The organism is Nocardia sp. NPDC050793, from assembly GCF_040654065.1.
Lineage (GTDB): Bacteria > Actinomycetota > Actinomycetes > Mycobacteriales > Mycobacteriaceae > Nocardia.
Genome location: NZ_JBFAHG010000003.1, coordinates 681,313 through 737,516 on the forward strand (window position 1 = coordinate 681,313; position 56,204 = coordinate 737,516).

Sequence of the window (56,204 nt, forward strand, 5' to 3'; positions counted from 1 at the left end):
GGGCGTCCGCGCGGCGCTGTAGTGCACCGGGCGAAGACCGCCGGGTGCGTGGCCCTGCCTGCCGTACCGCAGTTCTATCAGTTCTTCCCGCCGGTGCTCGACCACCAGTGCGCCGATTCCGAGACTCCACAGCAGCGCCGTAACGATTGCGCCGAGTTGCGTCCAGCCGGCGTAGCCATACCCGGCCGCGGCCAGCGTGCACGCCACCGCGACCACCCCCAGCGCGCACAGCACAATTCCGGGCATGTTGTAGTTATCGTCGAGCATATCGCCCGCTTGGGCATGCCAGAGCGGCTTGCCCTCGCTCGGTGAATCGGTAGGTCCTGGCATCGCTCCCTCCTGAGGTGAACCAGCGCATTATCAGCGATATCACTGCAAGCTCAGCATGAACCTCCTGCGCCGCGGGGGCGAGCGTTGTGCCGAGTTCGTTATTCCGAGCCGATCGGACAATTCGGTCTTATTGCGGCATTTCCTCCGTATTCTGTCTGCGTATCGGGCGGGGCCGGACAGCCCGGGTTCCTGCGCGAGAGTTTTGACGCGAGAGGGACGTGAATGGCACGCACGCAACAGTGGCAGGAGCGCGAGCGCTGGCCGGAGACTTGGCCGGACGACCGGGAACCGGAGGATCCGTACCCGTACGAGTCGCGGCCGATCGTCAATCCCTACGCGATCGTCGCGCTGGTGGCCGCCCTGCTCGCGCTGTTCCCCGTCGCGATCGTCTTCGGGTTCATCGCCTTCAGTCATCCGCGCGGCCGCGTGATGGCCTGTTGCGCGCTGTTGCTCGGCGCGGCCGAGGTCGCGGCGGTGGCGGGATTCTTCTTCATGGGCCGAAATGTCTTGCCCGACACCGTTTCCCGGGCCGGTCAGGCGACCGCGACGACCACCGCCCAGGTGACGACGGTCGCCACCACCTCGGCGCCGACCACGGTCGCTCCGCCGCCACCGCCCGCGACCACCGCCCCGCCCGCGGCGCGCAAGGGCGGCGCCTGCACCGAAGCCCAAGCGGCCCTGATCGGCGCCGCGGCGGACGGTGGCACGCTGCTGTGTCTGGCCAACGCGGCCGCCGAAAGCGGCTACCAGTGGTCCGGCCCCTACAACGTTGGCACCGGAGTCTACGAAGCGGGCTCGAAGTGCGACTCCTCGGTCACCAAGACCGGCCGCACGTCGGACGGGCGCGCCCTGGTGTGCGAGACCCAGGGTCGCGGCGGGGCCTGGGTGCTCTGGACGGAATAGCCGCCCGAGGCCCTCAGTCCGACTTCTTCGCCCGGCTGGGCTGCACGCGCGGCGGTTCGTTGGGCATCTTCGGATACTGCGGGGGCCACGGCGCGTCCATCAGGCCCGCCGCCATGTCGCGGTCGGACATCTCGAGCAGCGGTTCGATGGACTGCGGCACCCGGTCGGCCCAGGGGTCGCCGCGCTCGGCGAGCCGGGCGGGGACGGTCGCGATGGTCAGCTCGTCCGGCGCGACGGTGGCCAGATCGTCCCAGGAGATCGGCGTCGAGACCTGCGCGCCTACCTTCGGGCGCACGCACCACGCGCCGAACACCGTTTTGTGCGGCGCGTTCTGGTTGAAGTCGACGAACACCCGGTGGCCGCGTTCCTCTTTCCACCACTGCGCGGTGATCAGTTCGGGGTGCCTGCGCTCGAGCTCCCTGGCCAGCGCGACCGCGGCCGCCCGCACCTGGTAGCCGTCCCATTTCTCTTGGAGAGCCACATAGATGTGCAGGCCGCGCGACCCGGAAGTCTTGATCCGGGACTCGACGCCGAGTTCGGCGAACAGATCCCTGGTGAGCACGGCGGCCTGCTTCAGGTCGTCGAAGGTGATGCCGGGGGAGGGATCGAGGTCGATGCGCAATTCGTCGGCGATGCGCAGATCGGCGACGCGATTGGGCCAGACGTGGAAGCCCAGGCAGCCCTGGTTGACGGCCCACAGAATATGCGCGAGATCGTGGGCGACCAGCGCGTCGCTGGTCGTGCCGTTGGGCGTGGACACCTCGACGGTGTGCAGCCAGTCGGGCGCGGATTTCGGCACCCGCTTCTGGAACCACGACTTGCCCGACGCCCCATCGGGGTAGCGCTCCAGCAGCAGCGGCCGGTCCCGCACCACGCCGAGGAACGGCTCGGCCACCGCCTGGTAGTAGCGCACCAGGTCGAGCTTGGTCTCGCCGCGTTTGGTGAAGTAGACCTTGTCGGGATTGCTGATGGTGACGGTTCTGCCGTCGACCTCGATGTCCACCGACGCGGTCATCGGGACGCCTCGGCCTCGGTGAAGATGGCGCCGAGCTCGGCGGGCGCCACCTCGTCCAGCTGGGCGTAGGTGCACGAATCCGGGGTGCGATCCGATCGGAAGCGCACCAGCCTGCCGCCGTGGCGCAGCCTGCCCGACTGCACGTGCTCATAGCGGACCTCGGCGACCAGCTCCGGCCGCAGCGCCTCCCAGGACAGGTCCTTGCCGCCGGTCCAGCGGCTGACCCCGCCTGGCATCTTGCCCTCCGCCTTGGCCTGCGCGGCGGCGTCGGCCCAGTCCCGCCACGGATGGTTCGCCAAGGCGTTCTCCCGCAACGGTTTCAGCTCCTCGACGAGCGCTTTGCGCTTGGCCGCGGTGAAACTGCTCGCCACACCGACGTGGTGCAGGCGGCCTTCGTCGTCGAACAGTCCGAGCAGCAGCGAGCCGACGCCCTCGCCGTCCTTGTGCCAGCGGAACCCCGCGACCACGCAGTCGGCGGTGCGTTCGTGTTTGACCTTCAGCATCACCCGCTTGTCCTGCTGGTAGGGCTGGGCATCGGCCTTGACCATGACCCCGTCGAAACCGGCGCCCTCGAACCGGGTGAACCAGTCCTCGGCCACGGCGGGATCGCGGGTGAGCGGCGTCAGGTGGACGCGGGCGAGCGCGGTGTCGAGGATCGTCTCCAGCAGCCGCCTGCGTTCGGCGAACGGTTCGCCGGTGAGATCCTTGTCGCCGAGGGCGAGCAGATCGAAGGCGACGAAACTGGCCGGGGTCTCCACGGCCAGCTTGTTCACCCTGGACGCGGCCGGATGCAGCCGATTCTGCAGGGTGTCGAAATCCAGGCCGTGCTCGGTGACCACCACGATCTCGCCGTCCACCACGCACTTGTCGGGCAGCGCCTGCTTCAGCAGTTCGGCGACCTCGGGAAAATACCTGGTCAGCGGGCGGTCGTTGCGGGAACCGAGCTCGACCTCGTCGCCGTCGCGGAACACCACGCAACGGAATCCGTCCCACTTGGGCTCGTAGCTCAGGCCCGGCTCGCGCGGCACGGACGGCACGGTCTTGGCCAGCATCGGCCGGACGGGTGGCATCACCGGTAGGTCCACACGTTCCTCCTCGGGTCTGGTCCTCACCCGTGTCGACGTCGTGGCCGACGCGAATTCATCGGTGCGGAGCGGGTCGTCCCGGTCGATCGTAGAGCGCGGGTACGACAAGGAGGCGCACTTCGAAGTCCGGGCGCGCGCTGTTCACCGGCAATTCCCCGGTTGGGACCGTCAGCTGGGCGAATTCGGCGCGGAGGCTTGTGTGGTTAACGCCGGGCGGCGGGTCAGTCCAGCCAGCCGTGCTGATCGGCGAAGGCGGTGAGGCGGTCGCGGATGGTGAGGATCTCCCCCGCAGTGAGCGCGGGGCTTGCGTCCAGCAGTAGCTCGGTGATCAGGCGCTTGTGCTCGGCGGCAGTGAGCTGGCCGGTCGACGGCCTGTCCTTCTTGTGGCGGGGCTGTGCGGCCGACGCCCCGCCGACCGCGCTGAGATTGACCGCCTTGGGACCCCGGTCGCCCTCGGTGACGTCGAATTCGAAGACTCGGCCCTGGCGCAGTTCGTCCTCGTCCAGCCCGATGTCGTTCACGTGCACGAACACATCCGGTCCACCGTCTTCCGGTCGAATGAACCCGAACCCTCGAGAGCTGTCGAACGACACCAATTTCCCGATGGACACCAACACCCGCTCCTCGCCGCCGTCGCTACCCGGCCACTTTAGCTCGCATTATCCGCTTCGTTGTTCGAAAGCGCCTTTTGCAGAGAGTTGAACACGGTGAGTCCCTGACCGACCATTCCGTTCACCAATTCGCCCACCCCGTCCGGTCCGTTGAGCACGGTGAGATTGGCGTTGGCCAGACCGTTCGAGGCCTGTTTGACGATTTCCGGCAGTTGTTCGATGAGCAGCTGGTCGAGCGCGATCCGGTTGTTCGAGGCCGCGGCCTCGGCCTGGATCCTGGTGCGATCGGCTTCCGCCTCGGCCAGGATGCGCACCCGATCGGCCTCGGCCTGAGCGGGTTTCACCACCTCGGCCTGCAACTGCTGCTCACGCAGCTGCGCCTCCTTGCGCGCCTGCTCGGCCTGCGCGGTGAGCACCTCCTGCATCGCGATGGCCTCCGCCAGCGGTCCGGCCTGCGCCGCCTCGGCATTGGCCTTGTCGATGTCGCGCTGGTACTGGGCTTTGAGGATGGCGGTCTCGCGCTGGTATTCGGCCTGCCTGCGCAGCGATTCCTGTTCGGCTTCCGCCGCCCGTTGCGCGGCCTGCGCCTGGGCGATCTGCGCGTCACGCTGCACCGCGGCATTGTGCGGCGCGGCCAGGGCGTTGATGTAGCCCAGATTGCCGTCGTCGATGGACTGGATCTGGAAGGAATCCACCCACAGACCGATATTGCTCATCTCGACCTTCGAGGCGACCAGCACCTCGTCGGCCAGCTTCTGGCGTTCCCTGATGATCTCCTCGACCGTCATGGAACCGACGATCGAGCGCAGGTGACCGGAGAAGATCCGGCCGGTGAGCACCGACATCTCCCGTTCCTGCTCGGAAAGGAAGCGCTGCGCGGCGTTCACGATCGACTGAGTGTCGTTGGCGACCTTGAACGCGATCACCGCGCGAACATCCAGCTGGATGGCCTGCTTGGTGACGCAGCGCTCCTTGATCTCCGCCTCGAACATGGCCAGCGACAAGTAGCTGACCTTGCGGAACAGCGGAACCGCCCACGCCCCGCGGCCGATGATCACCTTGAACGGCGCGTTGTCCTTGCTCTTGGCGCCGCTGACCAGCATCGCCTCGTCCGGGTCCGGCACGTGATAGCCCAGCACGTCTGTCTCCCTTGTTCTTTCAGTGTTCCTGCTGCTCCGATATCAGCGGGATCCAGGGAACGACGTCGACGATGCGTCCGGGATGCGCCTCGACGATCAGGACGGTGGCGCCCGTCCCGATCGGCTCCGCGGCCCGCGCGATATACAACTCCGTCCCCCCGCGTATCGCGACCAGCACCTCTCCCAATGTCCCGGCGCCGCGGATCGGTGTGGTGATCGTTCCCGTCAGACCACGCACGGGATCGGTCATGCCTCGCACTCCTGCCCTCGACACCGGAACACGTCAGCCTACGTGTGCCCGGCCACTTTTCGGTAGCGACTTTCGAAACGGCGGATGCGCCGCGAGTGACGACGAACGAATACTTCGCTGGAACAACCTTGTGTCGAGTACCGGCCGGTTCGACAATGGAGTATGGCCACGAGCACGCGGCGATATCGCTCCACCCTGCGCCAGGCGGCAGGCGAGACCAGGGCGGCGGTGCTCGCCGCGGCCGGTGTCGTCCGTGAACGCGCCGTCGAGCCGGTCGGCCTGCTCGAGACCGCGAACCCGTGATCGGCCGCGCCGCGCCGCGTGCTGGTGCAGGCGATTCGGCTGCTCGACCTCGCCGAGGAGCAATCCATATGACCACCTCCGCAGACCTGGAACGGCCCGCCGATACCCGCGCGATGGGAATCGTGCACTCGGCGATGCGCCGTGACCTGCGCCGGGCCAGGAGCGCCCTGAGCGCATGGCCTTACCCGTTCGACGAACAACGCGTCGCGATCGCCGAGCATCTGCTCTGGATCATGCGCTTCTTGCGCCATCTCCACGAATCCGAGGACGAACACCTCTATCCGCTGGTCCGCGACCACGACCCGGCGGCGGCGCGGCTGCTCGACAGGATGAACGCCGACCACCGCGCCCTCGTGCCCGCCATGGATCGGCTGGTCGACGCCGCGGTGGCCTACCGGGCCACCGCCGAGGCTCGCGCAGATGTGCTCGCGGCGCTCGACGAGCTGGAGGCCGTACTGCTCCCGCACCTGGAACGCGAAGAGCACCAGATGATGCCGGTGGTCTCGACCGCGATCACCGAGGGCGAATGGCGGCACTGGACAGGCGAGTACAACGTCAAACCGCTCGGCCCGATCGAGCGGTTCGACGAGGGGCTGTTCATCGTGGACGGCGCCTCGCCCGACGACACCGCCGCGATCGGCGACATGGTTTCCGCCGTGCCCCGCAGGCTGATGCTGCCCGTCATGATCAAGCGATACCGCAAGGCCGCGTTCCGGCGCTGGCGCACCGCCGAATTCTCCCCGCTGCGTGTGCCTTTGGGCGGCAGGAACGAGGTGTTCTGCGCCGCGCCGCCGGACGCGGTGTGGGCGGTGCTGGCCGACGTCACCCGCGTCGGCGAATGGAGCCACGAATGCCGCGGCGCCGACTGGCTCGGCGACAGCACCCGCGCCGAGGTCGGCGCCCGCTTCCGCGGCAGCAACAGATCGGGTCTCTGGCGCTGGCGCCGCGTCTGCACCTGCACGGTCGCCGACAAGCCGCGGGAACTGGTCTGGGTCACCGACGGCGCCTTCGGCGACAACTCCGAATGGCGCTTCCGGCTGCGGCCCACTCCCGACGGGACGTGTATCGAGCAGACGTTCCGAGTGCTCTCGCTCCCGGTCTGGCTCGATCGGGTGATCTACCGCTTCGTCCCCGCCCACCGCGATCGTTCGCGCGCCCTCCGCGGCGATCTCGAGCGGCTCGCCCAGCTCGTCGAGCTCGAATCGTCCTGACCGGTCGGACCCGCGCGTCGCCCGGCGGATCGGAGACCGAGCTGCGCCAGCCGACGCTGGTCACCGAGTTCCAGGCTGTGGGCGGCATCGCACCGGTTCCGGACAGCGCGCTGCCCGCCGGGGCAGGGCCGCACCGGCGGGCACCAACGACGTGCGCGAGGACTACGGGTTCATCCGGTACGCTCCCGCGTGGCCGAGCACTTCGGCGAACACGCGGTCGGCCCGCGCGGTGTCGGTGATCGGCTTGCGCAACGAACCGAGGGCCCATTCCTGTTGCGCCACAGTGGAAGACGCCTTGGTGAAGACCCCGAGGGAATAGGCCGAGAAGTCGCGGACGAACAGCTCGAAGATGGCGTCGACGAGGTCGTCGGGCGTGCCCGCGATCTTCGCCTGCTCCAGGATCAGCTGACCGTAGGGCAGCAGCGTGAACAACTCGCCGACGGCCAGCTGGTAGTCCAGGTCCGCCAGCTGCGCGTCGGTCGCGGGGGCCTGCACCGGGAATTGGGCGAACCGCTCCGCCTGCTCCAGGAACAGCGCGACGTTCGGGAGGTGGCGATAGTCGGCGAACGCCGGTCGCCAGTCCGCGAAGCGCACCTTGCCTAGCCCGGCCGCGCCGGGCTGGCGGAACAGCGCCTCGTCGTCGCCCGCGTCGCGGCGCACCGGCGCCGGCGGCAGGTCGGCGGCGTTGTAGAGGAAGCTCGGCATGAATTTCAGTGTCAGCGCCATGTTGACGTGCGCGGTGCCCTCCAGGCGCGGCATCGAGTCGATGGTGCCGCGCGCCACCGCGAAGTAGGTGTCCTTCTCGAAACCCTTGGCGGAGATGACATCCGAGAGCTCGCGGAAGACGCGCTCGCCCTCGCGCGTCACCTTCATCTTGCCGATCGAGTTGAACATGACGAAACGCCGATCCTGCGGGGACGATTCGCGCATGTAGTCGATGGCCCGCTCGTGATAGAGCTTCATGGCGGTGATGCGAATGTAGTTGTCGGACAGGATCTGCCGCACCTGGCCGAACTCGGTGACCGGATGCCCGAACAGGATCTTGTTCGCCGCCTGATCGACGGTCTCGTAGAAGCAGTGCTGCACGATACCGAGGGTGACCATGCCGATGTTGAACTTGCCGCAGTTCACCGCGGCCAGCGCGACGTCGAAGGCCTTGCGGCCGGTGTGCAGCACGTCGTCGGCGGTGACCGGGTAGTCGGCCAGATCGTAGGCGCTGACGTAGTTCTGGCCGTGGATGACGTTCTTCACCAGGGTGTAGCGGGGGTGGCTGCTGTCGGCGAGGAACCAGACGTAGGCGTCCGGGCCCTCGATGTCGGTGCGGCGCCCGATGGTCGGCACCAGTCGCGCGACGTTGCCGTTGCCGATGTAGTACTTGCCGCCGTTGGCGGTGAATCCGCCCGCGCCGTCGGGGGTGAGCAGCATGTCGGTGGAGTAGATGTCGGCGCCGTGGTCCTTTTCGGACAGGCCGAAGGCGACGATGCCGCCGCGGTCGAGTTCCTCGGCGGCGCGGGCGTGCGCCTTGTCGTTGCCGCTCTGCCAGATGGTGGCAAGGCCGAGGGTCGACACGCCCCACGCGTACCAGTACTGCGCGCCGTAGAAGCCGGTGATCTCGTTGAACTTGGAGATGAAGGCGGTGTCCCAGCGCTTGTCCGGATCGCCGCCCGCGTGCGCCTTCGGGGTGGCCATGTAGGCGAGGATCCTCGACTTCTTCAGGAACGCCATCCAGTCGTCGTACCACTCGCCGCGGTGCGCGTCGGCGGTGAGCGCCTGTTTGCCCTTGCTCTCGAAGAAGCCGACGAGCGAGGTCAGCAGCCGCTGGGTCGTCGGGTCGAACTCCGCGAAGGTGTCGGTCTTCGGGTTGAACAGGGTCATGGCGGCGGCGCCTTTCATCTGATGGCAGGTGCCATCAATTTAGAAGTGATGACGCCTGCCGTCAATGTTCGTATCGAAGCGAGGCCGCACACGACAACGGCCCGCGCGCCTCGGAGGAGGCGGCGGGCCGCGGGGGTTCCGGATCAGGAGTGGTACATCGAGCGGTAGGCCGTGAGGGTGGCGACGCAGTGCTCCACGATCTGCTCGCGGGTCGCGCGCAGCGAACCGTTCAGCCACGCGGAGAACATGCCCGCGTTGCCGCTGGCCATGCTGACCGCGGCCAGCCTGCGCCGGACCGGGTCCGCGATGTGGGCGAACAGGTGGTCCTGGATCAGCCGGGTGAAGGCGGGCATCACCGCGATGGTGGTCTGGCCGAGGCCGGTGCTGGAGTACGGCTCGACCAGGAACAGGCGCGACTTGCGTGGATCCTCCAGCACCTTGTCGACGAGGACCTCCGAGAGCGCCCTGTCCCTCGACTGGTCGTCGGCCGCGGCGAACGCGGTCATCGGCTCCAGGAACTCGTCGGCGATCTGCCGGTACAGCACGTCGAGCAGTTCGTCGCGGCTACTGAAGCTCTCGTAGAAGTACCGGTCGGTGAGGTTGGCGCGGCGGCACACCGCGCGCATCGTGACGCCCGCGGCCCCGGCCTCGCCGATCAGATCCAGGGCGGCCTCCAGCAGCGCGGAGCGCCGCGCCTCCCGGCGTTCGGTGAGCGTCGTCCCGCCCCAGATTCGGGGACCGGCGTCCTCTGATTCCTGGCCTGTCTGCACCGATTCACAGTAATGCCTGCCGGGCATCGGCCGTTCAGGCCCCGCTTTCCAGCGCGATCCCGGCGTCGCGCCAGGACACGATGCCACCATCCAGGCTCGCCGCGTCGAACCCGGCGTGCCGTGCGAGCGCGGCGAAGCGCAGCGAGATCTCACCGACCGGGCACACGAACACCACCGGTCGCGAGCGCGGAAACGGGACACCGTGGGTGAGCATGTCCTCGAGCTGATCGTCGCGGATGTTCACCGCGCCGGGCACGTGGCCGATCCGATAGGCCATGGCGCCGCGGGTGTCGACGATAGTGGGCCGTCCGGTCCGGTCCAGCTCCGCGAGCTCGGCGGGCGTCAGCCGGGGCGTCGCGGCGAGTTCGGCAGCGGTCGGCTCTCTTCGGCGATCCGGCCTGCCGAACAACTCGGGCCTGCGCTTCTGGAGGTACGAGAGATAGGGTTCGAGCCGGTCGCAGACGATGATCACCGCGACCACGGGATCGCTCGCGTTGCGTTCCGAAAGGTCGAGTGCACCAAGAGTTTCCAGCGCAGCAGCGTAGGCCGCGCCGCTGGTCGGCCCCGCCAGCACGCCGTATCCGGTGGCCAGTCGCAGCGTCGCGTCGACGGCGTCGCCCGAGGCGACACTGACGATGCGGTCGTAGAAATCGGGCTGGAACAGCCCCACGTCCCACATCTCCGTCTCCGAGCGGATGCCGGGGATGAAATCCGAGCGCTCGGAAACCACGGCGACCGTACGCAACTCGGGATTGTGCTTGCGCAGATAGGTTGCGGCGCCGCGGGTGGACCCGGTGGTGCCGAGCCCGCCGACGAGATAGTCCACCCGGCCGAGACCCTCGGCGGCCAGGTCATCGTGGATCTCCCGCCCGGTCCCGAGGCAGTGCGCCTCGACGTTCTTCTCGTTGGTGTACTGCGAGGGATGGTGATAGACGCCGGGCTGTTTCGCCATGGTCGACTCGATCACGGAATACACGTCGTTCGGCGTGGTCGGGTCGGGACACTCGGAAAGCCCGGGGAGCTCGACGATGTCGGTGCCGAGCAGCCGCAACAGATCGCGGACCTCGGCCACCTTGATCCGGTTGGTCACCGCCCGCAGCCCGACGCCCGAGAGCGCTCCGAGCACGCGCAGCGCCTTGGCGGTGTTGCCGCTGGACGCCTCGATCATGGTCTGTCCGGCGGCGGCGATATCGTCGAGTTCGTCGCGGATCATGCCCCAGGCGACGCGGTCTTTGACCGAGCCGAAGGGGTTGTGCGACTCCAGCTTCGCGTACAGCTCGACGCGCTCGAGCCCGTGCACGGCGGGGTCGAGACGCAGCAGCGGCGTGTTGCCGATCAGTTCGGTGATGTGGCCGTAGAGCATCAGGGCGCCTCCGTTTCGCTCGGCATCGGCGTCCGGCGCGGTGCACGGGGCGGAGTCCACGGGGCGGGCGGGCCCACCGGGACAGGGGGCTCGTAGTCGACGTCGCGGCACACCTGGAAGCTGCCCGCGCGGTCGGCCACGGCGAGCTTCGGTGGCGGCGGCTGCATCGAGGCCGAGGCCGCCGACAGGTCCATGTGGTAGGCGGCGGTGTTCGGGAACACGACCAAATCGCCGGATCGGGGCCGTTGCGCCAGCCAGACCTTGTGATTGGTGACGAGGTCGCGCTCGAGGCACAGCCGTCCGGCGAAATACACGCCCACCGGCCCGGTTTCGCGCACCGGCCCGAGTGCGGGCGCGGTGTCGGCCGCCGAGCGCAGCGGGGTGATCGCGCCGTCGTCGTACCGCTCGCCCTGGCCCGTGTCGAGCGCCGCGCTCGGCAGGACGATCGGGTCGACCATCACCTCCTGGTCGGCGGGCGTCACCGCGTCGCGGCTGAGGTCGACGTGCACCAGCAGCGTCCCGTCGCCGAGCTCCTTGACGAACTCGACCCGCGCCACCGTCACGCCCGCATGATCGACGAGGGCCTTGCCCGGCTCGAGCCAGAGCTCGAGCAGGTTGTCCGCGGCGACCTGGGCGACCGTGCGCCCACCCTGCCGTTCCAGGGGCGCGGAGAGCAGCTCGGCGAGCATCCGGGTGGGCGGAATCGTGTTGGCGTACTTGTGGAACACCGGCGTGCCGTGCACCGCCGTGCCGTCGACGTGAAAGCCGAAGGTGTTGTCGCCCCAGCTCATCGGCTCGCCGCGGCCGAGCAGCGACTCACGCAACGCGCGAACGTAGCCGTCGAATCGGTCGGCGTCGGCGGTGAAGACCTGGCGCAGACCGCCGCCGAGGTCGAGCACGCTGGGCGAAAGGCCGTGCGCGTACGCCCGTTCGACCAGGATCAGGCAGGCCTCGATCGCGCGCACCCGTTCGGCGTTCTCGCCCGAATCGATGTGGAAGGCGAAGCCGAGGAACGGGATCCGGCCGCGATGGGCGCTGAGCAGATCCAACGCGCGATCGACGTGCTCGAGCGGAACACCGAAACGGCTCAGCGGCGAACCGGGGAAGCCGGAGACGCGCAGCAGCACCGGCACGGTGGCGCGGTCGCCGGCAAGCTCGGCGATCCGGCCCAGTTCCCAGAGATTGTCCACGTTGATCGTCGCGCCGCACTCGATCAGCGTGCGCAGGAACGCCTCGCCCTTCGGTCCGGTCACCTCGATCCGCATCGGCCCGAACCCGGCGCCGATCGCGCCGGCCAGCTCCTGCGGCGAGGCCACGTCGATGGCGATGCCTGCCCGCTCCGCGGTGCGGACGAACGCGCGGGACTGATTGGCCTTGTGGGCGTAGCAGATTCGATACCCCGTGAGCTCTCGATCGAGGACCGCGCGCACCTGTTCCAGATTCTCGGCGAAGACTTGCGGGAAGACCAGATGCACCGGCGAGCCGAACCGGATCAGGGTCTCGTCCAGGGCTTCGCGGGTGTCGAGAAAGGCGCGAACCAGCGGATGGATCTTCGCGGGTAGCGCCGGTAGCGGCGCCGTCATACCGCGGATTCCGAGTGGGCGGCGATTTCGGCGTCGTCGACGCGATCGGGTCGCTTGGCGACGGGGTTGTAGCCGCCGTCACGGATCGCCTCGAACGCGCGCGCCCGGTTGCGCGGGCTGCGGAACTCGGCGACCACTCGCTTGGTGATCAGGTCCACCTCGGCGACTACGAGTCCCATGGACTCCAGGATGCCGGTGATGGTGCGGACACAGTGCTTGCAGTTCATGTCCGGGACGTAGAAGATCCGGTCCTCCGCGGTCGCGGGATCGTCGGCGGTGTGCTCGGCCCGCGTCGCGACGACCTCGACGGGGCGGCAACTCGCCACGATCTCGGTGAAGACCTCGACGAAGCGGTCGACCACCACGGGCAGCAGGCTGTAGTGCGCGCCGTCGAGCTGATGCGGCATCGCCGCCAGACAGGACGGACGGGTGCCCGGCGGCAGCAGCGCGTACTGGCGCGAGATGAGGTCGAGATCCTCGTGGTACTTGGCGATGGCATCGGCGACGCTCAGGCCCTCGACCGTGGTGGCTCGGCGCATCGCGGTGTGGGCGTCGGCGATGGTGGCGTCTTTCATGGCGCGCAGCACGGCCACCGATTCGGCGGTGTAGCGGACGGTGCCGTCGGGCTGGGCGGCCAGGGTCACCGGGATCATGCCGCGCCGGTAGGTCGAAGCCTGCAACTCCCAGAACCAGCGCGTCGCGATCGCCGCGAAGAGCCCGGAATCCCGCATGCCCCTGGCGAATTCGACCGCGCCGCGGTAGTGCGTCTGGTGCGCGAGCAGGGCGTGCTGGGCCAGTGCCCGGCCGGTCGCCTCGATGCCGACGCGGAAGATCTCCAACGGGTCGTGATCGGTGGTCGTGCCCTCCAGCACGGCGCGGTCGCGGGGGCCGAGTTGCTCGGCGCGGTGCACCAGCGCGGTGTCGGCGCGCAGCGCGTGCCACAGCGCCAGTACGGTCTCGCGTACCGCGATCGGCACCAGGGGACCCAGACCATCGGAGCGGAAGTGCCCGGTGTTGGGGACCCCGTCGCTGTCGGTCCACGCGATGCGGTGGGTCGCGCTGGTCACCTGCCGCGGGCGGCACGGCCGCATGAAACGCTCCAAGTACAGCCGCTGCGAATAGGTCAGGTGACTGTTCTGCTCGGGAAGCAAAGTGGCGCAGGTGAATTCGATCCGACGTGGATCGGGCGGCACCGGCACGTCGCCGAACAGTCCCGGCTGGGCGAGTCCGGCGATGACCCGGGACGCCGCCCTCCGGTCGTAGCGCGGGGTGTCGGTGTTCACGTGACCTCCTCGGCGATCGTCGTGACGCAGGCGGTGAACCGGTCGATCTCGTCGAGAGTGTTGTAGACGTGCGTGCTGACCCGCACCGAGTCCAGGTCGTCGGCGCCGGGGTCGGTCGCGGGGGTGCAATGCAGGCCGGTGCGCACCAGGAAGCCCAGCTGGCCGAGCACGAAACCCACGTCGGCCGCGGTGATTCCGGCGAGACGGAACGAGACGATGCCGTAGCCGACGGCGCACGGCGCGTAGGCGGGACCGGGGAGGAACTCGACTCCGGGCACCGCGCGCAGCCCGTCGACGAGCCGCAGGGTGAGCTCGCGATTGGCCGCGGCGATGGCCGCCATGCCGAAGGATTCGAGCACGTCGAGCGCGGTGCCGAGCGCCAGGATGCCCGGGATGTTGGGTGTGCCGCCTTCGAGGAGCTCCGGCATGGCCGCGCCGACCAGACCCGATTCGGTGAGCCGCACCCCGGAATTGCCGCCGGGCAGGAAGGGGAGCAGCCGATCATGAATCCGTCTGTGGCAGTAGAGGATTCCGGTGCCCGGTGCGCCGAGCATCTTGTGCGCGGCGAAGACCGCGAAGTCGGCGCCGAGCTCGGTCACGTCGACCGGGAGGTGGCCGCCGCTCTGACTGCAATCGAAACACAGCAGCACCGACGGATCGATGCGCCCACGCAGCTCCTCCAGCGTGGTCAGCGCGCCGAAGACGTGGTGCAGGTGGCTGGTGACGACCAGCCGGGTGCGCGGGGTGATCTTGGCGAGGATGTCGGCAGTATCGGCCTCGCCGAGTTCGGTTGTCCGATAAGGGATCAGCGCGATGCGGCGGCCGAATCGCCCGAGCAGTCCGCGCAGATGGTGCCACGGGTGCACAGCGGAGGCGTGATCGCGCGGGTTGTAGAGGATCTCGTCGCCGTCGGCGAGCTCGGCCAGACCCCAGGCAAGTGCGACCGCATTGAGCGCTGCGGTCGCGCCGCCGGTGAAGACCACCTCGTCGGGATGTTCGGCGCCGAGGAACGCGGCCGTGCGTGCGCGCACCTCCGAGATCCGCGCGGTCAGTTCGGTCGCCCACGGATACGTGCCGCGACCGGTGTTGGCGGTGCGGGAAGAGTGGTAGCGGTGGATGGTCTCGACGACGGGCAGCGGCTTCTGCGTGGTGGCCGCGCTGTCCAGGTAGACCTCGTTCGATTCGGCGAGCGCGGGGAAGAGCGCGCGTACCTTGTCGGAGAGGGGCGGGGTCGGAGCGGGAATCCGGTGGCCGGGGGAGTGTCCGTGCGCGGCCGGGGGGTAGGTGAAGTGCGAGCCTGGCGCGGATGACCGCAACGTGACGCTCCCTTCACGCCGATGCCATGGACACCGTTCAACGATACGCACTTTTCGTATGGTGACGAAGCTTTCAGGTGGACAACGTGTTTCACGCACTAGCCTGGAGCGTATGCCGTTGAGCAAGGATGAGCGTCAACAGTTTCTCGCGCAGCCGCACATCGCGGCGTTCGCAGTGGCGGCGGGCCAGGATCGCGGTCCGCTGAACCTGCCGATCTGGTACCAGTACTCGCCTGGCGCCGAAGTGTGCGTGCTGACCGGCGCGGAGTCGCAGAAGATGCGCTGCATCCGGCAGGCAGGCCGCTTCAGCCTGATGGTGCAGCGGCTCGAGCCCACGGTGCGCTACGTCAGCGTGGAAGGGCCGGTCACCCGCATCACGCCGATGACCGACGAGCTGCACCGCGAAATGGTCGCCCGCTACCTGCCGCCGGACAAGGTCGATGCCTACCTGCGGGCCGCCGAGGCGCACGGCGAGCAGGTCGCGGTCTACATGCGACCCGAGCACTGGCTGTCCGCCGACCTCGGCGACCTTTCGGCGCTCTAGCGCCCGCCGCTGAGTACCGGAGCGCCCACCGCTCGATAGCGGAGCGCCGCTCGATACCGGGGCGCCGCTTGCTCAGTACCGGCCCTGGAGGTAGTCGACCAGGTGCTGGCGTTCGGTCGCGAGCTCCGAGATCGCGCTCTTGACCACGTCTCCGATGCTGACGATGCCGATCAGCGCGCCGTCCCGCACCACCGGCAGATGCCGGATCCGGTGGTCGGTCATGATCCGGCGCAGGCTGTCGACGTGGTCGTCGGGGACGCAGGTGCGGACTTCGACGGTCATGATGTCCGCGACGGGCGTGTCCAGCAGGTCGGCGCCGAGCTCGTGCAGGCGGCGCACCACATCGCGCTCGGAGACGATGCCCGCGATCCGCATCCCGTCGGGGGAGACCACCACCGCGCCGATATTGTGCTCGGCCAGCGTGGCCAGCAGGCTGCGCACCGTCGTGTCGGGCGGCACCGTGGCGACTTCGCTACCTTTCCTGCGCAAGATCTCCGCGATTCGCATACTTTTCACCATCCAGACTCACGGGGTTCCAGGATCGCAAGTTCGGGACCGTGTGACCAGCACGAATCCGCATCGTTGCGCGGTCGTGCCACAACAGGCGTACTGCGGCCACGCGCGGATCGGTGACGGGCCGCGTCCGGCGCGTACCTGCCGCGTCCGATCCGGGCCGTGCGCGAGCTACGGGCGGACTCCGTCCGGGCGCACCAGTTGGGCATACCTCCGCCGTTGATGCGACGGTGCGACTACAAGCGCCGGGCGACGCTGCGGTCGAGATCCCTGGCCAGCAGGGCGATGGCCGCCTGCGAGATCCCCGCCGAGGTGGCCAGATCGATGGAGGTCAGCTGCGCGATGCGGCGCAGCCGGTAGTCGACGGTGTTCGGGTGCACGTACAGCTGGCGTGCGGTGAGCTGCCGGTTCATGTCGTTGCCCAGGTAGGCGCGCATGGTGTCGAACAGTTCGGGGTGCGCGTCGAGCGGGTCGAGGATGGTGGCGAGCCTGCGAGCCGCGGGGCCGCCGCGGGTGAGCTGGTACTCCACCGCCAGATCGGACATCTGATAGAGCCCGGCGGGGCGACCGCCAACCCGCACCAGATTCAGCAGCTCATGGGCCTGCTCGGCGGAATCCGGGATCCGATCGGTGTCGCCGACGATCACCGTGGCGGTGAGCGGAACCTCGGCCCCGGCGGAGAGGGTGTCGAGGAGTTCGGGGGTGAGCTCGGGGATGTCCTCGCCCAACGGAATGAGCAGCGTGCCGCCCTTGGTGGACAGCAGGGCCAGCGCGCGCGAGCGGAAGACGGTGGCCAGCTCGGACTGTAGTCGGCGTAGTTTGCGGCGCGCGGCCACCTGCGCGTCGACCCGCGGATCGCGCTCGTCCGGATGCTCCGGCACCGAGAGCGCCACCACCTGGTACGACTCCGCGATCGGGATGCCGGCCTGCCTCGCCAGCGCGGAACTGCCGCGTCCGCTGAGCAGCGCGGAGGCCAGGGTCTGCGCGGCGGTCTGGTGCTCGCGGGCGACCAGGTGCTGCTCGTCGACGTAGGCGTCGGAGACCGCGGCCGTGATGACCTCGAGTAGTTCCAGCACCAGATCGGTCGCGACGATCACCTCGTCCACGTCGTCGGCCTTGGCGCTTTCGGTGACCATCCCGAACGCGATGCGCAGACCTTCGTGATAGGCGCGCAGGATGGTGCCGAGCGGCACCGCTTCGCGCGCCCACTGGGCGGCGGCCTCCCTGACCTCGCCGAGTTGGTCGTCGTCGGGCACGGTCCTGCGATCGAGCATCTCGGCGGCCAGCGCGAGGCAGAAGCGGGTCACCTTGGTGACGTCGCCGCGCATCTGCTCGCCGGGCAACGTCCGGCACGGGGCGACGCAGGTGGCGAAGTAGCCGACCATCCGCGACGCGACGCCGTCGGTGTTCTGCAGCGGTACCGACGCCGGCTGGCCGCCGATTTCGAGCGCCGTGGCGGACGGGTCGGTGGACAGGTCCAGCGCGGTGAAGGTCATCAGTGCTCCAGTGCCACATCGGACGTAATGGAACGGCGCCCGAATCGTTGCATCACTATACGAAACGGTTATGGGCACGGCGAGTGTTCTCTGAGATCCATTGCACCGCAGCACCGTTGTGCGCGGCTCCGGATGCAAGGCGTGGGAAAGGCGCCGGCGGCGGGAGCGCGGTACGGCGTGCCACCGCGTGGCGATCACACGCGAAGTGTCCGGGACGGTCGCGGGCGAGCTGTGCACATTTGAGCTCCCCGCCGAGGGTGGTCCCGTCGTGCCGGTCGCCGGTGCCGATCGCCGATCGACGCTTCGGCAGTCATCGGTGCCTTCGGGCGCTCCCCCGTGCTCGCGGTCGGTCGGAGCGGGACCGAGCGCGAGCCGGATGCGTGCCGGTCGGAGGAGCCGAGTCGTCCGTGCCGATCCCGGCCGCGTGAATCGCGGCCTACTCCGATCCGTCTTCCATTGCGCCGCTGCGGATCTCGCGTTCAATGGCGACCGCGGCGTAGTGCTGTCCACAGGCGCGCAACTGGGCGATGCGTCGGTGCAGTGCCTCGGTGCCGTAGACGGCGGCGATATCGGCGACGCCGAGCCGGCGGGAGCGATGTAGCGGCTGATCCATGTGAAAAACCTTCGGGATGTAGCGAGGAGTCTCGTGGCAACGCTGACACGGGCTCGGTGAAGCTCCTCTGTTTTTCGGGCCGAGTGTAGGTCGGTGTTCGATACAGATGCAAGTACAGATGCGCGAACATCGCTGTGTGATAACGGTTTTGGCAACGCGCCGTGATCTTGGACGGGCTGGCTGTCTCGGTCGGTGACTCCTCGGGGCGAAAAGCCAGTGGTGACGCAATCGGTCGGCGGTGACTACGTCGCGCCCGCTGTCCGGAAGCGCCGGGCCCGTCGCCGAATGGCTTGTCGTCGAAACCGTTGTTGACCGTCCGTCGCGATGGTACTGTCCAGACACGTGTCCAGCTATCTGTCTCAACGGTTGTATCCGTGGCGGCCGGTCTGGATGAACCTGTTCTCGAAATCGAGGTGTGTGATGGCGGCCAGGATGTCCGGTGCCTGCGCGGGGAGAACGCCGTGAAGATCTCCGCCGACCTCGATCTGTGTCAGGGTCACGCCGTCTGCCAGTCCGAGGCGCCCGCCGTCTTCGCCGTGCCCAAACGCGGCCACGTCGAGATCCTCGATTCCAGCCCGGATCCGGAGCAGCGCGAGGCGGTCGCGAGCGCGATCCGCTACTGCCCGACCAGGGCGCTCTCCCTCACCGACGACGAGACCGACCACGCCGCGAAAGGTGCTCACTGATGGCGACTCACGACCGCGCCGAACTCGACGAGATGATCCGCCGCTGGATCGTGGAGAATCAGCGCTGCGAGGAGAAGGGTGACTGGAAGCCCCTCGCCGAGATGTACACCGTGGACGCCACCTACGGCTGGAACTACGGTCCCACCCAGGAATTCATGGCGGTCGGGCGCGACGAGATCCGCGATATCGCCCTCGGCCAGGAGATGGCCGGGCTGGAGGGCTGGACCTACCCGTATCAGGAGTTCGTCGTCGACGATCGCTCCGGCACGGTGATCGGTTTCTGGAAGCAGGTCGCCGACGCGCGACGCCCCGATGGACGCCCGTACAGCCCGGAGGGCATCGGCGGCAGCTGGTTCCGCTACGGCGGCGACTTCCAATGGTCGTGGCAGCGCGACTTCTTCGACTTCGGCAACGTCTCGGCGCTGTTCCTGGAGATGATCACGAACAACGCGATGACCCCGGGTATGCAGCAGCGCATCGCCCGCTCGACCTCCGGTACGCCGCTGCCGGGCTGGTACCGCGTCGGCGAAGCGCCCGCCTCGCTCTGGTGACGGCGATGAGCACGACACCGAGCCGCTACGCGCGATTCTCCCGGTCGACGCTGGCCGCGCTGGTGCCCGAACTGCTGCTGTGCGGGCACCTCATCGACCGCTCCGGAATGGCCCACTCGATCACCGCATTCGGCAGAACCGGCATGGCGGAGGTGGCCGTCGAAGAGTGGCAGCTGGCCAGTCCGGTGTACACGCGCAGGATGCAGCGGGCGCTGGGTTTCGCGGGCGACAGCGTGCCGACCATCTTCAAGGGGTTGCAGCTCGACATCGGCGCGCCGCCGCAGTTCATGGATTTCCGGTTTCGCGTGGACGACCGCGATCACGGCGAGTTCTGGCTCGACCACTGCGGCGCGCTGGCCGACGTGGAGCCGATGGGCGAGGACTTCGTCGTCTCGATGTGTCACGACATCGAGGACCCGACCTTCGACGCGACCGCACTGGCGACCAATCCGCACGCGCGGGTGCGCCCGATCCACCGCCCGCCCCGCCATCCCGCCGACCGCACGCCGGTCTGCGCCTGGCGGGTCACCATCGATCCGGCGCACGAGCCGCCGCCGACACCGCGCAACGCCGGTCTGGTCGCCGAGTCCGCCGCCGCCCGAACGGAATTGGCCCCGATCGATGCCGCGGCGGACGGGCTGTCCGATTACGCGGGACCGCTGCTGAGCGACCTGCGCTTCCCGGACTTCTCGCACTCGGCGCTGGTGCGCATCGCCGAGGAGGTGTGCCTCCAGCACCACCTGCTCACCCTCGGTTTCGTGCTGGCCGTGCGCGCCAGGGCCGACGCGCCGACCGCGACGGCGATCGCGCGTAAGCAGTTCACCGGCATCGCCGGACTCACCGCGGACCGCATCCGGCGCTGCCTGCGGCTCGGCGACGACGCGGAGGCTCTCGCCACGGTGCTCACGGCGCATCCGGCGCTGAATCCGCTGCCCTACACGGGCATCGCCATCGAACACACGGACAGCATTGTGCGCCTGCGCATTCCGCACGACAGCGGCGCCGCAACCGACGGCACCTGGCCCGCCATGCTCGCCGTCGATCACCTCGCGCCGCTGGACGCCCTGGCCCGCGCGGTGAACCCGCGCTGGTTCGCCACGGCAGCCGACGCCGAAGACGGCGTGCTGACCGTCGATTTCGGGCTCGCCGACACACCGTTTCGCGAGTGCGCCGAGGTGGCGGTGACGCGATTCAGCACCGGTGCGGGGTTCGAGTTCGCCGACCGCGGAAAACCTTTGCCGCTCACCGTGGTGTGACGGTGTCGCGGGGCCGCGCGCCCGATCATCAATCCGCGTGAAGCGCACCGCCGCAGGGCATTTCATCGCAAGGAGGTAGACATGACCGCACCGTCGATGCCCGCGGGTTTCGACTTCACCGATCCCGCGCTGTGGCAGAACCGCAGTCCCGTCGAGGAATTCGCGCTGTTGCGCCGGATCGCGCCGGTGTGGTGGAACGCGCAGTCCGACGACGCCTCGGGCGGCTTTCGCGACGGGGGCTACTGGGTGGTGAGCAAACTGGAGGACGTCAAGGAGATCTCGCGCCATCCGGAGCTGTACTCCTCGCAGCGGAAGGGCGCGATCATCCGCCTGCCGGGCGACATCACACCGGAGCAGATGGAGCTGACCGGCGCGCTGCTGGTGAACATGGACGCGCCCAAGCATTCCAAGATCCGCCGGATCGTCTCCAAAGGATTCACCCCGCGCGCCGTCGAGAGCCTGCGCGCGGCGCTGACCGAGCGGGCCCAGCGCATCGTGCGCGCCGCGAAGCGCACGGGCGGAGGTGATTTCGTGCAGCAGGTGGCGTGCGAGCTACCTCTGCAGGCGATCGCCGAACTGCTCGGCGTTCCGCAGCAGGACCGGCGCAAGCTCTTCGAGTGGTCGAACCAGATGCTCAACTACGACGACCCCGAGTACGGCGACCCGGCCGTGGCCTCGGCCGAAATCCTCGGCTATGCGTGGACCATGGCCGAGCAGCGTCGCGGTTGTCCGGCGCACGACATCGTCTCCGAACTGGTGCACGCCGACGTCGACGGTGAGGCGCTGGCCTCCGACGAGTTCGGCTTCTTCGTCATCCTGCTCGCGGTCGCGGGCAACGAGACGACGCGCAACGCGATCACGCACGGCATGAAGGCCTTCGTGGATCACCCTGGGCAGTGGGAGATCTACCGCGAGCGGCGCCCGCACACCGCACCCGACGAGATCGTCCGGTGGGCGACTCCGGTCACCGCGTTCCAGCGCACCGCCACCGAGGACGTGCAGCTGGGCGGGCAGCGTATCCGGGCAGGCCAGCGGCTCGGATTGTTCTACAGCTCGGCCAATTTCGATGAGGACGGCTTCACCGACCCGTTCGTCTTCGATATCCTGCGCGATCCCAATCCGCACGTCGGCTTCGGCGGGACGGGCGCGCACTACTGCGTCGGCGCGAACCTGGCCCGGCTGGAGATCGACCTGATGTTCAACGCGATCGCGGACGCGATGCCGACGTTGCGCCAGGTCTCGGATCCTGTGCGGTTGCGGTCGGGCTGGATCAACGGCGTCAAGAGCTGGAAGGTCCGATACGAGTGAGCCGGTGCCGCTCGGATGGCCGCGGTGTGGTGCCGCGGTCGTCCGAGCGCGTCCGCCGGAGTCCCCGCGCTCAGCCGCCCTGCCCGCCCGCCGCACCGCGCCTGCGGTACCGCACCCGGCAGGGTTGCTCCAGCTGCACCACCATCTTCGAGTGGTCGTTGCGGTAGCTCTCCGAGGGCTGAGCCATCTCGAACTCCCAGTCCCGCAACAGGATCGAGAAGATCGCCTTGAGCTGCATGAGCGCGAACGCGGCGCCGACGCAGCGGTGCCGCCCGGCCCCGAACGGAATCCACGTCCAGCGATTGACGATGTCCTCCTGATTGGGGTCGATATAGCGGCCGGGGTCGAAGGCGTCGGGGTCCGGAAAGTCCTCGGGCAGCCGGTTCGAGATGGCCGGTGTGGCGGCGACGTGGTCGCCCTCGGTGATGTGGTGACCGCAGACCTCGAAATCGCCCTTGGCCACCCGCATCAGGATGATCAGCGGCGGATGCAGCCGTAGCGTCTCCTTCACTACCGCCTCCAGGCGCGGAATCTGGCGCAGCGCACCGAAACTCACCGGCGAGCCGTCGGCGTACAGTTCGTCCAGCTCCGTGACGACGGCGTCCAGCAGCTCCGGGCGGCGCAGCAGTTCGATCACGGTCCACGCGGCGGTGCCGGAGGTGGTGTGATGGCCCGCGAACATCATCGAGATGAAGATGCCGGTGATCTCGCCGGCGCTGAAGCGCGGCGCGCCGTTCTCGTCCGGCACCGAGACGAGCACGTCGAGCATGTCTCGGTCGCCGCGCTCGGCGGGGGGACGGGCGGCCCGTTGGTCCATGATTCCCTGCACCAAGTCGACGAGCGCGGCGCGCGCCCCGTCCCTGCGGCGGAAACTCTCGATCGGCGCGTAGGGATCCACGTAGGCCAAGGCGTCGGTGCCGCGTTCGAGTTCGTGGTACAGGTGCGCGAACCTGCCGTCCAGTTCGTTGCGGAACTTCACGCCGATGAGGCATGCCGAGGAGGTGTAGATGGTCAGCTCGGCGAAGAAATCGAGCAGGTCGATCTCGCCCTCGTCGCCCCAGCGCGCCAGCATTCGCTCCACTTCGGCGGCGATCGTGGCCCCGTGCCCGCGCATGTGTTCGGCCCGCAGCGCCTGGTTGTGCAGCATCTCCTTGCGGCGTTCCGGACTGGCGTCGAAGACCACGCCCTCGCCGAAGATCGGCTTCATGAACGGATAGGCCTCACCCTGATCGAGCTCCTCGTCGCCGGCCCGGAAGAAGAACTCGTTGGCTTCCGCCCCGGAGAGCAGGATGACCTGTCTGCCCGCGAGTTCGAAGGCGCCGATGTCGCCGCACTCGGCGCGCACCCGGCGCATCAGCGCGATCGGGTCGGAGCGGAACTCCTCGAGATGTCCGTGCTCGTGCTCGCCGCCGGAGACGCGCTGTGGTTTCACCGGAGTCATCGGAAATCCTTCCACGGATATCCATCCAGACATATGCTGGACACGTGTCTGGACAGTACTACTGACGACCGGGCGCGAGCAAGGGATACGTGATCGCGTGATCGCGCGCAGGGCTATGGCTGCACCGTCGACACGCGACGGCGACCGGCGTGACCGTCGCGGACCGGGCGGCGGACCTGGACGAAATGCTGCTCAGCGTGCTGGGTTTGGCCGAGACCACCCGCGCGGTCTTCACCGAGAACGAGCAGCAGCTGGCGACGGCGGCCCGGCTGTTGCGGCCGGGCACCGAGCTGCTGGACGACTATCGCCCGGTCCTGCGCTGCGTGATCATGGGCATCACCTCCGTGATGCCGGAGGACCGTCAGATGTCGAGCAGGTGAGGCGGTTCCGCGCGGTAGCGATCGGCGTCGAGGCGCTCGGCCTGAAATGATGACGCGCCGGACGCATGATCTGAATGGAAAAACTGCGCCGCAACGAGATCCGCGCTGTCGCTATTCGTCGTCCAGGCCCGCGGACAAGTACGCCGCCGCCGCGAGCCACTGCCTGCACTGCGGTCCGTGCACCTCGTGGACATGCAGGATCTCGCGGGCGCGGCGATAGGTGAGGCCACCGGGTTCGGCGCCGCAATCGGCGGCGGACACGTCGCCCGCGGCGAGTGGTCGCAACGTCTCGACACCGGCGCCTCCGAAGAGCACGTCCCGGTAGGGAGTTCGAAATGGCTGACTCATGTCGACCGCCCCTCGCGTCTGGCAATGGGGGAGGCGAATTGTCTGGCGACGCCGGCGCGAACTCCCTGCGCACCTCCCCGCTTTCTCTTGATCCGAGTTTAGGGCCGCGTACCTTACAGATGCAAGTACATTTGCACGAACGACCACAAGGTATGGAAAACAACGGCCGTCGACGGGGGCGGCGACCGCCGTTGTGGCGCACGAACTTTGCCCGGCGCGACGCAATACTTCCTGACGTGTCAGTAATTTCGTCGGCCGGTCTCGATTATCGATGACACGTCAGGACATTCGGCGCGCCTGCCATTCGTCGGCTCGCCGGATTCGCGGTGCGCGCGTCAGGGTTTGCGCGCGACGGCTCCGTATGCGGAAATCGGCCGGATCTCGCCCACCTCGGTACGCGCGGCGCGCCACTGGGTGATGGAGGTGAAGCCGGGGTCGACCAACTCCAATCCGTCGAAGACGGCGCGAATCTGGGCCTGCGAGCGCGGCACATACGGCACGCCGCCGGTCCCGGTGTAGTTCTCGCAGAGGGTCACGTACGCCTGGCTGTCGTCGCTGCCGTCCCACATCACCAGGTAGCTGCCCGACGGCACGGCGTCGAGCGCCGTGCCGACGATGCGCAGCAATTCGTCGTAGGTCTTCGCGTGGCCGAGCACGCCCATGAACATGACGGCGATCGGCTGGTTGAAATTGAGCACGTTCCGCGCGTCGGCGATGATCTGCTCCGTATCGTGGAAGTCGCAGTCGACGTAGGTGGTGACGCCTTCCGGGGTGGTGCTGGTGAGCAGGGCCCTGGCGTGGGTCAGCACGAGCGGATCATTGTCGACGTAAACGATTTTCGCGTCGGGGGCCACGCTCTGCGCGACCTCGTGGGTGTTCTGCATGGTCGGTAGGCCGGTCCCGATGTCGAGGAACTGGCGGATGCCGATCTCGCTGGCGAGGTAGCGGACCGCGCGGATCAGGAACTGGCGCGACTGCACGGCCATCGTGGTGATGTCGGGGTCGACCTCCTTGCCGGCATCACCGGCGACCCTGTCGATTTCGTAATAGTCCTTGCCGCCCATCCAGTAGTTCCAGATTCGCGCGGAATGGGGGATGTCGGTGCGGATGAGTGGGCTCTGGTCTTCGGGCATCGCGTAGGACTCCTTGGGAACGTGCGTGCTGGCCGGATGTTCGCCGCCCTTGACAGATGTCCGGGGCGCGCCGCGCGCGTCTGGCTCCAAGGTTGTCGCGAATGGACGGTACATCCGATGTGCTCTGTGACAGTACAAGATTGGGGTGGTCCGAGCCGAGCCGATGCGCCAGCTGATCACGGTCTTTCTGAGACTTGGGAATCACCCGCCTCAAAGCCGACCGGTAGGTCCGAATTATTGTGTGCCGCAAGGCGAACTTCGTGCTATCGTCCGAACGTGGGTGCAAATGCAAGAACGTTTGAGAGTGCATCTGCAAGCACCCATCGGATAGGTCCCTCACACTGGCAGTAAACCGAGGAGTGGGAAATGTCGGGTACAACCACACACAAGATCACTGGCGCCTGGCGCAAGAGTTCGTACAGCGGGCCCAGTGGCGGCAACTGCGTCGAAGTGGCGGAGGTGTCCAACGGCCTGGTCGCAGTGCGTAACTCGCGCGACCCGGAGGGTGCGGTCCTCTTCTACACACGTCCGGAGATCGATGCGTTCGTGCGCGGAGCAAAGGCCGGGGAATTCGACGATTTGACTAGCTGAAAGGTAGCATTGCGATCGGTGCGGTGTGTCTCGAAACGACAAGTGTGTGACACACTGGTGGGCAACCCCGAGTATCGGAGACGAACTCCATGATCGCAGAACCCAATGACGACGGCCTCGTGCAATCGGTTGTCGCGGAACATGGTCCGACCGTGCTCCGGATCGCCCTGGGTGGGCAGTTGCGCAAGCTACGCGAGAGTTGCAACATCACCCGAGAGGCCGCGGGCGACGCGATTCGTGGTTCGCACGCCAAGATCAGTCGTCTCGAGTTGGGCCGCACCGGTTTCAAAGAACGCGACATCCGTGATCTACTAACCCTTTACGGCGTCACCGATCCCGTCGAACGCGAGCGTTTCCTGGCGCTGGCCAGGCAGGCGAACGAGCCCGGCTGGTGGCATCGGTACAGCGACCTGCTGCCCTCGTGGTTCGGCACCTACCTGGGTTTGGAGCAGGCGGCCAACAAGATCCGCACCTATGAGGCGCACCTGGTGCCCGGCCTGCTGCAGACGCCCGAATACGCCAGGGCGGTCTTGTCTCTCGGCAACGACGACGCCGACACCGAACGACGTGTCGCCGTGCGCCAGCGCAGGCAGGAGATCCTGCACCGGATGGATCCGCCGATCGTCTGGGCGGTGATCGACGAGGCCGCGCTGCACCGTCCGGTGGGCGGGCGGCAGGTGCATCGCGAGCAGATGGATCATCTCATCGCACTGGCCGGCCTTCCGAACGTGACCCTTCAGGTCCTGCCGTACTCGGCGGGCGAGCACGCGGCCGCGGGCAGCTCCTTCAGCATCCTGCGCTTCGCCCAGCCCGAGCTACCCGACATCGTGTACCTGGAGCACTTGACCAGCGCCCTGTACCTGGACCGCAGGCAGGATCTGGCGCTGTACCTATCGGTGATGGACCGCTTGAGCGTGCAGGCCTTGCCGCCGCAGAAGTCGGTCGAGCTACTGGCGTCGTACGCGGCGGGGCTGTGACGATCACCCGGCAGCGCTGAAGATTCGCCCGGCGCGGCTGGAGACTCTGCGGCGCGGCCGAAGATTGCCGAGTGCCGCTGGAGATGCAATGCGGAGCCATTGAGGACTACCTGGCGCGCTGGATGGAACTCGGCGGCGCCGAAGATTACGAGCGGTCGCGTTTCTGATGCTTGCCGCCAGGATTACGCGGACCGAAAGAGATTGGCGTGGAATCTTGTCATAGCGCAAGAGTCGCCGTCGTTCTGCACGAACGCAGAAGCCGCGAGGGTCGCGCTGTTGTCACACGCACGGACCCGGCAGGGCGGAGACGCTGTCCGTCCGTGTCGGAAGCAGGCGAGATTCGTTGGCGCGCAGCGCTATTCCGCCGCGCACGGTGGTGAACCGGCTACTGCCTGATGAAGGTGGACGCGATGCGCCAGAACGTCGCCGGCTGCAACGCCTCGAGATCCCAGTCGTCGGCCATGGCGTGCGCCGTGGACACGATCCGATCGATGTCGAAATCGTTCCTGGTGGCCGCGCCGGTGGACTCGACGGCATCGATGACGAACGCGACTGCCGTTTCTCGTGAGTACGCGGTATTTCTGTGGCCGCTGCGGGCCGACGATGTGCTCATAGCTCTACCGTTCGCTGGCTGGTCGGCCAATGCGGTGTCGGCGAACCCGATCCGGCCGCCGGTAAGTGGTTGGTCCATACGAACCCCCTGACTGTAGGCGGCAGCAAACCTCCGGCGACTTTGCCCTCGGTTCGCCCACACGGCCTCCCCTAGTTGTCCCCTATATAGCTTTGCGGAACTGAGTTTAGGTCCGCGCGCCTTTCATATGCAAGTACATCTGCACGATCGATTGTATTCGCGCAAAAGGTTTTTCACAGTTGCGACCGGAGCTGCCGGACATCCCGACCGGGCGGTTCCCGGAATCGGCGCGGCGGCGCCAGGGTTCGCCCTTCTCTCGGTGTTCGTCCCCGTCTGCCCAGGTGCGCGCTTGGCCAGGTCGGAAGGCGTTCGCCGCGGTGGTACGGCCCGTGCTGTCCGGCCTGCGCAGGCACGTCGGCGCAGGCGCGCCGGTAGTCGGCCGCTCCGTGGAGTGAACGGTCGTCATTGCGCCCGGGTGCCGCAAGGTCTCGAATGGTGAATCGGCGACGTCGGTAAATCGTTTCAAATTTGCCACGAAATCGCTGGCCTGCGGCCGCCGGACAAGTCGGCCGACGGAACCGTCTTTGGGATCCCGCTGGCCGAATCCGATGCGTCACACGATATTCAGCTATCAATTAGCTACTGATGCTGGCTACCGCATCGGCCGTCGGCGTATCCCCGGCGACGAGGTCGAGTGTGGTGTGCACGGTATTCGGAGCGGACAGCACGGCGGCGAGGACGGCCGCGACGTCGGCGCGGGCAATGCTGTCGCGACCGACCCGGTCCGCGCTCAGGGTGACCCGCCCGGTGCCCTCGGTGTCGAGCAGCCGGCCCGGACGCAGGATCGTCCAGTCCAGATCGCGGGCCCGAAGATCGTCCTCGGCTTGGGTTTTGGCATCGATGTAGGCGGCCCACACTTCGTCGGCGCCCGGCGCGGGCGGCAGACCGGCGCCCATGGTGGAGATCTGCACGAAACGGCGGACGCCCGCCTGCTCCGCGGCGTCGGCGAGCAGCACCGAGCCGCCCTTGTCGACGGTGTATTTGCGGGCAGCGCCGCTGCCCTGCCCAGCGCCGGCCGCGAAGACGACGGCATCCGCCCCGGCCAGCACGGCGGCGAGTGCGGTGCGATCGGTCCGTTCCAGATCCAGCACGACGGGACGGGCGCCGGTGGCGGCGATGTCTGCGGTGTGGTCGGGGTTGCGGATCAGGCTGTCGACGGAGTGGCCCGTCGCGGCGAGCGATTCGGCGAGCAGCAGGGCGATCTTGCCGTGTCCACCGGCGATCACGATGCGCATGGGTGTCCTTTCCGGTAGCGGGTGAGGGTCCGTCAGCGCTCGGGTCCGCCGGGGTTGCACGACGCTTGCACGGTGTCCGGGTAACCGACCGCGGGCCGCCACGGTTCGAGATTCCAGCTCGGCTTGTTCGGCTGCACCAGGCGCGCCCAGTCCCAATGGCAGATGAACTGATCGCGCATGCCGGGGGCGTCGGCGTCGGGGGACTGGGCGAGAACCTCCTGCCAGGCCCGCTCGTCCGAGCCGGGATAGGTGGTGCGGCGGCCGGCCTCCGATGGAAAGACGAGCAGGCGAGCGCCGTCGACGTTCTCGGTCCACTCCACGTGATCGACCAGCGGAATGCCCTCGTAGGGATCGACAGTCGGCTGCGCCGCGATGGGGGTGGCGGGCGAGGTGGTCGAGATCGACGCGATGGTCGGTGTCGCGGCGGGGCGCGCGGAAGACGTGGGCGAGCCGAGCTCGGACGTCGTCGCGGTGGACGTGTCCTCGCCGCCGCAACCGGCGACCACGAGAGAAACCAGCAGCGCGACCGCCGCCCCGTGCACCACGCGCGGCCGCCGGTCGTGTGCTGTCCGCGTCCGCTGTCTCACTGTCGTTCCCTCCCGAGGCGCTGTGCTGTCTGGCTGGCGTGGCCGTCGTGCTCTGTGGCGTCGCCACTGTGCCTGCTGGCGTAGTCGCTGTGATGTCCGGCGTGGTGCGGACATCTCGGTCGAGCGTAGTCGTGCGCCGCCGGCCACCGTCCGTCGATGGCACGCACCCCGCCGGAGGTCCATAGTCCTGACGGGACACCGAATGTGGCGTCTTGTCCTTCCGGCATCGACCCGGCAATCATCGGTCGATGAAGCGTGCACTGATCATCGGGGGCGTGCTCGGGGTCGTGGTCTCGGTGCTGGCGCCCGTCGGCACCGGCGCGGCGAACCCGGCGGGACCGCCCGGTTCGGTCACCGAGGTGTCCCCGCTGCCGCAGGTCGTCGCCGTGGCCGACGCGGGCGCCGCGCTGCGGCTGGTCTACTGGTCGCGCGGTCCGCGGGGGCCGATGCAGAGCAGCGGCGCGATCTACCTGCCACCCGGTCCGCCGCCGCCCGGCGGATGGCCGATCGTGGCCTATGCGCACGGCACGGTGGGGATCGCCGACCACTGCGCGTTCACGGTGCAGCCGCGCCGCCTCTATCTCGACACCGTCTATCCGGAGTTGCTGCGCGCGGGCTACGCCGTGGTGCTCTCCGACTACGTCGGGCTCGGCACCCCTGGCACGCACCCGTACCTGGACGGACCGTCGCAGGCGCGCAGCATGATCGACGGTGTGCGCGCCGCGCGGACCGTCGTGCCGGAGCTGAGCGACCGGTGGGCCGTGCTCGGGCAGTCCCAAGGCGGGCAGACCGCCTTGTTCACCGCGCGCATCGCCCCGGAGGACGCGCCCGAGCTACGGTTGCGCGGCGCGGTCGCCACCGGGCCGCCGTCGAATCTGGAGAACATCGCACCGCTGCTCGGACCCTGGGTGCCGCGGCTTCCGCTCCGGATGACGACCGCCTATTTCGCCTCGATCCTCGTGGGGCTGCGCGAGACCGCGCCAGAAGTCGACGTGGACAGCTATCTGACCCCCGTTGGCCGGGACGTGCTCGCCCTTGTCGAGCGCGAGTGCGTGACCGAGGCCGACGCAATGGTGCGCGATATCTCGATCGGCGAAATGCTGGCCGAGCCGCTGGCGGATCCGGCGCTGCTGGCCGCGGCGCGCTCGATGCTCCGGATACCGACCGAAGACCACACGGTGCCGCTGTTCATCGGCCAGGGTCTGACCGACCGCGACGTGCCCGCACCGCTGAGCGCGGGCCTGGCCGCCGAGCTGACGTTGGCGGGTGCGGATCTCCAGGTCGTGGTCTATCCCGGCGACCACCTCGCTACCGCCCGCGACTCGCTGCCGGACACGATGGCCTTCCTCCATCGCGTGCTGGACAGCCAGTAAGGCCGGGCGCGCCATATCGCGCCCAGTGTCACCTCGCGCCCGGTGTCATCTTGCGCCCGGTGTCATCTTGCGCTCAGCGCCACAGCGACCGGCACGGCAATCTGCGCAGTTCGGGCCTGACCTTGCCGTCCACGGTGACGGTGAGGCCCGCGTGCAGCGCGGCGCTGGTGAATTCCCACGCCTCGGTGCTGGTCGCGGCGTACTCGAGCACGATCTCGTCCGCGGGGGTCGGTCCGTCGAAGTAAACGGTCACGCGCCGGGTCGGTGCCTCCGCGACACCTTGCCACCGATCCGCGATGCGCTGCGTGCCGTCCATGCCACCGTCTCCTTCCGGTACGGCGCGGGCACGCGCCGGTTATGCGACGGTAGATCGGGACCATAGTAAAGAACATGTTCTATCCCACTGGTTGGACAAGTCACAGGTGTCGCGGTGCTTCGGTGGGGATTCTCACGAGTAGGTGTGCGCGGCGGCCACAGCGTGTCGCCGTCCAAACTGTGAATTGTCAACACATCGCGGACGGCGTCTGCCATCCCCACCGGGCGTTGATCAGTATGTTCTCCAACGTTGGCATTGGGGAGGCACAAATAAATGAGGAAGGCCCTAGGCACGATGCGCGCGCTCGGAGCCGCGGCGCTCGGAGCGATGATGGTCGTCGCAGGGGCGGGGGTGAGCCATGGCGAACCGCGCTATCCGGCGCCCGATCCGGATCCGTTCTACGCCGCGCCCTCGGATCTGGCCGACAAGAAGCCCGGTGACGTGCTTGCGGTGCGCCAGATGCCGCCGCTGCTGATCTTCCCGGACACCACGGTCACGCTGGTGCGGTTCCGTTCGACCAACTCGCAGGGCAAGCCGATCGCGGCCACCACCACGGTGCTCACCCCGAAGACGCAGCGCAAGGACGGCCCGCTGCTGTCCTTCCAGCACATCATCAACGGACTCGGCGCCGAGTGCTCGGTGTCGCGGGTGCTCTACACCGGCGATCCGAATCTGATCGTGCGCGAGGCGCCCGGCTGGAACGTGCTGCTGCAGCGCGGCTGGAGCGTGGCGCTGCCCGATCATCTCGGCCCGCAGTTCGCCTACGGCGCGGCGAAGCTGGGCGGTCAGATCACCCTGGACGGCATCCGCGCGGTCAAGCAGGTGTCCGAGTTGCAGGTGGCGCAGAGCCCCACGGGGATGATCGGCTACTCCGGCGGCGGGATGGCCACCGCGTGGGCGGCCGCGCTCGCGCCGGAGTACGCGCCGGAACTTCAGCTCGCGGGCGCCGCGATGGGCGGGGTGCCGATGAACCTGGTCAAGATGATGGAGGGCCTCGGCCTCGGTTCGCACCCGGTGTTCGGCCTCGCCTTGGCCGCTGGACTCGGCTTGGAGCGCGAGTATCCGGAGCGGTTCCCGCTGAGCGAGCAGCTCAACGACCGCGGGCTGGCCGCGCGCGACGCCATTGCCAACAGCTGCACCAATGACATCATCGCGGCGGGTGCGGGGCGTGGCGCGATGGACTTCGCCAAGACGACCTCGATGATCGACGACCGCGACGCGCGAGCGGTGGTGGAGGAGAACAGCCTCGAGCTTCACGGCGGCGTACCGCGCACGCCGGTGTTCGAATGGCATTCTCCGATCGACGGATTGGTGCCGGTCGACGCGATCGTCAACACCGATCGCAGGTGGTGCTCGGCGGGAGTGCGGGTGCAGGCCGAGCAGATCCCGGTGCCCGATCATCTCACCGCGGCCGTTCTCGGCATCCCCGCCGCACTGAGCTGGCTCGATGCCCGCTTCCGCGGCGACCCGGCGCCGAGCAACTGCTGAGCCCGGTGCGCTGGGGCGCGTCGGCCCCGGCGCACCCCACGGCAACCGAGCCGAATCCTCCTCGCGGCGGGCCGAATTCGGCTCGGTTGTTGCGATTCGGCGTCATGACACGCACAACTCGAGCACGAGCAGGCATCCGCCTGGGCGCGCCCGGTTAGCCTGAGTCCCTGGCTCCGGCACGGGGGCATTACGGGGTGGAAGGCCGCATCTCCCGGGCGCCAGGCGAACCCGACGTCGCACCCAGAGGCGTGTGCCATGAGATGCTTGCGTGCCCTTTTCCTTACGGTGCTGCTGGCCGGTTCGGTGACGGCGGGCCATGCTTCCGCCCAGCCGCCCGCCGTACCCGCGCCGCCGAATCCGCCCGCGCTGCCGAATGTTTCGGGATCGCTGCTGCCCGGCTTGCAGGAGCTGATCGATCGGGTCGTTCCGCCGCCGGCGATCGTCCTCGCGCCGCGCCAGGACGGGGCGGTGCTGGAGACCGCGGGCCTTTCGCCGACGCTGGCCGCGCTGCGCGAGGCGGTGCTGCCCGCGCCGGTCGGCGATCGGATCTTCGACGCGTGGCCGCCCGGCCTCGCCGACTACGCCGAAGGCCAGATCATCGAGGTCAGGGATGTCACCGCCACGGCGGGGCTGCTGGTGCTGGTGCCGTTCCGTCAGGCACTGCTGATGAAATACCGCACCACCGACGCGCACGGCAGACCGTCCTTCGCCACCGCGACCCTCGTCGTGCCCGCGGGCGCGTGGACCGGCCCCGGCGATCGCCCGGTGGTGGTGAACAACCTGCCGATCGACGCGCTCGGCCGCGAGTGCACACCGGGATACAGCCTGGCCAACGGGTGGACGGACGACACCAGCATCACCGACTTCATTCCGCCCACAACGCAATTGGCGCTGTTGCGGGGATATGCGGTGCTGATACCCGATCACGAGGGCCCCTGGATGGCTTACGCCGAACCGTACGTCGCGGGCCACGCGGTGCTGGACGCCATCCGCGCTGTGCGCAACCTGCTGCCCGAGGAGTTCGGCGCCAGCGGGTTCGGCATGTTCGGCTACTCCGGCGGCGCCATCGCCACGCACGGTGCGGTCAAGCTGATCGCGGACTACGCGCCGGAACTGTCCGAGGTCGTCGTGGGCGCCGCGCTGGGCGGGGTGCCCGCCGACTACGAGATCCTGGCGCGCAGCATGAACGGCAATCTGGCCTCCGCGGTCTTCATGGCGGCGGTGTTCGCCATCGGCAGGGAGCGCCCGGAGATCCTGGGCCGGATGAACAACCTGGCCCAATGGATCGCGACCTCTCCGGTGAAAGACCTGTGCGGCAGCGAATTCGGGGCGATCGGAGTGCTGATGCTGCCCATCGACATCGGCGCGAACTTCGCCGATCCGCTGGATTCGGACTTCGCCGCCGATATCTATCGGGTGACGCGAATGGAAGGCATGCGCTCGGCTGTGCCGCTCTACATCTTCAACGGCGACCAGGAGTTCTGGATCCCGGCCGAGGGCGCGCGCAACCTCTATCGGGAGCAGTGCGGGCTCGGTGCGTCCGCGATCTATCGCGGGGTGTTCGGCGAGCATCTCATCGGCGCGGTGACCGGCTATCCCGAGGCAATGCTGTGGCTGGACGGTCTTCTGCGCGGCGCTCCCGCCCGAAACGAATGTTGACCTGCCGGTTCCGTCCGCAGGCGTTGCACTCGGCCGCCGCCGCGCGATTAACTGGTATGACGCTACACCTCGACACCCCATCCGCCGCCCAGCAAGCCGCGGCGCTGGTCGGACGGCATTTCCGGCTCGCCGACCACTACGAGGTCGGCCGCGAGAAGGTCAGAGAATTCGCCCAGGCCCTGCAGGACTATCACCCGGCGCACTGGAGCGAGGATGCCGCCGCGGAGTTCGGCTACGACGGTCTCGTCGCGCCGCTGACCTTCCCAGCGATCGTCTGGCTGCAAATGCAGCGAACCCTGTTCGAAACGGAGCTCACCGGCTACGACATCAGCCAGGTGCTGCACACCGAACAGCAGCTGCGGGTGCACCGCCCGATCATCGTCGGCGACGATCTGGTCTGTGAGTGCTCGTTCGAGTCGTTCCGGCAGTTCGGCGCGATGGACATGCTGGTCATCCGCACCCTGCTCAGCGACAGCGCGGGGCGGCCGCTGCAAACCGCGCACAGCACCGTCGTCGCGCAGACCGGCGTCGAGATGGCCGGTGAACTCGCAGACGCGGTGGCAGGCGTCATGCAGACTCCCGCCGAACGGGGCGGTGCCGGCCGCCACGGCACGGCGCGGATGGCCGAGTGCGCCCGAGCCCCGGCGGAGGTCGCGGACACCAGCGACCGGGCCGGCCGGATTCGCTTCGAGGACCTGCGCGTCGGCGATCGACTGCCCGAGCACCGGGTGGCGCTCTCGCGCGGCGACCTGGTCAAGTACGCGGGCGTATCCGGCGACGCCAATCCCATCCATTTCAGCGACGAGGTGGCCAGGGCGGTGGGGTTGCCCGACGTCGTCTCGCACGGTCTGCTGACCATGGGCTTCGGCGCGGCATATCTGACGCGGTGGCTCGGCGATCCCGGCGCGGTGGTCGAGTACGGCGTGCGCTTCGCGGGATTCGCGCCGGTGCCCGCGGACCGGAACAGCACCATCGAATTCCGCGGGCGCGTCAAGGAATTGGATCCGCGCGAGCGCGCGGCGACCGTGCACGTCACCGCCACGTGCGATGACCGCAAGCTGTTCGGCCGGGCGAGCGCTCGGGTCCGGCTCGGCTGAACCCGCTCAACCTCCTTGCCGCCAGAGCTGCTGCAGGCGCAGGTGGTTCTCCCACCACGACGCGATGGCCGCGGGATCGGAACCGGCTGGGGGAGGCGGTGCTTCGCCGGGGAAAAGGCCGTCGCCGTTCGGCGCCCCGACCACCGTCGTGGTCGGCACCTCCGGTGTGGCGGCCGGTTCCGTCCCCGGTGTCGCGGGTTCTGCGTCCGGTGTCGCCGGTCCGTCGTACTGTGTGGGTTCCACGGTGGTCGTCCGAGACTCCGGACGCGGGTCGTTCGGATCGTACGGATCGGCCGGATCGCCAGGGTCGATGGGCCGAGCCGCCGGAACCGGCGTCGGCCGCGCGGGATTCTGCGGTACGCCGGTCGACGGCGCCGGGTCGGTGGACTCGATCACGATCGGCGGCGCGGTCGGTTCGCCCGGGTCCGGGGTGGCAGGGGCCTGGGCCTGGGAAGTCTTCTTGTCCGATTGGCGCGCCCAGACCCCCTCGTCGGTGACATGGGCGACCGCGATGCCGGACGCGGCGAGCACCGCGGCGGCCGCCGCGCCGACGGGGAGCAGGACACCGGCTCGCCGCCGCTCACCGGCGATCGCCGTGGCGCCGCTCGGCTCGTACTCGTGGCCGGATTCCTCCGGCAGCTGGGCGGCCGCGATGCGGGCGGCGCCGAGCGCGGTCGCGGCCTGCGGATCGTCGACGATCACCGAGGGGACCCCGAAGGCGCGCTCGCAGTCGCCGAGCAGTTCCAGTGTGACGGGCCCGCCGCACAGCGCGACGCCGTCCACTGTCAGGCCCTGGGCCAGCAGCGTGGGGCGCACGCGGTCGTGCGCTTCGGCGGCGGGATCGGCTCCGGCGCGCCACGTGCCCGAGCCGAGGATCCTGGAACGCCCGGCGTCGGTGAGGACGAAGGTCAGATCACGGTCGGCGACCTCGAGCACCAGAATGGTCTCGAATCGGTCGAGACTCGGTACATCGCGGACGAAGGCGAGCAGCGCCGCGCGCACCGAGACGAGCGAGGACGTGCGCCACCGGCCGGTGGCCAGGTGGGTGACGATCGCGCGTCGCTCGTCGACCGTCCGGTACGTCAGCGCGATGTTCTCGATGAGCGAGAGCGTCCGGTCGGCCAGCGCTTCGAGGACCTCGGGGATCCTCTCGGCCGCGGTGGCCGCGCCGATCTCCTGTTCCACTTCGTCGAGCGGGTCCGACGACGGTTTGTCCGCCGTCGGATGGGAGAGCAGTACTCCGCGGACCGTCCGTCGGTCCGTTGAAACGCCCACGGTTGCCATGTGATCACCTCTGCCTCCGTGACTCTCCTAGACAATTCGTCGCGGGCCCGTGTGCCGATGGGCCCGAGATCTGTCCGCTGCTTACTCGATATAGCGGCGGGATGCGCGAAAACGTTAGCTCGCCGGATGCCGCGGCCGGTCCGAGCGCCCGGTGCTCGTCCGATTCGGGCACGTCCCCGCCGAGGTTGCCCGGCCCGCGGCGCCGTTGCCCGCGCGCCTCCCCTCGGCGTGCACGTACAGCTGCACATGCATTATGGACAATACCGGCAGGTGCCCTGGAGAGTTGCCATGAATTCATGGCAAACTCGGTGAATGCGTGCTCCGGAAGTGCGACATACGACCGAATCTCCTTTTCCCGGAAGGCATCCCGGTGCCGGCGACGGACCGACGGTGTTGCGGATGCTGCTCGGCGGCCGATTGCGGCGATTACGCGAGGCGGCGGGCATCTCACGCGAGGACGCGGGCGAGGCGATCCGCGGCTCACACTCCAAGATCAGTCGCTTGGAGCTGGGGCGCACCGGATTTCGCGAACGGGACCTGGTGGATCTGCTGACGCTCTACGGGGTGGCGGACCCGACCGAGCGGGAGGAATTCCTCGCGCTCGCCCGCCAGGGGAATGCCTCGGGCTGGTGGCACCGCGACAACGACTGGCTGCCCAAATGGTTCGACACTTACCTCGGGCTCGAACAGGCGGCCAGGTTGATCCGCTGCTACGAGCCGAGGGCGGTACCCGAACTGTTCCAGACCGCCGACTACGCGCGGGCGCTGCTGTCGCTGGCGCACCCGAACGAGTCGTTCGCCGCGATCGAACGCCGGGTGGGCTTGCGGATGCGCCGCCAGCACATCCTCACCAAGCCGGATCCGCCGCGGATCTGGTTGATCGTGGAGGAAGCGGCGTTGCGCAGGCGTATCGGCGGTTCCGCGGTCTGGCTCGAGCAGCTCGACCGGTTGCTCGCCGCGGTCGACCAGCCGAACGTCACCCTGCAGGTGCTCGCCGACCACGTCGGCGGATCCGCGCTGGCCGACGGCGCGTTCACCATGCTGCGCTTCACCGAAGCCGACCTACCCGACATCGTCTATCTCCAGCAACTGACCGGCGCGCTGTACCTGGACAAGGAATCCGACCTGGCCGCCTATCGCGCCGTCGCCAACCTGCTCTCCGTGCACGCCGCGCCGCCCCAGTACACGCGCGGTTTGCTGGAAGCGCTGCGCGACCGCCAACCGCCGACGGTGGACCAGCCGACCGGAGCGGGTTAGCCGGACCGCCGCGCGGGCGCGGCCGGGCGGCGACCGAGCCGGGCGGCGCGACGAGCAGACCGCCCCGGCGGCGGTGCGACGGTGTTGGGAGCGATGTCGCGCCGACCGGGACGGTCTGCCACAGCGGCTCCGGAACTCGTCGCGCGGCAGGCCGCTGCGGGTCGGCCTGCGCCGGAGCCGTCCCGGCGAGCATAGGCACGGGCAGAGTGCACCGACAGGTCGGCGAGCGGAATCTGGGGCATGCCCAGCCGCGGCCGCGCGCCGCGTTGAGTTCTCACAATGCCGCGGTGGCGGAGGCGGTCAGTACGAGCCAGGCGCGATCGTCCCGATGATCGGATGCGGTGCCGCGTCCTCGGCGCCGCCGGTGAGCAGGCGCTTGAGGATCTTGCCGGTCTCGCCACGGGGAAGCGCGTTGAGGAAGGTCACGTCGCGCGGCACCGAGAAGCGGCTGAGCCGATTGCGGATGTAGTTCCGGACCATGTCCGAATCCAAACCGGCCCCTTCGCGTTTCACCACGAAGGCGGCCAGGCGCTGGCCGTACTCGCGATCGGGGACGCCGACCACCGCGACCTCGCGGACCTGCGGCAGATAGGCCAGCGCCTCCTCGACCGGGCGGGGGAAGACGTTCTCGCCGCCGGAGATGATCATCTCGTCGTCGCGGCCCGCGATGAACAGCCTGCCCGTGGCATCGAGGAAACCGAGGTCGCCGGTGTCGAGCATGCCGTCGGCCTCGTCCGGCGGGGCGGCGTTGACGTAGCCGTCGAAGAGCATGTGGTTGCTCACGAAGATGTGCCCCGTCGCGCCGACGGGCAGCGGTTTGCGGTCCGGGCCGAGAACCGCCACCTTGGTGCCCAGTGGCGGCTTGCCCGCGGTGGTCGGCGCGGCGCGCAGGTCGGTGGGATCGGCGATGGTCGCCCAGGACACCTCGGTGGAGCCGTACACGTTGTAGAGGACGTCACCGTAGGCGTCCATGAAGTCCAGCACGGTGCTCGCGGCGAGCGGCGCGCCGCAGCTGGCGACGACCCGCAGGCTCGAGGTGTCGTAGCGGGCGCGCACGTGCGCGGGCAGCTCCAGGATGCGATGCACCATGATCGGCACTGCGATGAATGTGCTCACCCGGTGTTCGGCGATCAGGCGCAGGCAGTTCTCGGCGTCGAAGTGCGCGGGAAGCACCACCGTGGAGCGCAGCGCGGTGCTCAACTGCAGCGCGGCCAGCCCCCAGGTGTGGAACAGCGGCGCGGGGATGAGCATCGTCTCGTCCATCCGCAGCGGAATGCGCGACAGCAGCGCGGCGATGGTGCTGAAGCCCTTGGCGTGCGGGCGGCGCGCGCCCTTCGGGGTGCCGGAGGTCCCCGAGGTCAGCACGATGAGCTTGCCGGGGTGCGCGGGCTTGCGAAAGCTGTTCTGCCCCATGGCCGCGAGGTCGTCGAGGGTCGTCCGTCCCGGCACCGGCTCGGTCCGGTCGGTCGCGTAGCGCGGCAGATCGGCGTGCAGGTACTGCACGAGGTGGTCGAATTCGCCGTCCACGAACAGCGCGGTGAGCTTGTCGCGCTGCACCACCTCCTCGATGCGCCGGGCAGGCAGTCCGGTGTTCAACAGCGCGACGTCGACGCCGAGCTTGCCCGCGGCGACCATGGTCTCCACCATGCCGCCGTGATTGCGTGCGAGCAGGCCGATGGCGTCGCCCGCCCGCAGCCCGAACGCGGCCATGGCGCCCGCGATCGCGGTGGTCCGCTCGTGCATCTCGTCGAAGGAGCGCGCGCTGTGCGCGTCGATCAGGGCCGTGCGCTGCGGTGCGAACGCGGCCGCCGCGGCGTAGCCGCCCGCCAGGGTGAAGCCCCATTCCGAGAGCCTGCGCAACTGTTTGAGGCCGAGGTCGGGTCGATGGGCGCGCAGCACCCCGGTGGTCATCATCTGCCTGGCCACCTCGGCGCGGCGGCGGACGGGGGAGTTCTCGCCGTTGACCACGACCGAGGTCGCCGCGCCGCGCACCAGATCGGCGATCCGGCGCATGCCGCGCTCGGTCCACGCGATGATCGCGCCGTTGCCCGCCGCCCCGACGGACGGATGGATGCGGCCGGGCCCGAAGAAAGTGACCGAGATGCGAGTGCGTTCCTCGGTGCCGCGCAGCCGGATCGACGCGAAGCTGCCCAGTGTCGGGCTGATCAGCTCGAGGCTCTCGTACCAGCGCCCGATGCGCAGCTGGATCACTTGGGTGCGGACGCCGACCCGGGCGGTGCCGACCCGGAAGCGCAGCATCTGATGTCCGCCCGCGGATTCCAGCGGGTCGCACGCGCCGATTCCGGGAAAAACGCGGGGATAGGTCTGCGGCTCGCGGAGCAGGTCCCACACCGCCTGGCGGGGGATCGGAAATTCCGCGGTCACATCGATGACATCGGTAACCACTGGCGTGCAATTCTCGTCGGCCGGTTCGAACAGCTCGGGTCGGCGGAGATTTCATTTGTAGCTCCCGGCGCAATCTTGGTCAAGAGTCCGGCTTTTGGCCTGGTAGGCAATGTTTTCCTGCCTATCGACCAGCGAATTCGGCTGTGGTCGAGCACAACTCGACGCGACTCGTCGGCTTTCTGAGACGGCAATTCCGGAGATGCACACGAAGTCGATTTCCGGGCTTCTTCGGTCAGTTTTGTGAGAACTCATAATCGGGCGGCGCGCATCGCGGGCATTTCTCTGGTCGCGCCCAGTTCGCGCCGGGGTCTCGGTCGCCGTGCAGTGAACGCCGGGCATCCTCCCGTCGGGTGAGAGCCGATTCCGGACGCCCGTTCGGGGGTAGTGCTCGGGCATGGGGTCAGGGTTCGCGATCCAGGGAAACTAATGTCCCAACGGGACAATATTGATAGGATGGGTTCATGGGCACCGACGTCGACGTCGACCTGGACGGCCGCAGGCTGCGCACCCGCCGCAGTCGCGAGGCGCTGTCGCGGGCCGCGTTCGACCTGCTGACCGAGCGCGGTCTGGCCGCGGTCGGCGTGGAGGACATCGCCGAGCGGGCGGGCGTCACCCGGCGCACCTTCAGCCGCCACTTCCCGTCCATCGAGGCGGCCATCCTCGGCGACATCGACCAGGACATGCACCTGCTGAACGAAGCGCTGGCGTGCCGCCCCGCCCACGAGCCGCCGCTGCGGGCCTACCGCAACGCGGTGCACGACTGGCTGACCGCCGAATACGCCGGGGCGCGGGCCGGGCTGCTGACCCGGCGGTGGGCCTTGTTCCAGCGCTTCGACGACGAACCGGCCCTGCTGGCCGGCTATCAACGCATCCGCAACGAGGGGCAACGCGAATCGGTGCGAATCCTGGCCGCCCGCCTCGGCGTTGACCCGGCGGAGGACCTGCGCCCGGCGACGGTCGTCGCGGCCTGCTCCGGGGTCATCGTCGCGGCATTGCAGACCTGGGCCGCGGGTGTCGACCCGGACGGCCTGCCCGACCTCATCGAGGGCTTCTTCGACACCCTCGCCGGGTTGGCCACCGACATCGAGTACGAGGAGTCAGCGTCATGACCAGTGAGCGTCCGGTCGGATCGGCGGGCCTCGTGCGCCGGACCTGCCGGCGGATGGGACTGGACCGCAATCCGATGCGCCGCCGCGAGGACCGGCTGCAATCCGGCGTCGGCATGCTGCTGACGCTGCTGTTCCTCGTCGTCGTTCCGGTGGTGGCGATCGTGCTCGGCGGCCGGGTCTACGAGACGGAAACCCGTGTCACCGAAAGCCGTATCGCCGAACTGCACCGCGTCGACGCCACCGTGGTCGAGGTGGGCACGGCGCCGCTGTACGCGCCGATCACGCCGGCCAGGGTGTCCTGGGTGGACGGCCAAGGCGCCACCCACGTCGAGGACTACCGCTCCAGCACGCTGGTGAAACCCGGTGCCACCGTGAGTATCTGGCTCGACAAGGGCGGCCGCGTGGTCGAGCCGCCGTCGGAGACCAGGGCGCTGAGCCGCGCGGTCCTGCTGTCGGGCGCGGTGTCCTGCGCGGTGCTGATGTGCTTCGCGACCGGGTACTACCTGTTGCGTGCGAGCCTGGACCGCAGGCGTGCGCGCCGGTGGGAAACCGAATGGGCGACAGTGGGACTCACCTGGGGCGGGCGCGGCGCGGTCTGATGTTCCGGTGCTCTTGCGTGTCGCATGACATGAGTTCCGTTGCGCAAGGGGGAATCTGACGAGCGGAATGCTCCGTGCCGGGAAGTGCGGCGTGCCCGCCGGGTAAGGGTAGGGAACAGACCATGGCGGGCACGCCACCGTGTCCGGACGCTGCGCGGCGAACGAGGGCCGGACACGAATCCGAGGCTAGGCGATGGGATCACCCGATGTCGCCGGATGGACGAACATCCGGCGATCCCACGACGCATCACCGGATGTGTTGTGAGACAGCACAATCGGTGTGTTCGGTTAGACCGGGAAGAGGCTGTGCTTACGCGGATTGTGCTTCGGCTTCGGGTCCTTGTCGCGCAGCAGCCGCAGCGCCTTGCGGATCTCCAGGCGGGTCTGCGACGGCTCGATCACCGCGTCGATGTAGCCGCGCTCGGCGGCGATCCACGGCGTCGCCATGGTGGCGTTGTAGAAATCGATCATCTGCTCGCGCACGGCCTCGCGCTGTTCGGCGGGCGCCGCCTCCAGCTGCTTGCGCCCGATGATGCCGACCATGCTCTCGGCGCCCATCACGGCGATCCTTGCGGTCGGCCAGGCCAGGCTGATGTCGGCGCCGAGCTGCTTGCAGCCCATCACCGCATAGCCGCCGCCGTAGGCCTTGCGGGTCACCACCGTGACGACCGGCACGGTGGCCTCGATCACCGCGCGGAAGAACCGGCCGCCGCGCTTGATGACGCCGCTGCGCTCCTCCTCGATGCCGGGCAGTACGCCGGGGGTGTCCACGACGAACACCAGCGGCAGGCCGTAGGCGTTGCACAGGCGGATGAAGTGGGTGGCCTTGTCGGAGCACCGCGCGTCGAGCGCGCCGCCGAGCACCATCGGCTGGTTGGCGATCACACCGACGCTGCGGCCGTCCACCCGCGCGAAGCCGGTGATGAGGTTCTGCGCGGTGCCCGCGCTGACCTCGTGGAAGGCGCCGTCGTCGAAGATGCGCACGAGGATGTCGTGCATGTCGTAGCCGACCTTGTCCGAGTCCGGGATGATCGAGTCCAGCTCGAGGTCGTGCTTGGTCATCTCCGGCTCGAGGCCGGGGTTGACGACCGGTGGCTGCTCCAGGCAGCTGGAGGGCAGGTAGCCGAGGTACTCGCGCACCCAGTCGAAGGCCGCGCGTTCGCTGTCGGCGACGTGGTGCACGGTGCCGGTGGTCGCCTGCACGGCCGCGCCGCCGAGTTCATCGGCGCTCACGCTCTCGCCGGTGACCGCCTTGATGACCTCGGGGCCGGTGACGAACATGTAGGACTTGTCGGTCGCGACCAGCACGTCCATGTTCACCGGGCCGTACACCGAACCGGCCGCGCACTTGCCGAGCATGATCGCCACCTGCGGCACGAAGCCGGACAGGTCCTCCTGACGGCGGCACATCAGCGCGTACCAGGCCAGCGAGGCGACCGCGTCCTGGATGCGGGCACCGCCCGAATCGTTGATCGCGATCACGGGGCAGGCGTTCTCGTAGGCGAACTCCATGGCCGCGGCCACCTTGCGGCCGAACATCTCGCCGACCGAGCCGCCGTGCACGGTCTGATCGTGCGCGATGACCACCGCGGGCCTGCCTTCGATGTAGCCGCGGCCGGTGACAACGCCGTCGCCGTACATGGCGTTGCCTGCGCCGGGCTGGCGCATGAGCGCGCCCATCTCCACGAAGGTGCCGGGGTCGAGCAGCATCCGGACGCGCTCCCTGGCGCTGGGGATCTCCTTGGCCTTGCGTTTCGCGATCCCTGCCTCGCCTGCGGGCTCTTCGGCGAGCTCCAGGATCCCCCGGAGCTGCTCCAGCTTTTCTCGCGTACCGGTCATATGTCTGGGTTGTCCTTCCCACTCGACGTTGCGCCCGGTCCGCGGTACGGAGGCGCGGCGCTCGATGCTATCGGTGATGAGACGCGCGGCACACTCCGGCCACCCTTCTCACACGACAACTCGTAGCGGGCTCGCCGCGCTCTTGGTCGGATGTCCTATCGCTCCCGCGGTGCGCGGGGTTACGCGTCCGAGCGCAATTGCCGACGGGTTCGGAGGAAATTCTGCACGACCGCGCGGACCGAGCCCGGGATATTTTCATCCGGCATCGTCCGGGTCGGTCGGATCTATCGGTCCGTGCGACGATCGTCGCGCGAAAAGCCGTGATCTGCTTGTGATTTCGCCCAATGCCTGGTGCGCGACCTGATGAGAAGCCCGGAACTCGATGACGCGCCGGGTTTTCGTCGCGATCGTCGCTATTGTTCGACAGTCATGGCGGGCGCACAGGCCGGTTCGAGCATCGAGAATCTGCGGACCAAACTCGTGGAACACCTGAGATATCCCGCGCGCGGAGTGCCTCCAGGTGATCTCGCGACGATAACGCGGAGTTGTCTGGCCGAGGCGATGGAGGTTCTCGACCCCGGCGCATTTCCGGCCGCTCCGGAACCCGCGGAGATCGCCGGAACCGCGACTCGCTGGGCGCGCGAAGGCGTCGCGCTGGAAACGGTGCTCGGGGCGTATCACGACGGGATTCGCTCCGGATTGGAATTTCTCGCCGCGCAGGCGGGCGACGGCGACTCCGACCAGGTGATGGCCGGGGCCAGGTTGATCGTCCGCGCGCTGGAGATGGTGACGGTGACGGCCTCGGTAGCCTACGTCGAGGAACACCGGCTGGTCGCCAAGGAGCACCAGACCGCGGCCCAGACGCTGGTCTCGGCGCTGTTGAGCGGGCACGGCGTAGCGCAGCTCGCCCGGCAGACCGGTATTGCCGTCGCGCCGTCGTACCAGGTGGTCGCGGTGTCCATCCCGCAGCACGGCGACGAGTTGCGCCCCGGTGGCGGGGCGACGGCCGGGCGCCGCAAGCTGCGCAGAGTCCAAGCCGCTCTTGCTGATCCGCTGGGCTCGCGAGCGCTGTCGCTGCTGTCCACCGAGGGCGGCACCGTGCTGGTGCCGATCGACGAGGCGTCCGCGCTGACGCCCCCGGCGATGACGGCCGAGGTGCTCGAGGTGGTGAGCGAGGCCGCCGAGGTTCCGCTGACGGCGACCGTCACCGCCGGAGTCCGTTGCCGCATACCGGAACTGGCCGGGCGCGCGCACGATCTGCTCGGCCGGATCCGGGCGGCGAACCGCCCTCCCGGCCTGTATCCCCTGGCGGATCCGGGGGATTCGATCGGTTGTGACTCGCTCCAGCAGGCCGACGGGACGACAGTCACCTCTTCCAACAAACGGCGAATGGGCCGTTCGGCCTGAGTTTTCGGCCTTATCGTCGGAGGCGTCTCCACCTTCGAGGCGGGCAAGGAGTGACCAGTGACCACCGCGACGACCGATCTCGACCTGTTGCGCGAACTGGAACCGGTCGCGGAGCGGCTGCTCGACGAGCATCTCCGCAAGGCGAAGGCCTGGAATCCGCACGACTACGTGCCGTGGGACGACGGCCGCAATTTCGCGGCGCTCGGCGGAATCGATTGGGAGCCAGGACAATCCACACTGTCCGAGGTCGCCCAGGTCGCGATGATCACGAATCTGCTCACCGAGGACAATCTGCCCTCCTATCACCGGGAGATCTCGGAATCCTTTTCGCTGGACGGCACATGGGGCACCTGGGTCGGCCGGTGGACCGCCGAGGAGAATCGGCACGCCATCGTGATGCGCGATTATCTGGTGGTCACTCGTGCGGTGGATCCCGTTGCGCTGGAGGCGGCGCGGATGCAGCACATGACCGCGGGTGTCGCGAAGCCGGTGCAGGGGTCGCAGTTTCTGCGCACGGTAGCGTATGTGACATTGCAGGAATTGGCGACCAGAATCAGCCATCGGAATACCGGAGCCGCGTGCGACGAACCCATCGCGGAGCGTATGCTGCAGCGAATTGCAGCCGACGAGAACCTGCACATGATCTTCTACCGGAACATGAGCGCCGCCGCGCTCGACCTCATGCCGAACGCGATGCTGCGCGCGATCACCGGCGTCGTCACCCAGTTCCAGATGCCAGGCCTGACCCAGCCCAGCTTCCGCCGCAATGCCGTGCTGCTCGCCAAGCACGGCATCTACGATCTTCGGCAGCACCTGGACGTGGTGGTGCGCCCCGTCCTGCGGGCCTGGGACGTCTTCGAGCGCACCGATCTGTCCGGTGACGGCGAACGGGCCCGCGACGAACTGCACGACTACCTCGAGGACCTGGAGGGACGGGCGCGCCGTTTCGAGGAACAGCGGGAACGCGCCGCAGCCCGCCGAGCGGACGGAGCCACCGCCAGCTCATGAGACGAGTGTCGATCACCATGGCGGCGGTTGCCGTCATCGCCGCCGCGACCACCGCGCCCGTGCTCGGGGAGGTGTTCGCCGCACCGGCGAGCCCAGCTGCCGCGCCGACCCAGCCGCCCGCCGTCGATCCGAAGATGACCAGGACCGGTCTGCTGACCATCGAGACCATCGGCCCCCGCCGCGATCGCCTGCACATCGCCTCGTCCGCGATGCGCCGGGTCATCGTCGTCGACGTCCTGCGTGGGACGGGCGAAGGACCGCGCCCGACGCTGTACCTGCTCGACGGGGTCGACGGCGAGCCGACCTCGGGCTGGCTCACCAAGGGCGGCGCCGAGGAGTTCTTCGCGGACAAGCCGGTCGACGCGGTGCTCACCACCGGCGGCACCGGCAGCATGTACAGCGACTGGCAGCGCCATGACACCGCGCTGGGTCTCAACCGCTGGGAGACCTTCCTGACCGAGGAGCTGCCGCCGATCGTGGAATCGCTGCTGAAGTCCGACGGTCGCCGCGCGATCGCGGGCGTCTCGATGGGCGCGCAGGCCGCGATGATGCTCGCGCAACGCCATCCCGGCTACTACCTGGCGGTCGCGGGGATGAGCGGCTGCTACTCCACCGCGGATCCGCTCGGGCACGCGGTCACCACGATCACGGTGGCCTCGCGCGGCGGCAACGCGGAAAACCTCTGGGGCCCACCGAGTTCCCCGGAATGGGTGGCGCACGACAGCCTGCTCGGCGCGGACCGGCTGCGCGGCACCGCCATCTATCTGTCCGCCGCTTCCGGCGCACCCACCGACGCCGATCTGGCCGCGGTGGCGGCGGCGCCGTCGGTCGTCGACGCGCTGCGCCTCGCCGGGGGAGGCGCAGCGCTAGAGGCGGGCGCCCGCGCGTGCACCGAACGCTTCGCCGCGCGGCTCGCCGAACTGCGGATTCCCGCCGAGATCGAGTACTCGGACGCGGGCATGCACACCTGGCCGGATTTCGAGGCTCAGCTGCCGCGCGCGTGGCGGGTGCTGGCCGAGGCGCTGGGGGTGCCTCGGGCCGGCTGACCGCGCCGGTGGAATGGCCGGGCGGCGGGCGCGTTGAGAACAGGTATGACCGCAGCGCTGCCCGCCGTCCGCTTCTCCGTCCTCGACCGCTCGCGGGTGCGGCGCGGGCAGTCGCATCCGGCGGCGCTGCGCGAGACGGTCGAGTTCGCCCGGCTGGCCGAAGAGTGGGGTTATCACCGGTTCTGGGTGTCCGAGCATCACAGCGTGCCCGGCGTCGCCGGGTCGGCGCCGACCGTGCTCGCCGCCGCCGCGGCGGCCGCGACCTCGCGAATCCGGATCGGCACCGGCGGGGTGATGCTGCCGAACCACCAGCCGCTCGTCGTCGCCGAGCAGTTCGGGGTGCTGGAATCGCTCTATCCGGGCCGGATCGATATGGGACTCGGCCGGTCGGTCGGTTTCACCGACGGGGTGCGGCGCGCGCTCGGGCACGACAAGGCCGACGCCGACGATTTCGACGACCAGCTGGCCGCGGTGTTCGACTACTTCGCACACGGCAGGCAGGGCGTGCACGCGTGGCCCGCCGAGGGCCTGCGGGTGCCAGCGTTCCTGCTGGCCACCGGTTCCGGCGCGGACCGCGCTGCCCGCTTCGGGCTGCCGCTGGTCGTCGCGGCGGTGGCGGGGACGGGCCGGATGGTCGAGGCGATCGATCGCTACCGCGCGGAATTCCGCGAAACAGCTTGGGGGAGCGCACCGTACGTGGTGGTCTCGGGAACGGTGCTTATCGCCGACAGCACCGAGGAGGCGCGGCGGCTGCTGCTGCCCGAAGCCTGGGCGGGCGCATACTCGCGGACCCGGGGTGAGTTCCCGGTCTTGTTGCCGCCGGAGGAGATCGAGTCGACGCCGATGACCGAGCGTGAGCGTCGCATGGTCGCGGAAGGCATGCGGGATCAGATCCACGGCACCGAGGACGAGGTCGCCGAGGCGCTGGAGCAGCTGGTCACGCGGACCGGAGCGGACGAGATCCTTGTGCACACCAGCACCTACGACCGCGCCGCGCGCCTCGAATCGCACCGGCGGCTGGCCCGGCTCACCGGTCTGCTGCCCGCGGAGGGGCGGCGGGCGGCGTAGCGGGAGACGGGTCACGCGCGAACCGTGCCTCGGCGGCGGCGTACCCGAACAGCCGACGGCCCTCGCAGCGCAGGTCCACCGCCAGGGTCGCGGTGCGATGGCGCCGGTCGAGCCCCGTGACCCGGCCGCGGAGAGCCAGGCGCACACGCTGGCCGGGTCGAACCCGCAAGCCGTGGACGCCGGGTGCGACCTGGGTGCGCAGCCTGGCGATGGCGGCGGGATCACCGAGCCAATCGGTGAGATAGCCGGTGGCGAGGCCGAGTTCGTACATCCCCGGCGCTTCGGCGCTCGACAGGCCGGTCACCGCGGCGTATTCCGCGAGCTCCGCCGCGGACACCTCGAGCAGCTGGGCCGGAAGTTCGTCGCCGACGCCGAGTGAATCGAAATCAACCGTGGTGCATGGCATTCGCTTGATCGCGGGAAGCGGCGCCGTCTCCAGCGAGCCCCGGCCGGCGAAGATCTCCTCGACCGCCGACGTAGCGCTCGCGGTGCGCACCCGCCCGAGCAGCGTCGTCGTCCCGGTCTGTCGCGTGCGACCGTCCTGATCGACGAGCGCGCTCCTGATCGTGAGCACCTCGTAGTCGGAGAAGTATCGCGAGGATTCGACGTGGACCTGGCAGTCCAGATGATCACCCGCCACCAGTGGCCTGGCCAGGTCCAGCACGTGGTCGGCGTGCAGAATGCGCGGGCCTTCGGCGCCGGTACACGCGGTATCGAGCAATTCCCGGTGCACGTGGCCGAGGAATACAGCGGGGAATGTCGGGGGAGCGACGAGACCGGAGAATCCGAGCCGATGCGCGGCGTCGGCACGCAGATGCGCCGGGTGGAAATTGCGGACCGCGTGGGCGAATTCGCGAATTGTCGCAGAACGCACCACGCAGCGCGCCGATGATCCATTGCGCGACAAGGGTGTGACGAGGTCGTTCATATTTGCTCCAATATTGCTCGGCTGTCGAAATCGGTCGGCCGGTCAGGCGGGCGTGCCGAAGGGGAAGCCAGCATGGGGATCTGGTCGGGCGTCACGGTGGCCAGCATGGCATCTCCAGCGATTAGCCATCGAGTGGCCTCGACGGCGGGAAGCTTCGCTCCATGATTGCGCAAGATCGGCGCGAAACCCCGTGATCGTGGCGATATCTGGAGATCTCATCGTCGGGCGACCGCTCGATTGGAGGGTCGCACGCCTGATCGGGAGGGATACCAGAAATCCTGCCCTCGGCTTTGTCATCGATCCGGTGAACGTGCGTCCGGCGCGGACTGTGCACGTTCCCTATTGCCGTGGCGAACGCTTCGTGAAGTGTCCAGATACCGCTTCGCGGTGTGGGTTTCGCCGTTTTCCCCGACCTAGCGTTGGCGCAGTTTCAGCCCGCCGACCGGCACGGCGGTGCTGCGAACCGAGGGACCCGCGAACGAGGGAACGACGTCGTTCCTGATGAAAGGCATTCGATGAAACGAAGTACTTGCGGCCGTGCGCTCGGTGCCGCGGCGGTGTCGATCGTCTCGCTGCTCGCCATGAGCTTCACCGGCGTTGCCGCCCAGGCCGACCCGGCATCCGCGCCGACCGAACAAGCCTTGGCGGAGCTCATCGCCGCGGGTCGCAAGGCGGCTCCGGTTGCGGGCGGCTCCGGTTCGGCCTGCACCTCCGGCAGCGGTGCCGGGTCGGGGAACGGCTCGGGCAACTGCTACGGCGGGTCGGGTAGCAGCTCCGGATCTTCCGGCGGATTCGCCAGCGACACAGTCGGTTACGGTCCGCCCAAGACTTCGTGGCTCGACGCGTTCGGCTACGGCCTGGCCAACCCCGATGTCGCCCCGCCCGGCGCCAACGACTGGAAATGCAAGCCGACCGCCGAGCATCCCCGCCCCGTCGTGCTGCTGCACGGCACCTGGATGAACGCTTACAACGGTTTCGCTTTCATGGGTCAGCCCATCAAGGACGCCGGGTTCTGCACCTTCACCTTCAACTACGGCCGGGCGAATCCGCTGGAGGGCGGTGGTCTCGGGTCGGTGCTGCCCGGGGTGATGGGTACCGGGTACATCCAGGACTCGGCCAAGCAGCTGGCCACGTTCGTCGACCGGGTGCTCGCGGCGACCGGCGCCCCGGAGGTGGACATCGTCGCCCATTCCCAGGGTGGTTCGATGGCCAACTGGTACACCAAGTTCGAGGGCGGCGCGGCTGAAGTCCAGAACCTGATCACCTACGGCGCTACCCACCACGGCACCAGCTTGGACGGTATCGGTGCGCTGGGCAGGGCGATCAACAACCTCGGCATCGACGTTCTCGGTTTCGTCGAGATCTTCGTCGGGCACGCGGGCATCCAGCAGACCATCGGATCCGACTTCGTGCAGAAGCTCAACGCCAACGGCGACACCGTTCCCGGAGTGGATTACACGATCGTCGGCACCCGCTACGACGAGGTCACCACCCCCTACGAGCTGACCTTCGTGCAGGCGGGACCCGGCGCGACGGTGCACAACGTCACCCTGCAGGACGGATGCGAGCAGGACCTGTCCGACCACCTCACGATGATGTACTCGCCGCGTGCGCTGTCGATCGCTTTGCGCACCTTGGATCCCGTCGGACACCCACAGCTCGAGTGCGCACCCAACCCCTGGCTGATCGGAGGTGGCGGCCGATGACCCGATGACCGGCCGGCGATCGGGATCCCAACCCGCCGCACGCCGCCGCGCCCACCGAGCCGGTAGCGCACGCACCAGCGCTCGGTGGGCTTTCGGCTGTCCGCGCCACCCGCGAAGAGCGCGTCGCGGGCGAGGTGCGTGAGCACCTGACATCGCGCACGTGAAGACGGCCGAGGGCGTCATCGCGCCGTCGGAGGCGATGTCGGCTCACGCGTGGCGGGAGAGGCCACGCGGTCGGCAGCGGTGGGCGCACGAATCGCCCACCGCTGCTCGACGCGTCCGTAGCGCCACACCAGCAGCGCCGCCGCCCAGGTGACGACGAACAGCCCGGCCACGACATAGCCGAGCACGGTCAGGTCGAGTCCCGTGATCCAGCCCCAGAATCCGCCGGACCAGCCGAGTTGTCCGGCGAGCAGGCCGAGCAGTTCGACGGTGCCGACGAGCAGGGCCACGGTCACCGACAGTGCGGTGACGGTGATGTTGTAGTAGACCTTGCGGACGGGTTCGGCGAAGGCCCACCCGTAGGCGAAGTTCATGAACGTTCCGTCGACGGTGTCCAGCAGGCTCATTCCGGCGGCGAACAGGACGGGCAGGCAGAGGATCGCATACCAGGGCAGCCCGGCGGCGGCGCTCGTTCCGGCGAGCACCAGCAGCGCCACCTCGGTGGCCGTGTCGAATCCGACTCCGAACAGCAGACCCACCGGATACATCTGCCACGGCCTGGTGATCGTCTTCAGCACCGGCCCGAGGAAGCGATTCATGAATCCTCGTTTGCCGAGCTGGTTTTCGAGTTCCGCCGCGTCGTACTCCCCGGCTCGGGCGCGCCGGAAGACGCGGACGATGCCGATGAGCACGGCGATGTTGACGATCGCGATGAGGTACAGGAACGTGCCGGAGACGGTGGTTCCCAACAGTCCGGTGTAGTGCTGGAGGCCGGAGGAGTCGTCCGCGACGGGCCCCGCGATCGCCCTGATCCCGATCGACAGCAGGAACGCGAGGCCGAAGACGACCGTCGAATGGCCGAGGGAGAAGAAGAATCCCACCGAGAGCGGGCGCTGTCCGTCGCTCATCAGCTTGCGAGTGGTGTTGTCGATCGCGGCGATGTGATCGGCGTCGAAAGCGTGGCGCAAACCGAGCGCGTAGGCGGTCATGCCGACACCGAGTCCGAGCGTCTGCCCGCCGATGTCGAGATTGCGCGGGAGCACGAAGGCGATCAGGGTGAGCCAGCCGATCAGGTGCAATGCCGCGATCACGGCGAACATCCCTGCGACGCCGAACCATTCGGAGCGGGTCAGCACGTGGCGTACGACGTCGAGGCGGGATCGTCCGGGAGTCATCGCGGCGCTGCTACTTTCGGGTCAACCTGTCGTTCGTCACGCGCAGCTGGCGCGCCGTGCGGTCGGCGAGATCGTGGACCTGCTCCGGCTCCAGCTGTCCGCACAGCCGATCCCAGTGCAGCGCGACGAGATCGCGCGCGCCCACCTGCGGCGCGGGGGAGTAGCCGTCGACCCACACCGGGATCCGCCGCGGCGCCGGAGCGGACAGCGCGAGCCGCTGTCCGTCCCATTCCAGGCGGCGCGCCAGCACGGTGAGCTCGTCGCCCGTGCGGGTCTCGACCGCTCCCCAGGTGATGCGGCAGTTGTCGAGCACGCGCACGGGGTGTTCGTCGTTTCCTCGCCCGAGCAGCCGGGTCCACGGATAGACGCCGAAGACGTGGAAGCAATGGTTGGCGGCGGCTTCGGACGCCAGGTCCGGCGTCAGGTGCGCCCAATAGTGACCGGCGACCGGCCCGATGACGGCCAGGAGTTCCGGGAGGAACTCCGCCGGATCCAGGCGCGCGCCGATTCCGCCTCCGAGCCAATACGATTCGACGAGCCTGCGGTCCAGCGGGTCGGCGATTCCGGTCAGCCGGGACATGACCCGAAGGTACGGCCATGCGCCGGAGAACTGGCGCGCCATCGCCCTGACCGCCGCGGGCGGCAGGGTGGCCATCGGCGCGCTCTCGGCGGGCCCGCAGTAGCCGAGCGCGTTGGGCGCGTGGGCGTATCGGGCGAACATCTCGGTACCGTCGATGCCGCCCGCGCCGCCTCCTGTCGTCTCGGCTACCGATGCCGAATCATGGCCCATGTCAGCAGATTCGCGGCAGCTGCTCGCCCGCGGGAAGGTCGACCACGCGGGTGCCGCCCAGTGCCGTGCGGGCGACGACCATGCCGGGATGCTCCGCCACGCAGACCCCGATCGCCTCGGCGCGTCCGCCCAACGGGTGCTCGCGCATGGCCTCGAGGACCCGCTCGGCATCCTCCTGCGCGACGAAGGCGATCAGTTTGCCCTCGTTCGCGACGTACAGGGGATCGAGTCCGAGCAGCCCGCAGGCATCGCGAACCGCCGCGGAGACCGGGATCTTCCGCTCGTCCAACGAGATGCCGACCTGCGCTACCCCCGCGATTTCGTTCAGCGTCGCGGCCACCCCGCCGCGCGTCGGATCCCGCAGCACGTGCACGTCGGCCCCGGTGGCCAGCATCGCCGCGACCAGTCCGTGCAGCGGCGCGGTGTCACTGCACACCGTGGTGCCGAATTCCAAGCCCTCGCGACAGCTCAGCACCGCAACGCCGTGCAGGCCGATCTCCCCGCTGACCAGGACCGTGTCGCCGGCCCGTGCGCGCTGCGGGCGGATGTCGACTCCGTCGTCGATCAGCCCGATGCCCGCGGTGTTGACGTAGATGCCGTCGCCGTGGCCCGCGTCGACGACCTTGGTGTCGCCGGTGACCAGCTTGACGCCTGCCCCGAGGGCGGCGGTGCCCATGGCCGCCGCGATGCGCGCGATGTCGGCCAGCGCGGTGCCCTCCTCGAGAATGAACGCGGTCGACAGCACCATCGGGCGGGCGCCTGCCATCGCCAGGTCGTTGACGGTGCCGTTGACGGCGAGCTCGCCGATCGAACCGCCGGGGAACTCCCTCGGCTTCACCACGAACGAATCGGTGGTGAACGCCAGCCGGGCGCCGCCGAGCGTGACGACCGCCGAATCGCCGAACCCGGCCTCGGCCGCCGAGCCGAACGCGGGCAGGAACAGATGCTCGATCAGCTCGCCCGACATCGCGCCGCCCCCGCCGTGCCCCATCACGATGGTCGGCGAATCTCGCAGCGGCATCGGGCAGACCCAGCCGTCCATGTCGATGGCCGCGGGCGGTCCGGTCTCGTCAAGCATGAGCGACCTCCGCTGGCAGGTCGAGCCGCCGGTACAGGTAGTAGGCGGCGCACGCGCCCTCGGACGAGACCATGGTGGCGCCCAAGGGATTCCGGGGTGTGCACTGCTTGCCGAAGGCGGCGCACTCGTGCGGCTTGATCAAGCCCTGCAGCACCTCGCCGGACCGGCAGATCGAGGATTCCTCGGTGTGCAGGTCGTCGACGGCGAACCGCTGTTCGGCGTCGTACTCGCGGTAGCGCTCGGAAAGCCGCCAGCCGCTGCCGGGAATCACGCCGATGCCACGCCAGGCCCGGTCGGTGCGGTCGAACACGTCCTCGAGCATCGCCTTGGCGGCCGGGTTGCCCGCCGCGGCCACCGCGCGCGGGTAGGCGTTCTCCACCTCGTGCCGTCCGGCCTCCAGCTGGATCACCGTCCTGCGGATGCCTTCCAGGATGTCGAGCGGTTCGAAACCGGTGACCACCACCGGAACCCGATACTTCTCGGCCAGCGGCGGGTACTCGCCGGTGCCCATCACGGTGCACACGTGACCGGCGGCGAGGAACGCTTGCACCCGGCAGCTGGGCGATTCCATGATCGCGGCGATCGCCGGGGGCACGAGCACGTGCGAGACCAGCAGCGAGAAGTTCGGCACGCCAAGGCGTTTGGCCTGATACACGGTCATGGCGTTGGCGGGCGCGGTGGTCTCGAAGCCGATGCCGAAGAACACCACCTGCCGGTCCGGGTTCGCGCGAGCCAGTTCGAGCGCGTCGAGCGGTGAGTAGACCACGCGCACGTCGCCGCCTTCGCTCTTGACCCGGAACAGATCCTTGGAACTGCCTGGCACCCGCAGCATGTCGCCGAACGAGCAGAAGATCACGCCGGGCCGCGCGGCGATCTCGAGCGCCTTGTCGATCACCTCGAGCGGCGTGACGCAGACCGGACAGCCTGGGCCGTGGATCATCTCGATCTGGTCGGGCAGCAGCTGGTCTATGCCGTGCCGGATGATCGAATGGGTCTGCCCGCCACAGACCTCCATGATCGACCAGCGTCTGGTCGTCACGGCGCGGATCCGGTCGAGCAGGCCTTTGGCGAGCTGGGGATCGCTGAATTCGTCGAGGTACTTCACGACGTCACCTCCGGATCGTCTCGCTGTTGGGTCGTTTCGGGATTCTCGACTCCGGCCTGCTTCGCCGCGATGGCGAAACCGTCGCCGAACTCCTCGTTCAGCACACCGAGGCGTTCGAATTCGGCCAGGGTCTGCAGCGCGGACTGCTCGTCCAGGCGCTGAATCGCGAATCCGACGTGGACGACGACATAGTCACCGACCGCCGCGTCCGGGATGTATTGCAGGCACACGTCTTTGTGCACGCCGCCGAAGTCGACGACCGACATCAACGTGCCATCCCGCTCGTGCAGGCTGAGCACCTTTCCGGGGACCGCCAAGCACATCGTCGCTGCTCCTTCCGCTCATCCCGCTCCGATGGCGAGTAGCTGGCCGAACGCGAGGCCGCCGTCGTTGGGCGGCAGCCTGCGATGGCACAGGACTTGAAAGCCGTTCTCCCGCAGCAATGTCCGAGCCGCGGAGAACAGCAGCGCATTCTGGAACACCCCGCCGGACAGGGCGACCGGCGTCGACGCTGTTCCGTATTCGACGGCGAGGGCCAGAATCAGGCGCGCGACCGCCGCGTGGAACCGCGCGCCGATGATCTCGGTCGCGACCCCGGCCCGCACGTCGGCCACGACCGCGGCGATCACCGTCGCCGGGTCGATCGCGGCGACGCCGCGACCGCGCGCGGCCTCGCGCGCCGGGACGGCGAACTCGTAGCGTCCCGCCCCGGGATCCGTACCGCGGGACAGACCCTCCAACTCGATCGCCGCTTGGGCCTCGTAGTCCACCTCGTGGCGCACCCCCGCCAGCGAGGAGACCGCGTCGAAGAGCCTGCCCATGCTGGAGGTCGGGACACAGCCGAGACCGGTGTCCAGCTGGTGCGCCAGCACCTTTCGCTCCCCGGCCGGGCACGCCAGCACCGAGGGGATGTCCTC

At 68.7% G+C, this 56,204-nt stretch carries 55 protein-coding genes (2 of these 55 only partly in view); 23 read left to right on the plus strand and 32 right to left on the minus strand.

Going from position 1 to position 56,204, the window contains the following annotated elements:
• Positions 1–330 carry the 5' portion of a hypothetical protein gene (locus AB0H50_RS13670; protein WP_357451065.1) on the minus strand. The gene continues 9 nt to the left of window position 1, outside the view, so 330 of the gene's 339 nt are visible here — the first part of the coding sequence; its start codon is at positions 328–330; its stop codon lies beyond the left edge, outside the window.
• Positions 331–552: 222 nt separating this feature from the next.
• Between AB0H50_RS13670 and AB0H50_RS13675 the strand changes: the two genes are divergently transcribed.
• Positions 553–1,233 (plus strand): hypothetical protein, encoded by a 681-nt coding sequence (locus AB0H50_RS13675; RefSeq protein WP_357451068.1) that lies wholly within the window; start codon positions 553–555, stop codon positions 1,231–1,233.
• A 13-nt stretch (positions 1,234–1,246) separates the two neighbouring features.
• Here the strand turns inward: AB0H50_RS13675 and ligD are convergent, their stop codons facing one another.
• The 5 genes from ligD to AB0H50_RS13700 all read right to left on the minus strand — a co-directional run bounded on the left by ligD (position 1,247) and on the right by AB0H50_RS13700 (position 5,333).
• Positions 1,247–2,248, minus strand: a complete 1,002-nt coding sequence (gene ligD / locus AB0H50_RS13680) for a non-homologous end-joining DNA ligase (protein ID WP_357451071.1) — start codon at positions 2,246–2,248, stop codon at positions 1,247–1,249.
• Positions 2,245–3,333 (minus strand): ATP-dependent DNA ligase, encoded by a 1,089-nt coding sequence (locus tag AB0H50_RS13685; protein ID WP_357451074.1) that lies wholly within the window; start codon positions 3,331–3,333, stop codon positions 2,245–2,247. Before AB0H50_RS13685 ends, ligD begins: the two co-directional genes overlap by 4 nt.
• 221 nt (positions 3,334–3,554) lie before the next feature.
• Entirely contained in the window at positions 3,555–3,950 is a 396-nt protein-coding gene (locus AB0H50_RS13690; protein ID WP_357451077.1) for a cold shock domain-containing protein, read from the minus strand.
• A gap of 32 nt (positions 3,951–3,982) precedes the next feature.
• Positions 3,983–5,083, minus strand: coding sequence for an SPFH domain-containing protein (locus tag AB0H50_RS13695; protein WP_357408436.1), 1,101 nt, complete (start codon positions 5,081–5,083; stop codon positions 3,983–3,985).
• Positions 5,084–5,102: 19 nt separating this feature from the next.
• Positions 5,103–5,333 carry a hypothetical protein gene (locus tag AB0H50_RS13700; RefSeq protein WP_068064169.1) on the minus strand — a complete coding sequence of 77 codons (231 nt, stop codon included), beginning with the start codon at positions 5,331–5,333 and terminating at the stop codon, positions 5,103–5,105.
• Between the two features lie 162 nt (positions 5,334–5,495).
• On the opposite strand from AB0H50_RS13700, the gene AB0H50_RS13705 reads away from it, so the two are divergent.
• Both AB0H50_RS13705 and AB0H50_RS13710 read left to right on the plus strand, forming a co-directional pair.
• Positions 5,496–5,636 carry a hypothetical protein gene (locus tag AB0H50_RS13705; protein WP_357451080.1) on the plus strand — a complete coding sequence of 47 codons (141 nt, stop codon included), beginning with the start codon at positions 5,496–5,498 and terminating at the stop codon, positions 5,634–5,636.
• 68 nt (positions 5,637–5,704) lie between these two features.
• Positions 5,705–6,847 carry a hemerythrin domain-containing protein gene (locus AB0H50_RS13710; RefSeq protein ID WP_357451083.1) on the plus strand — a complete coding sequence of 381 codons (1,143 nt, stop codon included), beginning with the start codon at positions 5,705–5,707 and terminating at the stop codon, positions 6,845–6,847.
• Positions 6,848–7,009: 162 nt separating this feature from the next.
• On the opposite strand, the gene AB0H50_RS13715 is transcribed toward AB0H50_RS13710, so the two are convergent.
• The 6 genes from AB0H50_RS13715 to AB0H50_RS13740 all read right to left on the minus strand — a co-directional run bounded on the left by AB0H50_RS13715 (position 7,010) and on the right by AB0H50_RS13740 (position 15,037).
• Positions 7,010–8,188 carry an acyl-CoA dehydrogenase family protein gene (locus tag AB0H50_RS13715; protein ID WP_357451564.1) on the minus strand — a complete coding sequence of 393 codons (1,179 nt, stop codon included), beginning with the start codon at positions 8,186–8,188 and terminating at the stop codon, positions 7,010–7,012.
• Between the two features lie 677 nt (positions 8,189–8,865).
• Positions 8,866–9,492, minus strand: coding sequence for a TetR/AcrR family transcriptional regulator (locus AB0H50_RS13720; protein WP_357451086.1), 627 nt, complete (start codon positions 9,490–9,492; stop codon positions 8,866–8,868).
• Positions 9,493–9,526: 34 nt separating this feature from the next.
• The gene (locus AB0H50_RS13725; RefSeq protein ID WP_357451089.1) at positions 9,527–10,855 is read right to left on the minus strand and encodes a pyridoxal-phosphate dependent enzyme; all 1,329 of its coding nucleotides are present in this window, start codon (positions 10,853–10,855) and stop codon (positions 9,527–9,529) included.
• On the minus strand, positions 10,855–12,438 hold the full coding sequence (locus AB0H50_RS13730) for a decarboxylase (protein ID WP_357451092.1): 1,584 nt from the start codon (positions 12,436–12,438) through the stop codon (positions 10,855–10,857). The genes AB0H50_RS13725 and AB0H50_RS13730 overlap by 1 nt, the downstream gene beginning before the upstream one ends.
• Positions 12,435–13,721, minus strand: a complete 1,287-nt coding sequence (locus AB0H50_RS13735) for a heavy-metal-associated domain-containing protein (protein WP_357451095.1) — start codon at positions 13,719–13,721, stop codon at positions 12,435–12,437. Before AB0H50_RS13735 ends, AB0H50_RS13730 begins: the two co-directional genes overlap by 4 nt.
• Positions 13,718–15,037 (minus strand): aminotransferase class V-fold PLP-dependent enzyme, encoded by a 1,320-nt coding sequence (locus AB0H50_RS13740; protein ID WP_357451098.1) that lies wholly within the window; start codon positions 15,035–15,037, stop codon positions 13,718–13,720. Before AB0H50_RS13740 ends, AB0H50_RS13735 begins: the two co-directional genes overlap by 4 nt.
• 112 nt (positions 15,038–15,149) lie before the next feature.
• Here AB0H50_RS13740 and AB0H50_RS13745 point away from each other — a divergent pair, with 112 nt between their 5' ends.
• Positions 15,150–15,581, plus strand: coding sequence for a pyridoxamine 5'-phosphate oxidase family protein (locus AB0H50_RS13745; protein ID WP_357451101.1), 432 nt, complete (start codon positions 15,150–15,152; stop codon positions 15,579–15,581).
• Between the two features lie 72 nt (positions 15,582–15,653).
• Here AB0H50_RS13745 and AB0H50_RS13750 read toward each other — a convergent pair whose 3' ends face one another.
• The 3 genes from AB0H50_RS13750 to AB0H50_RS13760 form a co-directional block, all read right to left on the minus strand.
• Positions 15,654–16,088, minus strand: a complete 435-nt coding sequence (locus AB0H50_RS13750; protein ID WP_357451104.1) for a CBS domain-containing protein — start codon at positions 16,086–16,088, stop codon at positions 15,654–15,656.
• A 242-nt stretch (positions 16,089–16,330) separates the two neighbouring features.
• Positions 16,331–17,590, minus strand: a complete 1,260-nt coding sequence (locus tag AB0H50_RS13755) for a helix-turn-helix domain-containing protein (protein ID WP_357451107.1) — start codon at positions 17,588–17,590, stop codon at positions 16,331–16,333.
• A 436-nt stretch (positions 17,591–18,026) separates the two neighbouring features.
• The gene (locus AB0H50_RS13760) at positions 18,027–18,203 is read right to left on the minus strand and encodes a hypothetical protein (protein WP_357451110.1); all 177 of its coding nucleotides are present in this window, start codon (positions 18,201–18,203) and stop codon (positions 18,027–18,029) included.
• 461 nt (positions 18,204–18,664) lie between these two features.
• On the opposite strand from AB0H50_RS13760, the gene AB0H50_RS13765 reads away from it, so the two are divergent.
• The 4 genes from AB0H50_RS13765 to AB0H50_RS13780 all read left to right on the plus strand — a co-directional run bounded on the left by AB0H50_RS13765 (position 18,665) and on the right by AB0H50_RS13780 (position 22,004).
• On the plus strand, positions 18,665–18,889 hold the full coding sequence (locus AB0H50_RS13765; RefSeq protein WP_357451113.1) for a ferredoxin: 225 nt from the start codon (positions 18,665–18,667) through the stop codon (positions 18,887–18,889).
• Entirely contained in the window at positions 18,889–19,440 is a 552-nt protein-coding gene (locus tag AB0H50_RS13770; RefSeq protein ID WP_357451116.1) for a nuclear transport factor 2 family protein, read from the plus strand. Before AB0H50_RS13765 ends, AB0H50_RS13770 begins: the two co-directional genes overlap by 1 nt.
• A 5-nt stretch (positions 19,441–19,445) precedes the next feature.
• Positions 19,446–20,696, plus strand: coding sequence for a hypothetical protein (locus AB0H50_RS13775; RefSeq protein WP_357451119.1), 1,251 nt, complete (start codon positions 19,446–19,448; stop codon positions 20,694–20,696).
• 81 nt (positions 20,697–20,777) lie between these two features.
• Complete coding sequence (locus AB0H50_RS13780; protein WP_357451122.1) at positions 20,778–22,004, plus strand: cytochrome P450; 1,227 nt, start codon at positions 20,778–20,780, stop codon at positions 22,002–22,004.
• 70 nt (positions 22,005–22,074) lie between these two features.
• Here AB0H50_RS13780 and AB0H50_RS13785 read toward each other — a convergent pair whose 3' ends face one another.
• Positions 22,075–23,445, minus strand: a complete 1,371-nt coding sequence (locus AB0H50_RS13785; RefSeq protein ID WP_357451125.1) for a cytochrome P450 — start codon at positions 23,443–23,445, stop codon at positions 22,075–22,077.
• 119 nt (positions 23,446–23,564) lie between these two features.
• Here AB0H50_RS13785 and AB0H50_RS13790 point away from each other — a divergent pair, with 119 nt between their 5' ends.
• On the plus strand, positions 23,565–23,825 hold the full coding sequence (locus AB0H50_RS13790; protein WP_357451566.1) for an MCE family protein: 261 nt from the start codon (positions 23,565–23,567) through the stop codon (positions 23,823–23,825).
• A 111-nt stretch (positions 23,826–23,936) separates the two neighbouring features.
• Here AB0H50_RS13790 and AB0H50_RS13795 read toward each other — a convergent pair whose 3' ends face one another.
• Positions 23,937–24,173: a hypothetical protein gene (locus tag AB0H50_RS13795; RefSeq protein WP_357451128.1), complete on the minus strand. Its 237-nt coding sequence runs from the start codon at positions 24,171–24,173 to the stop codon at positions 23,937–23,939.
• 335 nt (positions 24,174–24,508) lie between these two features.
• A complete protein-coding gene (locus AB0H50_RS13800) occupies positions 24,509–25,306 on the minus strand; it encodes an SAM-dependent methyltransferase (RefSeq protein ID WP_357451131.1) in 798 nt (265 codons plus the stop codon).
• A 366-nt stretch (positions 25,307–25,672) separates the two neighbouring features.
• Between AB0H50_RS13800 and AB0H50_RS13805 the strand changes: the two genes are divergently transcribed.
• Both AB0H50_RS13805 and AB0H50_RS13810 read left to right on the plus strand, forming a co-directional pair.
• Positions 25,673–25,897, plus strand: coding sequence for a DUF397 domain-containing protein (locus AB0H50_RS13805; protein ID WP_067843577.1), 225 nt, complete (start codon positions 25,673–25,675; stop codon positions 25,895–25,897).
• 89 nt (positions 25,898–25,986) lie between these two features.
• A complete protein-coding gene (locus AB0H50_RS13810) occupies positions 25,987–26,874 on the plus strand; it encodes a helix-turn-helix transcriptional regulator (RefSeq protein WP_357451135.1) in 888 nt (295 codons plus the stop codon).
• Positions 26,875–27,259: 385 nt separating this feature from the next.
• Here the strand turns inward: AB0H50_RS13810 and AB0H50_RS13815 are convergent, their stop codons facing one another.
• The 3 genes from AB0H50_RS13815 to AB0H50_RS13825 form a co-directional block, all read right to left on the minus strand.
• The gene (locus AB0H50_RS13815) at positions 27,260–27,487 is read right to left on the minus strand and encodes a hypothetical protein (protein WP_068064208.1); all 228 of its coding nucleotides are present in this window, start codon (positions 27,485–27,487) and stop codon (positions 27,260–27,262) included.
• Positions 27,488–28,140: 653 nt separating this feature from the next.
• Positions 28,141–28,800 (minus strand): NAD(P)H-binding protein, encoded by a 660-nt coding sequence (locus AB0H50_RS13820; RefSeq protein ID WP_357451138.1) that lies wholly within the window; start codon positions 28,798–28,800, stop codon positions 28,141–28,143.
• A gap of 32 nt (positions 28,801–28,832) precedes the next feature.
• On the minus strand, positions 28,833–29,387 hold the full coding sequence (locus AB0H50_RS13825; RefSeq protein ID WP_357451141.1) for a DUF2599 domain-containing protein: 555 nt from the start codon (positions 29,385–29,387) through the stop codon (positions 28,833–28,835).
• Positions 29,388–29,635: 248 nt separating this feature from the next.
• On the opposite strand from AB0H50_RS13825, the gene AB0H50_RS13830 reads away from it, so the two are divergent.
• Entirely contained in the window at positions 29,636–30,760 is a 1,125-nt protein-coding gene (locus tag AB0H50_RS13830; protein ID WP_357451144.1) for a lipase family protein, read from the plus strand.
• Between the two features lie 73 nt (positions 30,761–30,833).
• Here the strand turns inward: AB0H50_RS13830 and AB0H50_RS13835 are convergent, their stop codons facing one another.
• Positions 30,834–31,076 (minus strand): hypothetical protein, encoded by a 243-nt coding sequence (locus AB0H50_RS13835; protein WP_357451147.1) that lies wholly within the window; start codon positions 31,074–31,076, stop codon positions 30,834–30,836.
• Positions 31,077–31,403: 327 nt separating this feature from the next.
• Between AB0H50_RS13835 and AB0H50_RS13840 the strand changes: the two genes are divergently transcribed.
• The 3 genes from AB0H50_RS13840 (at position 31,404) to AB0H50_RS13850 (ending at position 35,320) form a co-directional block, all read left to right on the plus strand.
• Positions 31,404–32,564: a lipase family protein gene (locus AB0H50_RS13840; RefSeq protein WP_357451569.1), complete on the plus strand. Its 1,161-nt coding sequence runs from the start codon at positions 31,404–31,406 to the stop codon at positions 32,562–32,564.
• Between the two features lie 255 nt (positions 32,565–32,819).
• A complete protein-coding gene (locus AB0H50_RS13845; RefSeq protein ID WP_357451150.1) occupies positions 32,820–34,223 on the plus strand; it encodes a lipase family protein in 1,404 nt (467 codons plus the stop codon).
• A 56-nt stretch (positions 34,224–34,279) separates the two neighbouring features.
• Entirely contained in the window at positions 34,280–35,320 is a 1,041-nt protein-coding gene (locus tag AB0H50_RS13850) for a fused (3R)-hydroxyacyl-ACP dehydratase subunits HadA/HadB (RefSeq protein ID WP_357451153.1), read from the plus strand.
• Between the two features lie 6 nt (positions 35,321–35,326).
• Here the strand turns inward: AB0H50_RS13850 and AB0H50_RS13855 are convergent, their stop codons facing one another.
• Positions 35,327–36,604, minus strand: coding sequence for a hypothetical protein (locus AB0H50_RS13855; RefSeq protein WP_357451156.1), 1,278 nt, complete (start codon positions 36,602–36,604; stop codon positions 35,327–35,329).
• A 399-nt stretch (positions 36,605–37,003) separates the two neighbouring features.
• On the opposite strand from AB0H50_RS13855, the gene AB0H50_RS13860 reads away from it, so the two are divergent.
• Positions 37,004–37,861: a helix-turn-helix transcriptional regulator gene (locus tag AB0H50_RS13860; RefSeq protein WP_357451572.1), complete on the plus strand. Its 858-nt coding sequence runs from the start codon at positions 37,004–37,006 to the stop codon at positions 37,859–37,861.
• Positions 37,862–38,161: 300 nt separating this feature from the next.
• Here the strand turns inward: AB0H50_RS13860 and AB0H50_RS13865 are convergent, their stop codons facing one another.
• Positions 38,162–40,267 carry an AMP-binding protein gene (locus AB0H50_RS13865; RefSeq protein ID WP_357451158.1) on the minus strand — a complete coding sequence of 702 codons (2,106 nt, stop codon included), beginning with the start codon at positions 40,265–40,267 and terminating at the stop codon, positions 38,162–38,164.
• Positions 40,268–40,728: 461 nt separating this feature from the next.
• Here AB0H50_RS13865 and AB0H50_RS13870 point away from each other — a divergent pair, with 461 nt between their 5' ends.
• Both AB0H50_RS13870 and AB0H50_RS13875 read left to right on the plus strand, forming a co-directional pair.
• On the plus strand, positions 40,729–41,376 hold the full coding sequence (locus AB0H50_RS13870; protein ID WP_357451160.1) for a TetR family transcriptional regulator: 648 nt from the start codon (positions 40,729–40,731) through the stop codon (positions 41,374–41,376).
• Complete coding sequence (locus AB0H50_RS13875) at positions 41,373–41,975, plus strand: hypothetical protein (RefSeq protein ID WP_357451163.1); 603 nt, start codon at positions 41,373–41,375, stop codon at positions 41,973–41,975. Before AB0H50_RS13870 ends, AB0H50_RS13875 begins: the two co-directional genes overlap by 4 nt.
• Before the next feature lie 288 nt (positions 41,976–42,263).
• Here the strand turns inward: AB0H50_RS13875 and AB0H50_RS13880 are convergent, their stop codons facing one another.
• The gene (locus AB0H50_RS13880; RefSeq protein ID WP_357451166.1) at positions 42,264–43,814 is read right to left on the minus strand and encodes an acyl-CoA carboxylase subunit beta; all 1,551 of its coding nucleotides are present in this window, start codon (positions 43,812–43,814) and stop codon (positions 42,264–42,266) included.
• Positions 43,815–44,375: 561 nt separating this feature from the next.
• On the opposite strand from AB0H50_RS13880, the gene AB0H50_RS13885 reads away from it, so the two are divergent.
• From AB0H50_RS13885 to AB0H50_RS13900, 4 genes are read left to right on the plus strand one after another with little or no spacing between them, the layout of a single operon-like run.
• Positions 44,376–45,221: a transcriptional regulator gene (locus AB0H50_RS13885; protein ID WP_357451169.1), complete on the plus strand. Its 846-nt coding sequence runs from the start codon at positions 44,376–44,378 to the stop codon at positions 45,219–45,221.
• Between the two features lie 57 nt (positions 45,222–45,278).
• Positions 45,279–46,229: an acyl-ACP desaturase gene (locus AB0H50_RS13890; protein ID WP_357451172.1), complete on the plus strand. Its 951-nt coding sequence runs from the start codon at positions 45,279–45,281 to the stop codon at positions 46,227–46,229.
• Positions 46,226–47,275: an alpha/beta hydrolase family protein gene (locus AB0H50_RS13895; RefSeq protein WP_357451174.1), complete on the plus strand. Its 1,050-nt coding sequence runs from the start codon at positions 46,226–46,228 to the stop codon at positions 47,273–47,275. The genes AB0H50_RS13890 and AB0H50_RS13895 overlap by 4 nt, the downstream gene beginning before the upstream one ends.
• Before the next feature lie 45 nt (positions 47,276–47,320).
• A complete protein-coding gene (locus AB0H50_RS13900; RefSeq protein WP_357451177.1) occupies positions 47,321–48,343 on the plus strand; it encodes an LLM class flavin-dependent oxidoreductase in 1,023 nt (340 codons plus the stop codon).
• On the opposite strand, the gene AB0H50_RS13905 is transcribed toward AB0H50_RS13900, so the two are convergent.
• On the minus strand, positions 48,303–49,271 hold the full coding sequence (locus tag AB0H50_RS13905; RefSeq protein WP_357451180.1) for a MaoC family dehydratase N-terminal domain-containing protein: 969 nt from the start codon (positions 49,269–49,271) through the stop codon (positions 48,303–48,305). The two genes, AB0H50_RS13900 and AB0H50_RS13905, sit on opposite strands and share 41 nt — an antisense overlap.
• 515 nt (positions 49,272–49,786) lie before the next feature.
• On the opposite strand from AB0H50_RS13905, the gene AB0H50_RS13910 reads away from it, so the two are divergent.
• Entirely contained in the window at positions 49,787–50,977 is a 1,191-nt protein-coding gene (locus AB0H50_RS13910; protein ID WP_357451183.1) for an alpha/beta fold hydrolase, read from the plus strand.
• A gap of 179 nt (positions 50,978–51,156) precedes the next feature.
• On the opposite strand, the gene AB0H50_RS13915 is transcribed toward AB0H50_RS13910, so the two are convergent.
• The 6 genes from AB0H50_RS13915 to hypF all read right to left on the minus strand — a co-directional run.
• Entirely contained in the window at positions 51,157–52,314 is a 1,158-nt protein-coding gene (locus tag AB0H50_RS13915) for a HoxN/HupN/NixA family nickel/cobalt transporter (protein WP_357451186.1), read from the minus strand.
• 10 nt (positions 52,315–52,324) lie between these two features.
• A complete protein-coding gene (locus AB0H50_RS13920; RefSeq protein ID WP_357451575.1) occupies positions 52,325–53,035 on the minus strand; it encodes a DUF6390 family protein in 711 nt (236 codons plus the stop codon).
• Positions 53,036–53,105: 70 nt separating this feature from the next.
• On the minus strand, positions 53,106–54,182 hold the full coding sequence (gene hypE, locus AB0H50_RS13925) for a hydrogenase expression/formation protein HypE (RefSeq protein ID WP_357451189.1): 1,077 nt from the start codon (positions 54,180–54,182) through the stop codon (positions 53,106–53,108).
• Positions 54,175–55,287, minus strand: a complete 1,113-nt coding sequence (hypD, locus tag AB0H50_RS13930; protein ID WP_357451192.1) for a hydrogenase formation protein HypD — start codon at positions 55,285–55,287, stop codon at positions 54,175–54,177. Before hypD ends, hypE begins: the two co-directional genes overlap by 8 nt.
• A complete protein-coding gene (locus tag AB0H50_RS13935; RefSeq protein WP_068067271.1) occupies positions 55,284–55,610 on the minus strand; it encodes a HypC/HybG/HupF family hydrogenase formation chaperone in 327 nt (108 codons plus the stop codon). Before AB0H50_RS13935 ends, hypD begins: the two co-directional genes overlap by 4 nt.
• Positions 55,611–55,628: 18 nt before the next feature.
• A protein-coding gene (gene hypF, locus AB0H50_RS13940) for a carbamoyltransferase HypF (protein WP_357451195.1) crosses the window boundary here: on the minus strand, positions 55,629–56,204 show its 3' end. Its footprint extends 1,737 nt past the window's final position; the window shows 576 of its 2,313 coding nt (coding positions 1,738–2,313); its start codon lies beyond the right edge, outside the window; the stop codon is at positions 55,629–55,631.

Coding starts and splice junctions, on each gene's coding strand:
- AB0H50_RS13710 (WP_357451083.1), top strand. CDS start 5,705: ATGACCACCTCCGCAGACCTGGAACGGCCCGCCGATACCCGCGCGATG.
- AB0H50_RS13775 (WP_357451119.1), top strand. CDS start 19,446: ATGAGCACGACACCGAGCCGCTACGCGCGATTCTCCCGGTCGACGCTG.
- AB0H50_RS13795 (WP_357451128.1), bottom strand. CDS start 24,173: ATGAGTCAGCCATTTCGAACTCCCTACCGGGACGTGCTCTTCGGAGGC.
- AB0H50_RS13745 (WP_357451101.1), top strand. CDS start 15,150: ATGCCGTTGAGCAAGGATGAGCGTCAACAGTTTCTCGCGCAGCCGCAC.
- AB0H50_RS13760 (WP_357451110.1), bottom strand. CDS start 18,203: ATGGATCAGCCGCTACATCGCTCCCGCCGGCTCGGCGTCGCCGATATC.
- AB0H50_RS13840 (WP_357451569.1), top strand. CDS start 31,404: ATGATGGTCGTCGCAGGGGCGGGGGTGAGCCATGGCGAACCGCGCTAT.
- ligD (WP_357451071.1), bottom strand. CDS start 2,248: ATGACCGCGTCGGTGGACATCGAGGTCGACGGCAGAACCGTCACCATC.
- AB0H50_RS13800 (WP_357451131.1), bottom strand. CDS start 25,306: ATGCCCGAAGACCAGAGCCCACTCATCCGCACCGACATCCCCCATTCC.
- AB0H50_RS13860 (WP_357451572.1), top strand. CDS start 37,004: ATGCTGCTCGGCGGCCGATTGCGGCGATTACGCGAGGCGGCGGGCATC.
- AB0H50_RS13870 (WP_357451160.1), top strand. CDS start 40,729: ATGGGCACCGACGTCGACGTCGACCTGGACGGCCGCAGGCTGCGCACC.
- AB0H50_RS13700 (WP_068064169.1), bottom strand. CDS start 5,333: ATGACCGATCCCGTGCGTGGTCTGACGGGAACGATCACCACACCGATC.
- AB0H50_RS13850 (WP_357451153.1), top strand. CDS start 34,280: ATGACGCTACACCTCGACACCCCATCCGCCGCCCAGCAAGCCGCGGCG.
- AB0H50_RS13805 (WP_067843577.1), top strand. CDS start 25,673: ATGTCGGGTACAACCACACACAAGATCACTGGCGCCTGGCGCAAGAGT.
- AB0H50_RS13780 (WP_357451122.1), top strand. CDS start 20,778: ATGACCGCACCGTCGATGCCCGCGGGTTTCGACTTCACCGATCCCGCG.
- AB0H50_RS13705 (WP_357451080.1), top strand. CDS start 5,496: ATGGCCACGAGCACGCGGCGATATCGCTCCACCCTGCGCCAGGCGGCA.
- AB0H50_RS13915 (WP_357451186.1), bottom strand. CDS start 52,314: ATGACTCCCGGACGATCCCGCCTCGACGTCGTACGCCACGTGCTGACC.
- AB0H50_RS13875 (WP_357451163.1), top strand. CDS start 41,373: ATGACCAGTGAGCGTCCGGTCGGATCGGCGGGCCTCGTGCGCCGGACC.
- AB0H50_RS13885 (WP_357451169.1), top strand. CDS start 44,376: ATGGAGGTTCTCGACCCCGGCGCATTTCCGGCCGCTCCGGAACCCGCG.
- AB0H50_RS13830 (WP_357451144.1), top strand. CDS start 29,636: ATGAAGCGTGCACTGATCATCGGGGGCGTGCTCGGGGTCGTGGTCTCG.
- AB0H50_RS13755 (WP_357451107.1), bottom strand. CDS start 17,590: ATGACCTTCACCGCGCTGGACCTGTCCACCGACCCGTCCGCCACGGCG.
- AB0H50_RS13725 (WP_357451089.1), bottom strand. CDS start 10,855: ATGCTCTACGGCCACATCACCGAACTGATCGGCAACACGCCGCTGCTG.
- AB0H50_RS13730 (WP_357451092.1), bottom strand. CDS start 12,438: ATGACGGCGCCGCTACCGGCGCTACCCGCGAAGATCCATCCGCTGGTT.
- AB0H50_RS13815 (WP_068064208.1), bottom strand. CDS start 27,487: ATGAGCACATCGTCGGCCCGCAGCGGCCACAGAAATACCGCGTACTCA.
- hypE (WP_357451189.1), bottom strand. CDS start 54,182: ATGCTTGACGAGACCGGACCGCCCGCGGCCATCGACATGGACGGCTGG.
- AB0H50_RS13785 (WP_357451125.1), bottom strand. CDS start 23,445: ATGACTCCGGTGAAACCACAGCGCGTCTCCGGCGGCGAGCACGAGCAC.
- AB0H50_RS13835 (WP_357451147.1), bottom strand. CDS start 31,076: ATGGACGGCACGCAGCGCATCGCGGATCGGTGGCAAGGTGTCGCGGAG.
- AB0H50_RS13900 (WP_357451177.1), top strand. CDS start 47,321: ATGACCGCAGCGCTGCCCGCCGTCCGCTTCTCCGTCCTCGACCGCTCG.
- AB0H50_RS13820 (WP_357451138.1), bottom strand. CDS start 28,800: ATGCGCATCGTGATCGCCGGTGGACACGGCAAGATCGCCCTGCTGCTC.
- AB0H50_RS13750 (WP_357451104.1), bottom strand. CDS start 16,088: ATGCGAATCGCGGAGATCTTGCGCAGGAAAGGTAGCGAAGTCGCCACG.
- AB0H50_RS13905 (WP_357451180.1), bottom strand. CDS start 49,271: ATGAACGACCTCGTCACACCCTTGTCGCGCAATGGATCATCGGCGCGC.
- AB0H50_RS13845 (WP_357451150.1), top strand. CDS start 32,820: ATGAGATGCTTGCGTGCCCTTTTCCTTACGGTGCTGCTGGCCGGTTCG.
- AB0H50_RS13910 (WP_357451183.1), top strand. CDS start 49,787: ATGAAACGAAGTACTTGCGGCCGTGCGCTCGGTGCCGCGGCGGTGTCG.
- AB0H50_RS13895 (WP_357451174.1), top strand. CDS start 46,226: ATGAGACGAGTGTCGATCACCATGGCGGCGGTTGCCGTCATCGCCGCC.
- AB0H50_RS13880 (WP_357451166.1), bottom strand. CDS start 43,814: ATGACCGGTACGCGAGAAAAGCTGGAGCAGCTCCGGGGGATCCTGGAG.
- AB0H50_RS13920 (WP_357451575.1), bottom strand. CDS start 53,035: ATGTTCGCCCGATACGCCCACGCGCCCAACGCGCTCGGCTACTGCGGG.
- AB0H50_RS13935 (WP_068067271.1), bottom strand. CDS start 55,610: ATGTGCTTGGCGGTCCCCGGAAAGGTGCTCAGCCTGCACGAGCGGGAT.
- AB0H50_RS13675 (WP_357451068.1), top strand. CDS start 553: ATGGCACGCACGCAACAGTGGCAGGAGCGCGAGCGCTGGCCGGAGACT.
- AB0H50_RS13855 (WP_357451156.1), bottom strand. CDS start 36,604: ATGGCAACCGTGGGCGTTTCAACGGACCGACGGACGGTCCGCGGAGTA.
- AB0H50_RS13770 (WP_357451116.1), top strand. CDS start 18,889: ATGGCGACTCACGACCGCGCCGAACTCGACGAGATGATCCGCCGCTGG.
- AB0H50_RS13810 (WP_357451135.1), top strand. CDS start 25,987: ATGATCGCAGAACCCAATGACGACGGCCTCGTGCAATCGGTTGTCGCG.